This is a genomic window from Mesorhizobium sp. IMUNJ 23232, assembly GCF_044326205.1.
In the GTDB taxonomy this organism is placed as follows: domain Bacteria; phylum Pseudomonadota; class Alphaproteobacteria; order Rhizobiales; family Rhizobiaceae; genus Kumtagia.
In genome coordinates, this window is record NZ_JBIRCY010000026.1 from 57,407 (window position 1) to 108,809 (window position 51,403).

Annotated in this window: 56 protein-coding genes (1 of these 56 only partly in view); 39 read left to right on the forward strand and 17 right to left on the reverse strand. The window is 64.5% G+C overall.

Going from position 1 to position 51,403, the window contains the following annotated elements:
- A protein-coding gene (locus ACH196_RS19215) for a permease (RefSeq protein ID WP_396648529.1) crosses the window boundary here: on the forward strand, positions 1–641 show its 3' portion. It extends 379 nt beyond the left edge of the window; the window shows 641 of its 1,020 coding nt (coding positions 380–1,020); its start codon lies beyond the left edge, outside the window; it ends in the stop codon at positions 639–641.
- 227 nt (positions 642–868) lie between these two features.
- Here the strand turns inward: ACH196_RS19215 and ACH196_RS19220 are convergent, their stop codons facing one another.
- The 6 genes from ACH196_RS19220 to ACH196_RS19245 all read right to left on the reverse strand — a co-directional run bounded on the left by ACH196_RS19220 (position 869) and on the right by ACH196_RS19245 (position 7,789).
- Positions 869–1,834, reverse strand: a complete 966-nt coding sequence (locus tag ACH196_RS19220) for an alpha/beta hydrolase family protein (RefSeq protein ID WP_396648530.1) — start codon at positions 1,832–1,834, stop codon at positions 869–871.
- A 119-nt stretch (positions 1,835–1,953) separates the two neighbouring features.
- On the reverse strand, positions 1,954–3,489 hold the full coding sequence (locus tag ACH196_RS19225; RefSeq protein WP_396648531.1) for a CHAD domain-containing protein: 1,536 nt from the start codon (positions 3,487–3,489) through the stop codon (positions 1,954–1,956).
- Positions 3,490–3,645: 156 nt separating this feature from the next.
- Positions 3,646–4,731: a Gfo/Idh/MocA family protein gene (locus tag ACH196_RS19230; protein WP_396648532.1), complete on the reverse strand. Its 1,086-nt coding sequence runs from the start codon at positions 4,729–4,731 to the stop codon at positions 3,646–3,648.
- A gap of 168 nt (positions 4,732–4,899) precedes the next feature.
- A complete protein-coding gene (locus ACH196_RS19235) occupies positions 4,900–6,048 on the reverse strand; it encodes an ABC transporter substrate-binding protein (RefSeq protein ID WP_396648533.1) in 1,149 nt (382 codons plus the stop codon).
- A gap of 68 nt (positions 6,049–6,116) precedes the next feature.
- Complete coding sequence (locus tag ACH196_RS19240; protein WP_396648534.1) at positions 6,117–6,965, reverse strand: ABC transporter permease; 849 nt, start codon at positions 6,963–6,965, stop codon at positions 6,117–6,119.
- Positions 6,962–7,789 (reverse strand): ABC transporter ATP-binding protein, encoded by an 828-nt coding sequence (locus ACH196_RS19245; RefSeq protein WP_396648535.1) that lies wholly within the window; start codon positions 7,787–7,789, stop codon positions 6,962–6,964. Before ACH196_RS19245 ends, ACH196_RS19240 begins: the two co-directional genes overlap by 4 nt.
- Before the next feature lie 245 nt (positions 7,790–8,034).
- Here ACH196_RS19245 and ACH196_RS19250 point away from each other — a divergent pair, with 245 nt between their 5' ends.
- Positions 8,035–8,982 carry a MurR/RpiR family transcriptional regulator gene (locus ACH196_RS19250; RefSeq protein WP_396648536.1) on the forward strand — a complete coding sequence of 316 codons (948 nt, stop codon included), beginning with the start codon at positions 8,035–8,037 and terminating at the stop codon, positions 8,980–8,982.
- Positions 8,983–8,996: 14 nt separating this feature from the next.
- Here the strand turns inward: ACH196_RS19250 and ACH196_RS19255 are convergent, their stop codons facing one another.
- The 3 genes from ACH196_RS19255 to ACH196_RS19265 form a co-directional block, all read right to left on the reverse strand.
- Entirely contained in the window at positions 8,997–9,764 is a 768-nt protein-coding gene (locus tag ACH196_RS19255) for an SDR family oxidoreductase (protein ID WP_396648537.1), read from the reverse strand.
- A gap of 7 nt (positions 9,765–9,771) precedes the next feature.
- Positions 9,772–10,998: an amidohydrolase/deacetylase family metallohydrolase gene (locus ACH196_RS19260; protein ID WP_396648538.1), complete on the reverse strand. Its 1,227-nt coding sequence runs from the start codon at positions 10,996–10,998 to the stop codon at positions 9,772–9,774.
- Between the two features lie 81 nt (positions 10,999–11,079).
- Positions 11,080–11,445, reverse strand: a complete 366-nt coding sequence (locus ACH196_RS19265) for a RidA family protein (RefSeq protein ID WP_396648539.1) — start codon at positions 11,443–11,445, stop codon at positions 11,080–11,082.
- A 306-nt stretch (positions 11,446–11,751) separates the two neighbouring features.
- Between ACH196_RS19265 and ACH196_RS19270 the strand changes: the two genes are divergently transcribed.
- The 5 genes from ACH196_RS19270 (at position 11,752) to ACH196_RS19290 (ending at position 15,980) form a co-directional block, all read left to right on the forward strand.
- A complete protein-coding gene (locus ACH196_RS19270) occupies positions 11,752–12,507 on the forward strand; it encodes an SDR family NAD(P)-dependent oxidoreductase (protein WP_396648540.1) in 756 nt (251 codons plus the stop codon).
- 37 nt (positions 12,508–12,544) lie between these two features.
- The gene (locus ACH196_RS19275) at positions 12,545–13,603 is read left to right on the forward strand and encodes a D-TA family PLP-dependent enzyme (RefSeq protein WP_396648541.1); all 1,059 of its coding nucleotides are present in this window, start codon (positions 12,545–12,547) and stop codon (positions 13,601–13,603) included.
- Between the two features lie 33 nt (positions 13,604–13,636).
- A complete protein-coding gene (locus ACH196_RS19280; protein ID WP_396648542.1) occupies positions 13,637–14,122 on the forward strand; it encodes a hypothetical protein in 486 nt (161 codons plus the stop codon).
- A 377-nt stretch (positions 14,123–14,499) separates the two neighbouring features.
- Positions 14,500–15,213 (forward strand): LuxR C-terminal-related transcriptional regulator, encoded by a 714-nt coding sequence (locus ACH196_RS19285; RefSeq protein WP_396648543.1) that lies wholly within the window; start codon positions 14,500–14,502, stop codon positions 15,211–15,213.
- Positions 15,214–15,230: 17 nt separating this feature from the next.
- Positions 15,231–15,980 (forward strand): helix-turn-helix transcriptional regulator, encoded by a 750-nt coding sequence (locus ACH196_RS19290; protein ID WP_396648544.1) that lies wholly within the window; start codon positions 15,231–15,233, stop codon positions 15,978–15,980.
- A gap of 25 nt (positions 15,981–16,005) precedes the next feature.
- On the opposite strand, the gene ACH196_RS19295 is transcribed toward ACH196_RS19290, so the two are convergent.
- The 6 genes from ACH196_RS19295 to motA are packed head-to-tail and all read right to left on the reverse strand — an operon-like array spanning position 16,006 to position 20,862.
- Positions 16,006–16,443 carry a hypothetical protein gene (locus ACH196_RS19295; protein WP_396648545.1) on the reverse strand — a complete coding sequence of 146 codons (438 nt, stop codon included), beginning with the start codon at positions 16,441–16,443 and terminating at the stop codon, positions 16,006–16,008.
- A complete protein-coding gene (flhB, locus tag ACH196_RS19300) occupies positions 16,440–17,522 on the reverse strand; it encodes a flagellar biosynthesis protein FlhB (RefSeq protein WP_396648546.1) in 1,083 nt (360 codons plus the stop codon). The genes ACH196_RS19295 and flhB overlap by 4 nt, the downstream gene beginning before the upstream one ends.
- A gap of 16 nt (positions 17,523–17,538) precedes the next feature.
- On the reverse strand, positions 17,539–18,546 hold the full coding sequence (locus ACH196_RS19305) for a flagellar motor switch protein FliG (RefSeq protein WP_396648547.1): 1,008 nt from the start codon (positions 18,544–18,546) through the stop codon (positions 17,539–17,541).
- Positions 18,547–18,587: 41 nt separating this feature from the next.
- On the reverse strand, positions 18,588–18,971 hold the full coding sequence (fliN, locus tag ACH196_RS19310) for a flagellar motor switch protein FliN (protein WP_396648548.1): 384 nt from the start codon (positions 18,969–18,971) through the stop codon (positions 18,588–18,590).
- 39 nt (positions 18,972–19,010) lie between these two features.
- Entirely contained in the window at positions 19,011–19,946 is a 936-nt protein-coding gene (locus ACH196_RS19315; protein WP_396648549.1) for a FliM/FliN family flagellar motor switch protein, read from the reverse strand.
- 34 nt (positions 19,947–19,980) lie between these two features.
- Positions 19,981–20,862 (reverse strand): flagellar motor stator protein MotA, encoded by an 882-nt coding sequence (gene motA, locus ACH196_RS19320; protein WP_396648550.1) that lies wholly within the window; start codon positions 20,860–20,862, stop codon positions 19,981–19,983.
- A 140-nt stretch (positions 20,863–21,002) separates the two neighbouring features.
- Here motA and ACH196_RS19325 point away from each other — a divergent pair, with 140 nt between their 5' ends.
- From ACH196_RS19325 to ACH196_RS19410, 18 genes are all read left to right on the forward strand, one after another.
- Positions 21,003–21,782, forward strand: a complete 780-nt coding sequence (locus ACH196_RS19325) for a DUF1217 domain-containing protein (RefSeq protein ID WP_396648551.1) — start codon at positions 21,003–21,005, stop codon at positions 21,780–21,782.
- 4 nt (positions 21,783–21,786) lie between these two features.
- On the forward strand, positions 21,787–22,512 hold the full coding sequence (gene flgF / locus ACH196_RS19330) for a flagellar basal-body rod protein FlgF (RefSeq protein WP_396648552.1): 726 nt from the start codon (positions 21,787–21,789) through the stop codon (positions 22,510–22,512).
- 226 nt (positions 22,513–22,738) lie between these two features.
- Positions 22,739–24,109 carry a flagellar protein export ATPase FliI gene (gene fliI, locus ACH196_RS19335; RefSeq protein WP_396648553.1) on the forward strand — a complete coding sequence of 457 codons (1,371 nt, stop codon included), beginning with the start codon at positions 22,739–22,741 and terminating at the stop codon, positions 24,107–24,109.
- A complete protein-coding gene (locus ACH196_RS19340; RefSeq protein WP_396648554.1) occupies positions 24,090–24,740 on the forward strand; it encodes a hypothetical protein in 651 nt (216 codons plus the stop codon). Before fliI ends, ACH196_RS19340 begins: the two co-directional genes overlap by 20 nt.
- Positions 24,741–24,838: 98 nt before the next feature.
- Complete coding sequence (gene flgB / locus ACH196_RS19345) at positions 24,839–25,216, forward strand: flagellar basal body rod protein FlgB (protein WP_396648555.1); 378 nt, start codon at positions 24,839–24,841, stop codon at positions 25,214–25,216.
- 4 nt (positions 25,217–25,220) lie between these two features.
- Complete coding sequence (flgC, locus tag ACH196_RS19350) at positions 25,221–25,640, forward strand: flagellar basal body rod protein FlgC (protein WP_396648556.1); 420 nt, start codon at positions 25,221–25,223, stop codon at positions 25,638–25,640.
- Positions 25,637–25,960: a flagellar hook-basal body complex protein FliE gene (locus ACH196_RS19355; protein ID WP_396648557.1), complete on the forward strand. Its 324-nt coding sequence runs from the start codon at positions 25,637–25,639 to the stop codon at positions 25,958–25,960. Before flgC ends, ACH196_RS19355 begins: the two co-directional genes overlap by 4 nt.
- A gap of 9 nt (positions 25,961–25,969) precedes the next feature.
- Positions 25,970–26,758 (forward strand): flagellar basal-body rod protein FlgG, encoded by a 789-nt coding sequence (gene flgG, locus ACH196_RS19360; RefSeq protein ID WP_396648558.1) that lies wholly within the window; start codon positions 25,970–25,972, stop codon positions 26,756–26,758.
- Positions 26,758–27,219, forward strand: coding sequence for a flagellar basal body P-ring formation chaperone FlgA (gene flgA, locus ACH196_RS19365; RefSeq protein WP_396648559.1), 462 nt, complete (start codon positions 26,758–26,760; stop codon positions 27,217–27,219). The genes flgG and flgA overlap by 1 nt, the downstream gene beginning before the upstream one ends.
- Complete coding sequence (locus ACH196_RS19370) at positions 27,219–28,439, forward strand: flagellar basal body P-ring protein FlgI (protein ID WP_396648560.1); 1,221 nt, start codon at positions 27,219–27,221, stop codon at positions 28,437–28,439. The genes flgA and ACH196_RS19370 overlap by 1 nt, the downstream gene beginning before the upstream one ends.
- Positions 28,440–28,528: 89 nt before the next feature.
- Positions 28,529–28,969, forward strand: coding sequence for a MotE family protein (locus tag ACH196_RS19375; RefSeq protein ID WP_396648589.1), 441 nt, complete (start codon positions 28,529–28,531; stop codon positions 28,967–28,969).
- Entirely contained in the window at positions 28,966–29,670 is a 705-nt protein-coding gene (gene flgH / locus ACH196_RS19380) for a flagellar basal body L-ring protein FlgH (protein WP_396648561.1), read from the forward strand. Before ACH196_RS19375 ends, flgH begins: the two co-directional genes overlap by 4 nt.
- An 11-nt stretch (positions 29,671–29,681) precedes the next feature.
- The gene (gene fliL, locus ACH196_RS19385; RefSeq protein ID WP_396648562.1) at positions 29,682–30,197 is read left to right on the forward strand and encodes a flagellar basal body-associated protein FliL; all 516 of its coding nucleotides are present in this window, start codon (positions 29,682–29,684) and stop codon (positions 30,195–30,197) included.
- Positions 30,194–30,925 (forward strand): flagellar type III secretion system pore protein FliP, encoded by a 732-nt coding sequence (fliP, locus tag ACH196_RS19390; protein WP_396648563.1) that lies wholly within the window; start codon positions 30,194–30,196, stop codon positions 30,923–30,925. The genes fliL and fliP overlap by 4 nt, the downstream gene beginning before the upstream one ends.
- 214 nt (positions 30,926–31,139) lie before the next feature.
- On the forward strand, positions 31,140–32,126 hold the full coding sequence (locus ACH196_RS19395) for a flagellin (protein ID WP_396648564.1): 987 nt from the start codon (positions 31,140–31,142) through the stop codon (positions 32,124–32,126).
- Positions 32,127–32,267: 141 nt separating this feature from the next.
- Positions 32,268–32,654 carry a hypothetical protein gene (locus ACH196_RS19400; protein WP_396648565.1) on the forward strand — a complete coding sequence of 129 codons (387 nt, stop codon included), beginning with the start codon at positions 32,268–32,270 and terminating at the stop codon, positions 32,652–32,654.
- Between the two features lie 286 nt (positions 32,655–32,940).
- Positions 32,941–33,936, forward strand: a complete 996-nt coding sequence (locus tag ACH196_RS19405; RefSeq protein ID WP_396648566.1) for a flagellin — start codon at positions 32,941–32,943, stop codon at positions 33,934–33,936.
- A gap of 229 nt (positions 33,937–34,165) precedes the next feature.
- Positions 34,166–35,176: a flagellin gene (locus ACH196_RS19410; RefSeq protein WP_396648567.1), complete on the forward strand. Its 1,011-nt coding sequence runs from the start codon at positions 34,166–34,168 to the stop codon at positions 35,174–35,176.
- Positions 35,177–35,206: 30 nt separating this feature from the next.
- On the opposite strand, the gene ACH196_RS19415 is transcribed toward ACH196_RS19410, so the two are convergent.
- Positions 35,207–35,935: a class I SAM-dependent methyltransferase gene (locus ACH196_RS19415; RefSeq protein WP_396648568.1), complete on the reverse strand. Its 729-nt coding sequence runs from the start codon at positions 35,933–35,935 to the stop codon at positions 35,207–35,209.
- 113 nt (positions 35,936–36,048) lie between these two features.
- Here ACH196_RS19415 and fliF point away from each other — a divergent pair, with 113 nt between their 5' ends.
- The 14 genes from fliF (at position 36,049) to fliQ (ending at position 50,519) form a co-directional block, all read left to right on the forward strand.
- Positions 36,049–37,686, forward strand: coding sequence for a flagellar basal-body MS-ring/collar protein FliF (fliF, locus tag ACH196_RS19420; protein ID WP_396648569.1), 1,638 nt, complete (start codon positions 36,049–36,051; stop codon positions 37,684–37,686).
- Positions 37,686–38,306: a hypothetical protein gene (locus tag ACH196_RS19425; protein ID WP_396648570.1), complete on the forward strand. Its 621-nt coding sequence runs from the start codon at positions 37,686–37,688 to the stop codon at positions 38,304–38,306. Before fliF ends, ACH196_RS19425 begins: the two co-directional genes overlap by 1 nt.
- On the forward strand, positions 38,303–39,577 hold the full coding sequence (locus ACH196_RS19430) for a MotB family protein (protein WP_396648571.1): 1,275 nt from the start codon (positions 38,303–38,305) through the stop codon (positions 39,575–39,577). The genes ACH196_RS19425 and ACH196_RS19430 overlap by 4 nt, the downstream gene beginning before the upstream one ends.
- On the forward strand, positions 39,574–41,034 hold the full coding sequence (locus ACH196_RS19435) for a chemotaxis protein MotC (protein ID WP_396648572.1): 1,461 nt from the start codon (positions 39,574–39,576) through the stop codon (positions 41,032–41,034). The genes ACH196_RS19430 and ACH196_RS19435 overlap by 4 nt, the downstream gene beginning before the upstream one ends.
- On the forward strand, positions 41,031–43,625 hold the full coding sequence (locus tag ACH196_RS19440) for a flagellar hook-length control protein FliK (protein WP_396648573.1): 2,595 nt from the start codon (positions 41,031–41,033) through the stop codon (positions 43,623–43,625). The genes ACH196_RS19435 and ACH196_RS19440 overlap by 4 nt, the downstream gene beginning before the upstream one ends.
- Positions 43,594–44,142 carry a transglycosylase SLT domain-containing protein gene (locus ACH196_RS19445; protein ID WP_396648574.1) on the forward strand — a complete coding sequence of 183 codons (549 nt, stop codon included), beginning with the start codon at positions 43,594–43,596 and terminating at the stop codon, positions 44,140–44,142. Before ACH196_RS19440 ends, ACH196_RS19445 begins: the two co-directional genes overlap by 32 nt.
- Before the next feature lie 222 nt (positions 44,143–44,364).
- A complete protein-coding gene (locus tag ACH196_RS19450; protein WP_396648575.1) occupies positions 44,365–45,033 on the forward strand; it encodes a winged helix-turn-helix domain-containing protein in 669 nt (222 codons plus the stop codon).
- A 109-nt stretch (positions 45,034–45,142) separates the two neighbouring features.
- Positions 45,143–46,402: a flagellar hook protein FlgE gene (locus tag ACH196_RS19455; protein WP_396648576.1), complete on the forward strand. Its 1,260-nt coding sequence runs from the start codon at positions 45,143–45,145 to the stop codon at positions 46,400–46,402.
- A gap of 63 nt (positions 46,403–46,465) precedes the next feature.
- Positions 46,466–47,920 carry a flagellar hook-associated protein FlgK gene (gene flgK, locus ACH196_RS19460; RefSeq protein WP_396648577.1) on the forward strand — a complete coding sequence of 485 codons (1,455 nt, stop codon included), beginning with the start codon at positions 46,466–46,468 and terminating at the stop codon, positions 47,918–47,920.
- Positions 47,921–47,923: 3 nt separating this feature from the next.
- Complete coding sequence (locus ACH196_RS19465; protein ID WP_396648578.1) at positions 47,924–48,973, forward strand: flagellar hook-associated family protein; 1,050 nt, start codon at positions 47,924–47,926, stop codon at positions 48,971–48,973.
- A gap of 18 nt (positions 48,974–48,991) precedes the next feature.
- Positions 48,992–49,339 carry a flagellar biosynthesis regulator FlaF gene (gene flaF / locus ACH196_RS19470; protein ID WP_396648579.1) on the forward strand — a complete coding sequence of 116 codons (348 nt, stop codon included), beginning with the start codon at positions 48,992–48,994 and terminating at the stop codon, positions 49,337–49,339.
- Positions 49,336–49,779 (forward strand): flagellar biosynthesis repressor FlbT, encoded by a 444-nt coding sequence (gene flbT, locus ACH196_RS19475; protein ID WP_396648580.1) that lies wholly within the window; start codon positions 49,336–49,338, stop codon positions 49,777–49,779. The genes flaF and flbT overlap by 4 nt, the downstream gene beginning before the upstream one ends.
- A complete protein-coding gene (gene flgD / locus ACH196_RS19480) occupies positions 49,779–50,195 on the forward strand; it encodes a flagellar hook assembly protein FlgD (protein WP_396648581.1) in 417 nt (138 codons plus the stop codon). Before flbT ends, flgD begins: the two co-directional genes overlap by 1 nt.
- Positions 50,196–50,252: 57 nt before the next feature.
- Positions 50,253–50,519 carry a flagellar biosynthesis protein FliQ gene (gene fliQ / locus ACH196_RS19485; RefSeq protein ID WP_396648582.1) on the forward strand — a complete coding sequence of 89 codons (267 nt, stop codon included), beginning with the start codon at positions 50,253–50,255 and terminating at the stop codon, positions 50,517–50,519.
- Positions 50,520–50,662: 143 nt separating this feature from the next.
- Here the strand turns inward: fliQ and ACH196_RS19490 are convergent.
- Positions 50,663–51,403 (reverse strand): hypothetical protein (locus tag ACH196_RS19490; protein ID WP_396648583.1); only part of this gene is annotated, 741 nt, incomplete at its 5' end.

Sequence of the window (51,403 nt, forward strand, 5' to 3'; positions counted from 1 at the left end):
CGACAATGCTCATCGCGACGTGGGCGCTGCTCGGCCCAGGATTCGCCATCGGAAAGATGCTTGCAGCCTTTGCCCTCGGAGTCTTTTCCGGCGCGGTAACGACTCTCCTCGCGCACACTCAGATGGTACAGAGCCCGTTGCGGCCACACCGGTTTATGGATAGCGGGCAGTGCGGCACATGCACGCCAACGGACTTCTCTTTCCAAATCTGGCGAGAGCCGGCTCGCATGCGTGCGTTTGGAGAAAATCTGATTTCCACAACAAAGATCGTCGCAATTTGTTTGCTGTTTGCTTTTTCGGCTGAGTTCCTGCTGCGCGACTTTCTCCCGTCTCATCTCCTTACGGCCTATGTCGGCGAGGATTCACCCTACGCTATCCCGCTCGCGGTGCTGATCGGTGCACCGATGTATCTCGACGGTCTTGCGGCACTGCCCTTGGTTCGAGGGCTACTCGATCTTGGCATGTCACCCGGTGCGGCAATGGCGCTCCTCGTTTCAGGCGGCGCGGTCAGCATTTGGGGCGTCTTGGCTGTGGCTTTGGTCCTCAGGCCGTCGACCATTGCTCTGTTTGTGGCACTGGCCGTGATCGGTTCACTGGCAATTGGTTACGCTTTCGATACGATTTGGATATTGCTGCCGTGAAGGAAATCTCATCGGAATTCGCCATGACGCCCGCTGTGGCGAACATTGCGCCTGCGATGCAGTCCACAACAAACAGGGGCTATCCAGCTTCGACCATCATCTTATAGACAGGGCCCACAAAGGATCAGAAGCTGTTATTGGCGGTCTATTCCCCGGCTTCCACCACAAAGCAAACCGGTTGGCGCCTGCCGGTCGGGGTGCAGTGCAGCGGTGAGATTTCCCGGACATCAACACCGTTGCAGGTGAGTGGCAGCAAAGCTCAGCACCCGCTCCCGCATTTCCGCACTTTCCTGATGCCCTGTCTCGGCCTCCCGGTGCAGCATCAGTTTTTCGAGCGCGCCCGCCTTGTCATAAGCAGCGGATAGCTGCGCGAAGGCCGGCTCGAAGGCGTGCGGCGGGGTGAGCGGGTCGCGGTCGCCGATGCAGACCAGTTGCGGGCGCGGCGCGATCAGCCCGGCGATCTCGCCATTGCCGGCGACTTCGAGCAGGCCGGGGATGGTCAGGTAGATGCCGTGCCGGTCATGCGCGCCGGTCTCGATCAGTTTTCCGAAATCGGCGAAGCAGCAGAGATGCATGACGCAGGCAAGCTGCGGCTCCACCGCCGCCAGCCAGTAGCCGAAGGTGGCGCCCATCGAGATGCCGAAAACGCCGATGCGGGCTGGATCGACATCCGGCCGCGCCGCTAGATAGTCCAGCGCCGAGGAAAGCTCGCGCAGCATTTTGCCGGCAAGCGACCGGCCCCGCCACAGCAGCGCCTTCGCCGTCGCCTGCTCCTTGCTCGCGGAACGCTCGCCGAAGCACGGCAGGTCAATCGCCAGCGTCACATAGCCGGCGCGCGCAAAAACCGGGCCGAGCGGCGATTGCAGCGCCGGGCGGCCATCCAGCAGTTCCGAGGCGCCGATGTCGTAGCGGTCGCCATGGGCGTGGATGTACAGGATGGCCGGCAGCGGGCGGTCTCGTGTCTGCGCATTGGCCACCACATCCCCCTCCCCCTTGTGGGGAGGGGTTGGGGGTGGGGGTACCGGAACAGCCGAAGGCCGCGTGAGGATGCCGCGCACCTTCTCGCCGTCGGCCGTGGCGAAGGTGAGGGTTTCGATGGCGAAGCCTTCATCCTGACGCGTCGCGCTGCCGGTGAAGCTGAGCGGATGCTGGCCGATTTCGAACAGGCGGTGGAGGGTTTCGGTCAGGGCCATGGCGCACTCCGGCAACGAGCAAGCGGCGGAATGGAACGGCGAAGGGTTTCGATCGCCGCCGGCCATCCATCTCAATGATGCGTTTGGACGTGCCTGGCGCGCAACTGGAGGACCAGCTTTCACCTCCAGAAAGGGCGTGTCTCTTCAAGGCTCCGCCACAGCGACTTGGCGCCGGCCCAGCCAAATTCGGCGCGGGCCTGGGTGGCGCCGACCATCCAGCCGACCGAGCGGGCATCGGCCGCCAGATCGGAGCGGGAAAGCAGCGCCTTGACCGTTGCCGCATCGTTCAGATTGCCGAACACTTCCTGGAGCTTTTTCAGCCGTTTCAGGAAAGGCTCCACGCGCCTGGAGGCATAGAGGGACGCGAAGAATTCGACTGCGTAGCGCAGCCGCTTCAGCATCTTGCGGAATTCGTGCCGCTCCTCCACGGTGAGCGTCTCCAGGTGGCGTGCCCGCTTGCACACCTTTTTCCAGCATTTCGCCAGCGCCGCCTCCGCCAAGTGCGACACCGGCATGGCGAGGCGCTCGGTCTGGGTGAAATCCTCCGGCACGAGCCAGCCGCGCGTCTCGACGAAACGGGCGAGATCGAGCAGGAAACACTGGACACGCGGCTCGATCAACAGCTTGCGCAGGCGAAGCCGCCGCTCCCCCGCCTGGACGGCGAGCCGGTCGGCAAGATCGGTGAGGCCCGTTTCGTCGAGGTGGCTGCCGGCTTCGCGGCGCACGATGTCCTGCCCCACCACGTCGAGGTCGCGCAGGCCGCCGACCTCCTGGCCAAGCCAGCGCGCCTCTTCGCCCAACCGCCGCATTTCCGGGCTGTCCAGCACCTGACGATAGACGGCAAAGACGCTGCGCAGCCGACGCAGACCGACGCGCAACTGATGCGGCCCTTCCGGGTCGTCCAGTTCGCAGGTCGCCGTGATGTTGATCGCGATCTGGTCGAGGCACTCGCGCAGGATGTCACGCGCCGTCTGCTCGGCGATCTGCATGGGATCGGCCGCGACCGCCTTGGCGTTTCTCGGTTTGAGCGGCGGGTCAATGAAACCCTTCTCCGCCAGCAGATAGCCGCGCGCTGCCTTGTACAGGCGCGAGAACTTCAGGCCGCCTTCCGGAAACAGCGTCTTGGCTATGTCGAACAGGCCGGCGGGGTTGCCTTCGATCAACTCGATCTCGGCCTCGCGCAGCCCAGCCGAGCGGCCCTCGCAAAGAATATCGCCGACGTCGACCGCCAGTTCCGCCCGGGTGCCGTCTTTCAGGCAAACTTCGCCGGCGGCGCGGCGGATCACCGTCTCGCAGACGGGGGCGAGCGGCCCGCCATTGACGCGCTGCGCGACTTGCTGCCGGACCGTCTCGTCGGGGATGGCCTCGATGTTGATCCGCCCGCCCGGCGCGAGATTCTCGATCTCGCCGGCCTGGGAGAGGCCGCCATGCATCTCGCGCCCTGTCTTGACCGTCTGGATCCAGCGCCGCCCGTCGCGGCGCAGCCGCAGGGACATGCCGGCCTTCTTAAGCGCGTGTTCGGGCGTGTCGAGATAGATGCTTCTCAGCGTTTTCGTGCGCGGGATACTGCTTGCCAGCTTCAGCGCCCTGGCACGACCCCAAAGCGCCTTCGCGGTCGCCTCGTCCAGGATGAGTTTCAGCTCGATTTCGCTCATGTGACGGTTTTGTGTCGGTTTTGCGAAATCGGTACCGCATCCGGACATGCAACGGCAAGCGTGCCCGGCAACGATTCACTGTCATAAAGGCATGACGCAAGGACACTGCCGCCGACGGCAGCAGCGCCCCCGGATCGAGAGCGCGCCGCGTGGCCCCTACGCCAGTTCGATCGCCTTCTTCTCGGCGATGCTCTGCTCGGCCGCCAGCACGATGCGCAGCGAGTTGACCGCCGCGTCCATGGATTCGGACAGATCCAGATCCTCCTGGATCGCCTTCAGGAAGAACGCCTGCTCGCGGTCGCAGAGTTCCTGGTGGCCGGGCTCGTCGGTCATGGAAAAAATCTCGTCCGGCTTCGACCAGTTCTTGTCCTTGTCGACGGCGGCGTGGTGGATCTTGATCGCGTCGGTCTTGGTGTGCTTGTCGATGTCGGCGGAGTCGGAGAGCTTCTCCGTTTCGGTCACGCTGCCGCCCTGGTTGGCGACGATCGACACCGCGCCCTTCGGGCCGACCACGTCCTTCACGAAGAACGCGACCTCGCTCATCATCGGGCCCCAGCCGGCCTCGTACCAGCCGACCGAGCCGTCGTCGAAGGTGACATGCAGGTGGCCGTAATTGTCCTTGTCGGCCTCGGCCCAGAGTTTCGCGCCGATGCCGTGGACGCGCACCGGCTTGGCGCCGGTCAACTGGCACATCACGTCGACATAATGCACGCCGCAGTCGACGATCGGGATCAGCGAATCGATCAGGTTCTTGTGCCAGTGCCAGGCCGGACCGGAGGACTGCTGGTTGAGGTTGAGCCGCATCACCAGCGGCTTGCCGAGCGTCCTGCCCATCTCGATGAATTTGATCCAGGACGGGTGGACGCGAAGGATGTAGCCCAGCACAAGCTTCTTGTTCGCAGCGCGGGCGGCGGCGACCACCTTTTCGGCGTCTTCGATGTTGGTGGCGATCGGCTTTTCCATGAAGACATGGCAGCCAGCCTCGAACGCCTTCAGCGCATATTCGGCATGGGTGTTCGGCCAGGAATTGATCGATACCGCGTCGGGCTTCGCCTCCTTCAGCGCCTGGTCGTAGTCCTCGTAGAGCGGATAGCCTTTCAGCTCGTCCGGGATCTTCTTCGATTTGATCGAGCGGCTCATCAGGCCGACGATCTCGAACCCCGGATTGCGGTGATAGGCGCTGGCATGGGACGCGCCCATATTGCCGAGGCCAACGACGAGGATTTTGACTTTGTCCGGCATGATGCCCTCCCGAATGACTGAGTTTCAAAGCCCCCTCACCCGGCTCGCTTCGCTCGCCACCCTCTCCCCGAGGGGAGAGGGTATCTCCGTCCGCGCCGCCGTGCTCTTCTCCCCAACGGGGAGAAGGTGCCCCGAAGGGCCGGATGAGGGGGCCAAAAGGCGGTGTATTTACACCGCGTCGTCGAACATATGCGCCCGAACGTTCTCGACGTCGATCGCCGCGAACGCATCGGTCAGTTTGTAGGCATCCGCGTCGGCCTTGACCTTGGCGTGGTCGAAATCGTTGGCGCCCTTGATCAGGTCGTTGGTGCAGACGTCCTCGGCCTTCACCGCCTCCTTGATCTGGCCGAGCTTCAGCGTCAGGTCGAAGAAGCTCTGCCAGCTCGACATGTCGTGCCAGCCCCAGCCGCCGCGCTTGTCCATGTCGCCGCGGAAGACGTTGTCCTGCTGCAGCAGCGACGTGGTGCCGAGTTCCGGCCCGGTGTTCTTGGCGAAGGCCGGGAACTGCTCGAACACGGCCTCGACCGCGGCACGCGGATTCTGGTGGCCGAATTCCAGCCCCATCGCCCAGCCGCGCAGATATTGTTCGAGGAAGGCCTTCTTGTCCGGGTCTTCCAGATCAGCGGCGCGCACGACAAAAGTGTTGGCCGGCAGTTTTGATTTCTGCACGCCCAGCCAGTAGTCGAATTTCAGGCCGGTCGCGATCCACTCGGCGCGCAGGCCCTCCCAGGAGAGCGCCGCGTCGCCCTGGCCGCCGGCCAGCGCCGTGCCCCAGGTCGGCCAGCCCGCCTCGACGTATTTGACCTTGGTGACGTCGACGCCCTGGGCGGCGAGCATCGGGTCGGTGATGGCCTGCCAGGCCGCCGAACCGAGCAGCATCGTCTTGCCTTCGAGCCCCTTCAGGTCGGCCATCCCCTCGCCCTTGCGGAAGGCGATGGAAAAAGTGTCGCGGGCGCCCATGTGGAACACGCTCTTCAGCTTCATGCCGTTCTGCAGCGCGAAGGAAAAGATACCCGGAGACGGGAAACCCATGTCGGCCTGACCAACGTCGACAAACTTCACGGTCGCGGTGCCGTCCGATGGGCCGGGCTGCATGTCGGTCGGCAAATCGCCGAAGTAGCCCATCTTCTTCGCCGCCCAGTAGGGATAATCGTCCAGCACTTCCAGCGTGCCGCGCGGCGAGATCCAGGTGAATTTTTCATAGGCCGCGGCGTTGGCCCGCAGCGCCGAACCGCCGAGCGCGGTGGCGGTCACCACGCCGACGCCGGTCACCTGCAGGAAAGTGCGGCGGGTCATGCCCGTGTTGAAGATCGTCATTGTCAGTCTCCCATTGTTTGATGTTTTCGTTCTTGTCGTCGGCCGGCCGGCGCGTGGCTTTCGCTCTTTTACGCCTCCCAGCTTGCCCACTTCTTCCCGATGAAGAAGAAGAGCACGTAGATCAGGATGCCGAGGATCGACAGCAGCAGCACCACGGCGAAGAATTGCGGCATCTGGATCATCGACGAGTAACTCGTGAGCCGGTTGCCGAGCCCAAAACCGCCGCCCACCATTTCGGCGCCGACGGCCGTCAGCAGGCCGAAGATGGCGCCAATCATCAACCCGACCAGGATCATCGGCAGAGCCATCGGCGCGCGGATCTTCCAGAATATCTGCAAGGTCGAGGCGCCGTAGGAGCGCGCCAGCGCAATCTTAGCGCTGTCGACACGGCGGAAACCGGTCGCGGCATTGATCATCACCATCGGCCCGGCCGCAAGCGCCACGGCGATGATGCGCGGCGTGTAGCCGAAGCCGAAGCGCAGGATGAGCAGCGGCACCAGCGCCAGCATCGGCGTGGTGACGAGCAGGAGGATGTAGGGCGCGACGATCTTTTCGGCGAAGGGAAACTGGGTGACCACCGCCGCCAGGATCAGCCCGATGATCGAGCCGATGGCGAAGCCCGAGAACAACTCGACCAGCGTGTAGCCGAGATGCGGCGCGATCAGCGGGAACTCGTCGAACAGCGCCCAGGCGATCAGGCTTGGCGGCGGCATGATATATTGCGGCACCTCGAACCAGCGAAGCGCAAACTCGGCGCCGCCGATGATGACGACCGCGACCGCGACGATTGCCAGAATGTCGGTGGCGGACCTTATGCCCGGGCCGCTGGAGAAGGCCGACAGGTTGGTGAGGCTGACATCTCCGCCCTCGCCCGTCTTGGACTTCTGGAATTCGGGAATGGCGTCGCTCTGGCTCATCTCGGCGCCCCTCCATTGACGACGGTCAGCGCCGGTTTCGCTTTGGCGCCGACACGCCCGCCGACAATGTCCATCTTGATGGCGTTGGTGAGGTCGAACACCTCCTTCGTCGCCATGATCTCCAAGGAGCGCGGCCGCGGGAACGGCACCGGATATTCCTTGGCGACGCGCCCGGGACGCGGCGTCAGCACCACGACGCGGTCGGACAGGAAAATCGCTTCCTCGATCGAATGGGTGATGAAGACGATGGTGGTCGGCGCATCGAGCCAGATCTCCTCGACCAGCCGGTTCATTTCCTCGCGCGTAAAACTGTCGAGCGCGCCGAACGGCTCGTCCATCAACAGCACCGACGGTTTCAGCGACAGCGCTCGGACGATCGCCGCGCGCTGCTGCATGCCCCCGGAAAGCTCGCGCGGGAATTTGCTGCCAAAACCTTCCAGCCCGACGCGGCGCAGCAGATGCTGCACCCACTGTTTGTCAGGCTTGCTCCCCTTGATCTCGAAGGGGAAATTGATGTTGGCGTCGAGATTGCGCCACGGCAGGAGGTTAGCCTCCTGAAAAACGATACCGATATCCGGATGCGGCCCGGTGATGATCTGACCGTCCAGCGTGATCTCGCCGGCCGAGAGCTTGTGCAGGCCGGACATCGACCACAGCAGCGTGGTCTTGCCGCAACCGGAAGGGCCGACGATGGAGACGATCTCGTTGGCGCGGACGTCGAGTTCACAACGGTCAAGCGCCAGAAGGTCGCCGGAGGCCGTGTGATAGACCTTGGTTGCGGCGCGCACACCAAGCTTCGGCTTTATGGCATGGCCAGCGTTCATGCGCCCTCGGAGTCCGCGCGATGATCCCCATATCATCCGTACGCGAAAATCAGTCTGTAACTATCCTACTTTTCTGTCAAGCGCTCGCAACCACTTGGTTGAAAGTCGGCACGCCGTTTTTATCATCATGTTGTTTTTATTTATTTTTATGAGCCGTTGCCAATGATGTTGCTTTCCTACATACTTTGCCGGCCCGGTAGCTCACGATACGCGCATCAACCGGGCGAAGGAACGGATGCATCTCCATGACGGAAGCTGTCGGCGAGGCTTGGCTAGGTGGCGAGGACGCCGCCGAGGCGCATGAGCACGCAAAGCGCATTCCCGACATCATCTCGCTGGTGAAGGATTCTTATGGCGAGCTCCGGCCAGCCGAGCGCCGGGTAGCGGACGTGGTGCTCGACGACGTGCGTTTCGCCATCGACGCTTCCAACGCCGCCCTGGCGGAGCGGGCGCAGGTGAGCGAGCCGACGGTGACCCGTTTCTGCCGCGCTATCGGCTGCGAGGGCGTGCGCGATTTCAAGCTGAAGCTGGCGCAGAGCCTGGTCGTCGACGCGCTTTATCTGAGCAAGCCACCGCCGCCCGCCGGGGGCGACAACGGCATGCCGTTCTGGAACGCGGTGTTCGGCGAGGCGCGGCTGGCGCTGCAGGAGGCCGAACGCCAGATCGACCCGGCGCAGTTGCAGAAGGCGGCCGAACTGATCGCCAAGGCGCGGCAGGTGGCTGTATTCGGCCTCGGCGGCAGTTCCTCGGCGCTGGCGCAGGAGACGCAATACCGGCTGTTCCGCTACGGCGTGACGGTGAGCGCCCACAACGACCCCTATGTGATGCGCATGACCGCCTCGACGCTGAAGCCAGGCGACTTGGTGATCGCCATATCGGCCACCGGCCGAACCCGCGAAGTGGTGGAGGCGGTGGAACTTGCCCGCCATTATCGTGCCAACGCCGTCTGCATCACCGCACCCGACACCGATCTTGCACGCGCCTGCGACGTCAGGCTGACGGTGGCGGTTCCCGAATATCCAGACACGCTGAAGCCGACGGCTTCGCGCTTCGCCTTCCTGGCGGCGATAGACCTGTTGGCGGTAGCGACCGGTTACAAGATCGACGGCCCGGCGCGCGAGACGCTGCGGCGCATCAAATACAACATCCAGACTTATCGGGCCGGCAAGGAGATGGAGCCGCTCGGGGATTGAGGGGGGAACTACCCTCAAACCACCGCGGTCATGCCGCCGTCGACCGAAATGAGCTGGCCGTTGACATAGTCCGACGCCGGCGAGGCGAGATAGACGACCGTGCCGACGATTTCCTCCGGCAGGCCCCAGCGCTTCGATGGCGTGCGGGCCTTGACCCACGCGTCGAAATCCGGGTTGTTGACCAGCGCGTCGTTCATCTCGGTGATTATGTAGCCGGGCGCTATTCCATTGGCCTGCACGCCGCTTCCCGCCCATTCGGCCGCCATCTGCTGTGTCAGCATCTTAAGGCCGCCCTTGCTGGTGGCATAGGGCGATATGGTGGCGCGGGCCAGCAGGCTGGTCGTCGAACAGATGTTGATGATCTTGCCACGCCCACGCGCCACCATGCGTTTTCCCGCCTCGCGGCCGATGACGAAGGCGCTGGTCAGGTTGATGTCGATGACCCGCTGCCATTCGGCGGTCGGCAGGTCGACCATCGGCTTGCGCCACTGGATGCCGGCATTGTTGACCAGGATGTCGATGGCGACGCCGTCCGCGTCGAAGCGCTCGAAGGTGGCGAGGATCGCAGCTTCGTCGCGCACGTCGAAGGCGATGCCATCCGCCTGATGGCCAAGCGCACGCATCTCGTCGACGGCGGCGGCCACGCGCGCCGCATCGGTGCCGTTGAGGATTACTTTTGCCCCGGCCACCCCAAGCCCTTCGGCGAAAGCACGGCCGAGGCCGCGCGTCGAGCCAGTGATCAGGGCCGTGCGGCCGGTAAGATCGAACATGGAATTCGGCATTTTTCCCTCAGCAACTGCATCTGCCAAAATGCCGGCGGGCGAGGTCGGCATGCGTCTGGCGCCCCGACGGCGTATATGCACGCGGTATATCCTTGTGCTCGTTCGGCCACCATGCCCCGCCGATGACGATACCGTGCGAGATCAATTCGCGCTCCGCAACCAACTCCGCGCCATTGGAATCGAAAAAGTTGACCGGCCCCTCCCGCTCGCCGAGTATCGCGATGTCGGCCGGCCCGCCGACTGCCAGCCGGCCAAGGTCGGGACGGGCAATCGCTTCGGCCGGGCGTACCGTCGACGCCTTCAGCACATCCAGAAACGGCATGCCGAGCGCCATCATCTTCGACATGCAGACGAGCATGTCGAAGGCGGGGCCGTCAATGCTGAGCAGGTGCACGTCGCTGCTGATCACGTCCGGCCCAAGACCCTCCTTGAGCATGGTCCGCGCCACCTCGAAATCGAAGGAGCCCATGCCGTGGCCGATGTCGAAGATGACGCCGCGCTCGCGGGCCAGATGCATATCGGGCCTGATCGCGCCGGAGGCGAAGACCGGGGCGTTGGGAAACGGTCGGAAACAGTGGGTGAGCACATCGCCCTTGCGCAGGCGCGGCAGCACTTCCGAGCGGCCCGGCGGCGGCTCATCTATATGCGCCATCAGCGGCAGACCTGCCTGGTCGGCGGCCTCCACGGCGAGATCGACTGGCGCGATGCCGCTGGTGCCGCTGGCGTGTTTTCCCGCCCGCACCTTAACCCCGACCACCACATCGCGGTGCTCCGCCACGCAGCCGACAAGTTCGCGCGGATCGCACAGCCGGAGATCGCTGCATTCGCCGACCATGACGTTCTTCGAGAAGCCGAAGATGCCTGCAAAGGAGATGTTCACATAGGCGAGGATGCGGGCCTTCGACCGTTCCATGACGTGGCGGCGGAAGCCGAGGAAATTGCCGGCACCGGCGCTGCCGGCGTCAATGAAAGTCGTGGTGGCGCTGCGGGCGGCGAGCAGGTCGGCGTCGACGCCCAGCGAAGTGCCACCCCAGTAGACGTGGCTGTGCAGGTCGATGAGGCCCGGCGTCACCATGGCACCCGTGGCGTCGACCACTTTCGCGGCCCGGTCGGCGGGAATGCCGGCCTCGATCGAGGCGATGCGGCCCTCGGAGACCGCCACGTCGCGCGGCGCGTCGAGGCCCGACGCCGGGTCGATGACCCGCCCGCCCTTCAGGAGGAGATCAAACTGCATGGACGACGTCCTCCACGTTCATTCTGTTGCCTGCCTCGCAGTGGCACGCTTGCGCAAGGCGGGACGGGACTGCCGGAAAACTCAAACCGGCTTGTAGGCGATCGCTTCCACCTCGATCTTGATGTCGATCATCAGCCGGGATTCGGCGGTAGTGCGTGCCGGCGGTTCCTTCGGAAAATGTTTTGCATAAACCGCGTTGAACGCGCCGAAATCGCGGGCATCCTCCAGCCACACCGTGGTCTTGACCACGTCCTCCATGCTGCAGCCGGCCAGCGCCAGCGCCGCCTTGACGTTCTGCAGCACCTGTTCGGTCTGCTCGGTGATGCCGCCCTTGACGACGATGCCATCGGCGCCGACCGGGACCTGGCCGGACACAAACACGAAATCGCCGGCCCGCACTGCCGGCGACAGCGGCACATGAGAGGTTCCGAAACACTGTTTTGGCAAGGCTGCCTCCTCTGGGCAAGTTTAGTGGATCCAGTCCGTAGCGCCTTCCAGGCGTTCATGGAAGTGGCGGCGATGCGCCATGTACGAAGCTGATTGTCCTTTGGTTCGAATGGCTTGCATGGAAAACCCGACTCGGGCGGCCGGCCATCTACAGCCACCTTGAATAATCGTCATGCAGGATTTGTTGGAAAGCAACATTTTTTTGGGTATCCATGTTGCTTTATTACAAAACGCTGAGCATCCTGCCTGGCCAAGGTGGTTCCGACCCTCCGGTGAGGTGAGGGTCCGGTGTCCGAGGGGAGGAAAATGATCGATTTCGGCGGACGCAGCGTGATCGTCACCGGCGCCGGCGGCGGCCTCGGCAAGGCGCTGGTCCAGGTGCTGGCCGCCTGCAACGCCCGCGTCATCGCTTGCGACGTCGAGGGCATGGACCTTTCGGCCGAGGGCATCGCCGAGGCGCACCATTTCGACCTGCTCGACGACGCGGCAGTGGCCGCATTTGCTGCGCGCGCCACCAGCGGCACGCCGCCGGCGGCTGTGATCTCCAACGCCGGATGGACGCGCGCCGAGACGCTGGCCGCTGTGACCACCGAGGCGCTCGACCGCGAGATGAACCTGAATTTCCGCAGCGCGGCACTTCTGTCGCAGGCGCTGTTGCCGTCGATGCGCAACCAGCCGGGTGGCAGCGCATTCGTGTTCGTCTCTTCCGTCAACGCGCTCGCCCATTTCGGCAATCCCGCCTATGCGGCGGCCAAGGCCGGGCTGCTCGCCTGGATGCGCGCCATCGCCACCGAGGAAGGCGGCAACGGTGTGCGCGCCAACGCCATCGTGCCCGGCTCGATCCGCACCGGCGCCTGGGAACACCGCATCGCCGAGAAGCCGGAAATTCTTGGTGCGGTCAGCCGGCTCTATCCGCTGGGCAGGCTGGTCGAGCCCGTCGAAGTGGCTCGCGCCGCCGTGTTCCTGGCATCACCGGCGGCGAGCGGCATCACCGGGGTGTCGCTCAACGTCGATGCTGGCCTGCTCGCCAGCAACCTGCCCTTCCTCAACGAAATCGCCTAAGAGCCTTCGAGTACAAGCGACAGCCAGGAGACCATTGATGCGCGTCGAGGATCTGGATACGCCGGCGGTGGTGATCGACCGTCGCATCGTCGAGGCCAATCTGCGCCGAGCCCAGGACCATGCCGACCGGCAGGGCAAGAAACTCCGCCCGCACATCAAGACGCACAAGCTGCCGCTGTTCGCCAAGCGCCAGCTTGAGCTCGGCGCCATCGGCATCACCTGCCAGAAGATTGGCGAGGCAGAAGTCATGGCCGATGCCGGCATCGGCGACATTTTTATTCCTTACAACATCATCGGCACAGCGAAGCTGGAGCGGCTGAAGGCGCTGCACGAACGCATCACCCTGTCGGTTACCGCCGACAGTGCCGAGACGGTCGACGGCTATGGCGCTAGCTTCACTGATGACGCGCATCCGCTCTCCGTGCTGATCGAATGCGACACCGGTGGCGGCCGCTGCGGCGTCCAATCGGCGGTCGACGCGGTGGCGCTGGCAAAACGCATCGCCTCGTATCCCGGCTTGCACTTCGGTGGGCTGATGACCTATCCGCCGCGCCAGAAGGTTTCCGAGGTCGACACTTGGCTCCGTGACGCGCTGGCGCTGTTCGAAGCGGAGGGCATCGTGGTCGAACGCGTGTCGGTCGGCAACTCGCCGGATTTTTATGCGCCGCAGGGCGTCGACGCGGCCACCGAACTGCGCCCCGGCACCTACATCTATTCTGACCGCATGCAGGTGGCGTTCGGTCACGGCACGCTGGAGAATTGCGCGCTGACCGTGCTGGCGACGGTGGTGAGCCGCCCGACGACCGATCGCGCCATCCTCGACACCGGTTCGAAATCGCTTGCGGCCGACCTGTCGCCGGCGCCGGGACACGGCCACATCGTCGAATATCCGGACGCGGTCATCACCATGCTCAACGAGGAGCACGGCATCGTCGACCTGTCACGCTCGGCCAAGAAGCCAACGATCGGCGACAAGGTGCGCGTCATCCCGAACCATGTCTGCGTGGTATCCAACCTGTTCGACGTGGTCCATCTCGTCGAGGACGGCGAAGTCGTGGAGCTACTGCCGGTGGCGGCACGCGGCAAACTGAGCTGAAACGACTACCGCTTCGAGACGGAGGGGCAAGCCATGACATTCGACAAGAACCCATTTCCCGAGGGCGATCCGGACCGCCACGAACTCTGGGAAATGCTGATGCGCCGCGACTTCGAGGCCTTCATCGCCCAGGACTGGTCAATGGTCGAAGACGACTTCATCGCCGAGAGCTTTTTCGGCATGCACGCGCATTTCCTGAACGACGCCGACGCCTGGCGGCTGCAGTTTCCCCGGCTGGAAATCTATCGCGACGAATGGCTGCGCCAGGCCGCCGAGACGGCGAAGACAAAATTCGCCGAGCCGCTGCTCGATGCGATGTTCCGCATCACCAACATGCGGGACATCGACGTCGACGGCGACCGTGCGGTGCTGCACAAGAAGTTCAACGGCTCGATCGCGAAAGCCGACGGCACGGCCGATCGGCTCAACTGGCAGACACTGTATTTCTGCCGCAAAGTGAATGGCTGCTGGAAGATCGCCGGTTTTGTCGGCTATATGCCGCAACCGCTGGGGCGGTAGTCAAATCCATCGCTTGTCAGACAGTCACCTATTCGCGTCGGCCGCCAGCCTCGCGTGAGCGCGCCCGAGTCCGCATGGCCACGCCCCCAAGGCAACAGTTTCACATTTATTAACTTTTTAATTTTCGGCTTTGATGTCGGATTCACGAAGCGTTAGATTGGACGCGAATCAGTCGATTTGCGGCGCATAATCCATCGCAAATCGGCGTCGCCGGACAAGTTTTGGGGATCCGGCGGGACATTCGAGTGCAGTGCGGTTCGCGGCCTGTCCAAAGGGCAGGCGGGTGGTTTTCGTAACAAGTGATGCGTTTTCATGTCCGGTCGCTGGCGCAGCCAGGGTCCGGGCACGCGCAACGATTCAGGCTTCCAGCAGGCGGCATGACAAGCCTAGGCGAACAGTTTGGAGTTTCGACGGGACTGGCGAAAAGGCTGGCCTCGCGGGGCGACCTCACCGGATTCCTGATGGCGCTTTGCCAGAACATCGGGGCCGACAGCTATATGCTGGTCGCCGTGCTGCATGACCAGAACCGCAGCGACATTCGTATCGTCGCCTCGAACTGGATCTACGATGCGATCCAGCTTGTCGGCCACCAAGCAATCGCCGCAATCGCCCAGAGCAGCTTTGCGGTACCGCCCGGCACCCGGCCGCAGCCGATCACCACGCGTCAAGCTCCAGCACTTCCTGGCATGCTCAGCGGTGAAGAAGTGAGGCTGCTCGACGTGCTCGGCCATGGCGAGATTTTCGCGCTCAGGCTGAATGTCGGCCGCCAGCGGCTGTTCATGCTTTTGTCCACCGCCGAACCTGGGGAGCTTGATCCGGCCGAACTCAGCCGCGCCCAGATGCGCTGCTGCCACGCGCTGTCGCAGGTGCCCGGCCTTCTGGCAGCCGCCGCGCAGCAGGACCCGCTGTCGGACCGCGAGCGCGAATGCCTGTACTGGGTTTCCGAAGGCAAGACCACCGACGAGGTGGCGCTCATCCTCGGCGTCTCCTCTAACACGGTGAACAGCTACGTCGCCCACGCCATCCAGAAATTCGCGGCGTCGAATCGCGTCATGGCGGTCGCGACCGCGATCAGGAGCGGCATCATTTGACGAGACCGGCGGCAGGCATGAGCGCGCGCGTTCCGGCCGGGGAGCGCAGGAGTCCGTTCGGCGCTGCCGCACCCGACGGCGAAGCGGGACATACACTGACCGTGCCGGACGCCGTGCGGCGCTGCCGCTGGATCGCCATCGACATCAACGCGGCGGCGTTCGCCGTGTTCTTCGTCAGCCCCTCGCTGGAGCGGGCAAAACTCGTCCCATGTTTCGATTCCGACCATCCGAGCCTGTCGGCTTTGACCCGCGTCGCGTCGGACCGCAATGGCGAGGCGATCGTCCGGCATGCGCGCACCTCCACCCTGCCCTGCTGGTGGAGCGACGGCGCGGCGACGGCGTCACTCCAGGCGTTCTCGCAGCTCGAAATGGCGGAGAGAACCGAGGATCTGCTGCCCGGTCACCCCGGCATCGCCTTTCCGGTCTTTTCCGATCGCGGCCAATGTGGGCTGATCGCCTTCTGGGGACGCGACATCGTGCTCGGCGGCGACCACGTCTTCGACATCCACGCCCGCTGCTTCTCGCTGTTCGACGCGGTGGCGACGATCCGCTCCAACGAACTGCGCAAGATGCCAACCATCTCGAAGCGAGAGATGGAATGCCTGAAGCTTACGGCCAACGGCCTGACCAGCGAGGAGATCGCCGCCTCGCTAAAACTGTCGATCCATACCGCCAATCAGTATCTGGCGAGTTCGACGCAGAAACTGAACGCCACCAACCGCATCCATGCGGTGGCAAAGGCCATGAAGCTCGGCCTGTTCGAGTAAGTTTTGCCTTACGGAAATCCCTGACCTACCGGCCGACTGCCGGCTCGCTGCGCCGTATCCGCGACTCCTCGATGGCCGCTGCGAGGAAAGCCGTGTTCTTCTCCGGATCGGGATCTGGATCGTCGAAGGCCACGTAATTGACCTCGACCGACGCCTCCTCGGCGCCCAGCGTCAGCGTGAAATAAACGGTCGCGCCGCGCGGCCTGAGTTCGAGGTCGAGTTCGATGCGCGGCGGCTCCGACCAGCCGACATGCGCCTCGCCGCCATGGCCCATCCTCACGGTGCGCGGCATGAAGAACAGCTCGGCCGCCGAATCCACCAGGTCGGAAATGCAGGCGAAATGCTCCAGCCTGATGAAGGCGATGTAGTCGGCGGCATCAACCAGGCGCAATTCGGCGACGATGTCGCGGATGGCGTCGGCGACGATGACCTCGCGGGACGATGCGTGCGATTGGCGGATCATGATGCCTGTTTTTTCGGAGCCTGCTTGGCGTAGACGATGCGGATGAGTTCAGCGACCGCCTGGTAGAATTGCTGCGGGATCACGCTATCCACCGAAACTTGCTTGTACATGGAGCGAGCGAGCGCCACGTCCTCGAAGACCGGAATGTTGTTTTCCTTGGCGATCTCGCGGATTCTGAGCGCGACCAGATCTTGCCCCTTGGCAAGCACCACCGGCGCCGTGTTCTCCTCGCGCACATAGCGCAGCGCGATGGAAAAGTGGGTCGGGTTGGCGATGATCAGCGTGGCGCGCGGCACCGCCGTCATCATCCGCCGCCGCGCCCGGTCACGGGCCAGCGAGCGCAGCCGCGACTTGACGATCGGGTCGCCTTCCGACTGCTTCATCTCGTCCTTGACCTCCTGCTTGGTCATGCGCAGATCCTGCAGCCAGTGGAAGCGTGACCAGACGACGTCGATGCCGGCGATCGCCGCCATGACCACGACGATCGCGACTAGGATGTTGATGGCGATGTCGCGGATCACCAGTCCGAACGAGACCGGCGGCGTGATCATGCCCGACAGCAGCGTCACGAGATCGTTGCGCAGGATGAAGATCAGCACCAGCGATGCGAACACCAGCTTGCCGACCGCCTTGGCGAACTCGACAAAACCCTGCACGCCGAACAGCCGCTTCCAGCCTTCGGAGAGCGAGATGCGCGAGGCCTGCGGCTGGATGCGCTCGCCGACGAACTGCGGAAGGTTCTGGACTGCCGAGGCGAGGAATCCCGCCGCCATCAGCATCGCCACCAGCGCGGCGACCGCTTGGCCGATCTGCATCAGCACCGCCTTGTAGAGCGTGCCGACATCGCTCGCCGTGTCGAGCGGCCAGTCTTCGGGTTTCTCAAGGAACACGGACAGGAACGTGCCCATCTCAGCAATGTTCTGCTGGGCGAAGAATACCGAGAAGACAAGTATGGCGAGGAAGGAGGCGAGGATCGGCGCTTCGCGCGACGAGGGCAACTTGCCCTTCTCGACCGTGTCGCGGATCTTCTTCTCGGTCGCGTCCTCGGTTTTGCTGTCCTTGTCGGCGCTCTCGGACATGGCTGCTCAGCCGGCGTCAGGCTGCGGCGGCTTGCGTCGACGGCAATTCGAAGGCGCCTTCGCGCGCCATGCGGATCGCTGTCGATGCCACCGTCTTGCGAGCCTTCACTATATCAGCCATGGCAATGCCGTCGGAACCCTGGCCGAGCTCGGACTCGATCATGCGGCGCGAGCGCGCGCCGATCGAGGACAGCACGGATTCCGCGAGTTGCGCCGACGTGTTGCGAAGGCAAAGCGTGACGAGTTCGGTCGACAGCCCGTCGAACAGCGCAACCCGCGCCTTCTGGGTGAGGAGCGGGATATCCTCGAACGAGAACAGCCTGGCGCGGATCGCCTCCAGGTCGGGCGTGCCGGCGTCCTGCAGGTCCTGCAACACCTCGTCTAGCTGGCCCTTGTCGAGCTCGTTGAGCAAACTGGCGACCCGGCTCTGGCCGGCGGATGTGTCCTTGGTATTGGTCTCGCCGAGCACGCGGCTGCGCAACTGGTTCTCGATGATCTTCGTAGCGGTTTCCGGAATGGTGGCGATCGACATCATGCGCCGGATGATCTCGCCGCGCAGCGGTTTTTCCAGCGTCAGCAGCGTATTGGCGGCGCTTTGTGGTGCGAGCTTGGAGAGCACCAGTGCCGAGGTCTGGGCGTGTTCGTTGGCGAGAAACGCGCCGAGCCGCGCCGGCTCCAGTTTCTCCAGTTCGGTCCAGACCGGCGGCGGCTGGTTGCCGGCCGCCGCCTGGCCCTTGCCCATGATTGCATTCATCTCTTCCGGCGACAGCGTCTCGTTGAAAAGGTCGTCCATCTGATCGGCGGAATCGAGCTGGCCGGCGCCCTCGGTGAATTCGGCTTCGAACTCGGCAACAATCCGCTCCAGTTCACTTTGCGGAATGGTCTTGAGCAGCCGCGCGCCCTCGATCAGCGCCTTCAACTCCTCCTGCTTGAAGAATTTCAGCAGGCGACTGGCCGCCGGCTTGCCCATGGCGACCAGGATGGCCGCCGCCTTCTGCGCGCGGGTGAGGTTGAGCGTCGTCATTTGCGCATCAGTATCATCGGCACCGTGTCACCGCCGGACCATCACGCAGGTCCAGCCGAGGTTATGATCTCAGTCAACCGCAGGCCGAAGCGTGAGGGATCGTTGTCGAGCACCGTGATCTCGCCGCGAGCGATGCGGCGGCCGTTGACCATCACGTCGACCGCCTCGCCGACGCGCCGGTTGAGCGCCACCGTCGAGCCCTTCTGAAGCCCCATCAGTTCGGACACCGACATCTCGGCGCTGCCGAGCACGATCTGCACCTCGACCGGGATGTTCATGATGATGTTGGCATTGGCCGCCACCGCGCCGCTCGGCGCACGCACGCCACCGCCGCCTTCGCTGAGCACGCCGCGCAGTTCCTCGATGGCCCGGTTGAGCTGGTCCTCTCCGCCCTCTTCCGCTGTCGCTCCGATGCCGTGGCTCATCAATCGTCCCCTTTGCAATCTCTCACGGCGCCGGATCGCTCAGCGCCGTACCAGCCCTTCGATCAGGTCCTGCCGCTCGTCGAAGGGCTGCTTGATCCGCACTGTGTAGTTCTGTCCGAGCTTGCCGAACTCGCATACGAAAAGAGTCTTGTGCCGGGCTGACAGTTTTGCCTCGCTCTGGGCGTTTTCGCGCAGCTCGATGACTTGCCCGAGCTGCAGGCAGGCGATGTCGGCCAGCGTCATACGGGCAAGCGGCATCGTCGCCTCGAGCTTGACGGCGGAGCGCATCACCTCCTCGCCAAATCGCTCTCCCCAGTCGTCGTCCTTGCCAAGCTTTCCCGGCAGCGCCGCCTTGTCGCCGCGGTGCTTGAGCAGAACGCGCTGCGGCATAAACAGCGACAGCCGCCCCGTCGTGCGGCCGGAGGTGATGGCGAAGTCGATGCGCGCCGCCGGCCCGTCCCGGATGACGCGCTCGCTGAGCGCGGCGCCGGAAACCGCCTGGGAGAGCGGCAGGTTGAAAGCGAAGGCGCGCGGCCCCGACCCGTTCACCGCCTTGGCAATTTCCTCGAACGCCATGGTGGCAACGTCGAGTTCGGTGGGCGACAGAGGCCGTTCGATCGCCGCCACCGGCAGGTCCGGATCTCCACCGAACATCGCCGATACGAGGATTGCGACGGCGCGCGATTCGATCGTCAGAAGCAGTGCGTCCGGGGAACTCGGCGACGACGCCATGGTCATCGCGCCATTCGCCTGCGGGTCCGGTCGCGCAGCAGCGAAACGCGACAGTTCGACGGAGACGATGTCGATGCCGACCGGCGTGGCCAGGCAGTTGCCGAAAGCTTTGCGGATCGCCGGCAGCGCCCGCACAGCCAGCGCTCGGGCGGTCGTGGTTATATGATCGGGTTCGCCCGTGTCGCCGACCAGCCGCTCGACGATATAGGCGCGCATCTCCGAGGGGTTGGCCGGGCTAGCCATCGAACGCTCGCGTCCCGTTCGGTGATGTCATCGCTCAGGCGGCCTTCTTGGCGGCTTCACCGCCACCGGTGTTCATGGTGCTCTGCTCGACGGCATCGATCGACGGACGATCGTAAGAGGAGATCGTCTTGCGGCCGAACTCGATCGCCACCTGCGGCAGCGAGCCGTTCATGTAGGCCAGCAGCGTCTGCTTGACGATGATGTAGAGCCGGTTGTTCTTCTCGCGCACGATCTTGATCTTGGTGGCGATGGGACCGACGATGCAATAGGACATGAAGATGCCGAGGAAGGTGCCGACAAGCGCTGCACCGATCAGGCCGCCGAGGATCTCCGGCGACTGGTCGAGCGCGCCCATCGCCTTCACCACGCCCAGCACCGCCGCGATGATGCCGATCGCCGGGAACCCGTCGCCCACCATCATCATCGCGTGATAGGGCTTGAGGCTGTCGGACCGGATCGTCTGGATCTCCTCGTCCATCAGCGCCTCGATCTCATGCGGACGCGCATTGCCGATGATGATCAGCCGGCAGTAGTCGCAGATGAAATGCGTCAGCTCGTGGCGCTTCAGCACCAGGGGAAATGCCTGGAAGATGGCCGATTCCTCGGGATTGTCGATATGGGCCTCGACCTCGCTGCGCGACTTGGTGCGCAATTCGCGCATCAGGCTGTGCAGCACGCCGAGCGTTTCGAGATAGTCCTTCTCTTTCGGCACGGCCTGCTTGAATGCCTCAAGCGTCGCCTTGCCGGTGTCCTTCACCACCTTCATCGGATTGGCGACGAGGAAGGCGCCCAATGCGGCGCCGCAGATGATCACCACTTCCCACGGCTGGATCAGCACCTCGATATGGCCGCCCATGGCCATGAAGCCGCCGAGCACACAGCCCAGCGTCACCACAAGTCCGATCAGAATGCCCACGCGCGAACCCTTCAAGATTTGCCAGCCTCGAAGGTAGCGGCCGTGCCTTGTGTGAGGCTTGAATCGGCCGCCCCGGCGGATTCAGCTTCGCGCAAGGAAGTTGCCTTAGTGTTCCGCGCATCGCAGGGCGGAGTCGGCGCGTGCTCAACACCTATACGAACTACCAGCTCATCGCCAAGGACATGGCCAAGTCCATCGACCGGGTCGAGGCCGAGCCGACGGTGAAGCGCGACACCGAATATTACCTGGAAAACATCACCAAGGTGAAGTCGATCGAGGACCTGATGAAGGACGATCGGCTGTTCCGCTACGCCATGAAAGCGCACGGCCTTGCCGACATGACCTACGCCAAGGCCTTCATGGTGAAAGCCATGAAGGAGGGCATCGACGACGAGGACAGTTTCGCCAACAAGCTGACCGACAAGAAATACTACGAGTTCGTAAAAACCTTCGACTTCGTTGGTTTCGGCGAGACGACGACCGTGCGCACCCGCGCCCAGCAGGGCACGGTCGACATGTATCTGCGCCAGACGCTGGAAGAGAATGCCGGCAAGCAGAACGAGGGCGTCCGCCTCGCGCTGTATTTCGAGCGGAAGGCCGGCGACCTGACCAATTTCTACGAGGTGCTGGCCGATCCTGCGCTGAGCCGCGTCGTGCGCACCGCGCTCGGACTGCCCGACTCCTTCGCCTCGGCCGACATCGACAAGCAGGTCAAGCTGTTCGAGGAGAAGATCGACATCGAGGATTTCTCCGATCCGGAAAAGCTTTCAAAATTCCTGCAGCGCTTCACCAGCCTGTGGGAGCTGAGCAACCCATCGCAGGGCAACGTCACGTCGCAGATGAGCGTGCTGTTTGCCCAGCCGGCCGAATACGGCATCTCCACCAACCTTCTCTTCTCCATCCAGAGCATGCGGAGGTAGAGCCTTGCAGGACGGACTCTACGTCGCCCTTTCCGCGCAGATAGCGCTGGAACGCCGGCTGAACACCATCGCCGACAATGTCGCCAATGCGTCAACGGTGGGTTTTCGCGCCACCGGCGTGAAATTCGAGGATGTGGTGAGCGGGCTCGGCGAGAAATCGGTCGATTTCACCTCCTCCGGGGACACCTTCATGTCGACCGAGGCGGGCGCGCTGCGCGAGACCGGAAATCCCTTCGACTTCGCCATCCAGGGCGACGCCTGGTTCGGGATCGAGACACCGGGCGGCACCGTGATGACCCGCGACGGACGCTTCACCATGCTGGATACCGGCGATCTCGTCACACTGCAGGGCTACCCGGTGCTCGACGCCGGCGGCGCGCCGATCCAGCTCGATCCGCAGAACGGCCCGCCGACCTCCGGCGCCGACGGTTCACTGCGCCAACAGGGCCAGCTTGTCGGCGCGCTCGGCCTCTACAATTTCGATCCGGGTGAGAACTTCATCCGCTACGGCAATTCCGGCATCATGCCGATGGGCGCGCCGGAACCGGTGATCGACCGCAACGACATCGGCGTGGCACAGGGCTTCCTGGAAGAATCCAACGTCAATCCGATGCTGGAGATGACGCGCCTGATCGGCTTGCAGCGCGCCTTCGAAAACATAGCCGCCTCTATCCGCAGCACCGACCAGACCCTTGGCGACGCGATCAGCACGCTCGGTTCGAAGACCTAGCGCAGACGCGGATATTCCCTTGCAAGCAACCCCTCATCCGCCTCGCTTCGCTCGGCACCTTCTCCCACAAGGGGAGAAGGTGGAGCTTCGCGTCAGTACCTCGGCAAATCTCCGGCGTTGGGGATTTGCCGCAGCGCATGCGCGAAACTCCCCCTTCTCCCCTTGTGGGAGAAGGTGCCGAGCGAAGCGAGGCGGATGAGGGGTGTTCCAGCCGGGCGGATCGGTCATGCCAGCAGCCACTCCCGACCCGCTCGATCTCCTGGAACGAAGCTGGGCGCGCTTTTCCGGTGACCGCACGCTTGTGCGCCGGGGCGGCAAGGTGGTCGAGGTCTCGCCCACCCATTATCGCGTCAGCGGGCTTTCCGGATCGGCCCGGCTCGGCGATATCGTCGAGTTGCGCGGCCACCGCGGCAGACGGCGCGGCGAGATCGTCCGGATCGGCCCGGACGACGTGATGGTCGCCCCATTCGACCGCGCCTCGGACGCCGGCATCGGCGACCTCGTCTTCATCCACGGCCCACTCTCGGTAGTGCCGCATGTGAATTGGCGCGGCCGGGTGATCGACGCACTCGGTCGCGCCATCGACAACGGCCCGACGATGATCGAAGGCGATCCGCGCCGCGCCGTCGACGCCGCGCCGCCCTCGGCGCTGGCCCGCCAGCGCGTCGGTACCGGTTTTCGCACCGGCGTGCGCGTCATCGACATCTTTACGCCCATCTGCTTCGGCCAGCGGCTCGGCATCTTCGCCGGCTCCGGCGTCGGAAAGTCGACGCTGCTCGCAATGCTAGCTTCGGCGGATGCCTTCGACACGGTCGTCGTCTCGCTGGTCGGCGAGCGCGGCCGCGAGGTGCGCGAGTTCCTGGAAGACACGCTGGGCGAACGCGGCATGAGGAAGACCGTCGCCGTCGTCGCCACCAGCGACGAGAGCGCCATGATGCGCAAGCGGGCGCCCGACACCGCCATGCGCGTCGCCGAACATTTTCGCGCTGAGGGCCATCGTGTGCTGCTGGTGCTGGATTCCATCACGCGCTTCGCCCACGCGCTGCGCGAAGTGGCGATCGGCACCGGCGAGCCGCCGATCTCGCGCGGCTATCCGCCCTCGGTCTTCACCGACCTGCCCAAACTGCTGGAACGTGCAGGTCCCGGCGCGGACGGAAGCGGCTCGATCACAGCCATCATCTCCGTGCTGGTCGACGGCGACGACCACAACGACCCGGTCTCCGACGCGGTGCGCGGCATTTTGGACGGCCACGTCGTGCTCGATCGCGCCATCGGCGAGCAGGGCCGTTATCCCGCCGTCAATCCGCTGGCCTCGATCTCGCGGCTGGCGCCAAAAGCCTGGAGCGACGACCAGCGGACACTTGTCGGCAAGCTGAAGGCGATGATCGCCCGCTTCGAGGACACGCGCGACATCCGCCTGCTCGGCGCCTATCAGGCCGGCGCCGACCCTGAACTCGACATCGCTGTCCGCCAGGTGCCGCTGCTCTACGAGGCGCTGAACCAGTCGCCGGGCGACCGGCCGTCCGCCGATCCGTTCGCCGATCTCGTCCGCCATCTCAAGCCCAGGGAAAAGCCGCATGGCGCCCAGCAGAACTGACCGCAACAAGGCGGCGACCAACAAACAGTCCGGCGACCGGCGCTTGTTCCGCGGGATTGTCGCGGGGCTTCTGCCGTTGAAGGCGCGCCGGCCACAATCCACACCGCCTGGAAAAACTGGAAAAAGAGGACGGCGTAGCGACCTGATCATCGCCGGCCTCGGCATCGCGCTCGGCTTCGGCTGTGCGGTGTTCCCCTGGTACATCTTCTTCAACCAGGACAAGTTCGGCATCCGGGCGATGAAATTCGAGGGCAATGCCGACCAGAAGCCGCCGATCATGCTCGGTTCCGACGGCGAACGCGTCGGCGCGCCGATGTCGGCCGAGGACATTCCTCCGATGCAGCTCGACCTGTTCGCTACAGGCACGATCGGCGCCGGGGCCAACGCGGAAGAAGAGGAAAGGTCCGCCGCCGAGACGCTCGACCAGCCGTTTCCCGGCGACGACGTGCGCTTCCGCCTCGTCTACGCCGCCGCCGGCCGGGCGATGATCGCCGACGAAACCGGCATGTGGGTGGTGCAGCGCGGCTCGCTACTGCCCGACAACAGCAAGGTCGCCGGCATCGAGCAGCGCAACGGCAAGTGGGTGCTGGTCACATCGGCGGACAAGGTGGTGGAACTGGAAGGCATGTAGCCTCCTCCGAACCGGCTCCCCTCCTCCCCACAAGCCCCGCGCAAGACTGGCTGCCTAGAGTCTGGGTGAACCGCCCGGAATCCGGATCAGCCTCGGCCATGCAGCCCGTCAACCTTTTTCACCTCGCCTCGCGACAGGCCGAATGGCTTTCGGCGCGCCAGGCCGCGGTTGCCGGCAACATCGCCAACGCCAACACCGGCGGCTATCGCGCCGTCGATGTCGAGCCTTTCGAAAAGGTGCTGGAGCGTACCGGCGTCAGCCTGACGGCCACCCAGGAGGGGCATTTCGGCACGCGCGTCACCGAGGCGAGTTTTGGCCACCAGGACGACGATCGCACCACGGCGATCCTGCCGTCGGAGAACACCGTGGTGATGGAGCAGGAACTGATGAAGGCGGGCGAGGTCGGACGCGCCTTCGAGATGAACACGGCGATCGTGAAAGCCTTCCACCGCATGATGCTGATGAGCGTGAAGTAGCGCCATGGACGCCCTTTCCGCCGCCCTGAAAGTCGCCGCATCGGGATTGAACGCCCAGTCCGAGCGGCTGCGCGTGGTATCGGAAAACCTCGCCAACGCACAATCCACCGGCAACGCACCCGGCGCCGACCCATACCAGCGCAAGACCATCACCTTCGCCGCCGAACTCGACCGCCAGAGCGGCGGCTCGAGCGTCGAAGTGCTGAAGATCGGCCGCGACGAGACGGATTTCCCGGTCGAGTTCATGCCCGGCCACGAGGCTGCTGACGAGAATGGCTACGTCAAGATGCCCAACGTCAACGTGCTGATCGAGATGGCCGACATGACCGAGGCCAACCGTTCCTACGAGGCCAATCTGCAAGTCATCAAGCAGGCGCGCTCACTTATCTCGATGACGATCGATCTGATGAGGCCGCAATCGTGATCACCGGCCTCGGCTCCATCAGCCCCAACTTCCTGACCGGCACCGCCGGCGGTGTGCTCAGCCCCACGACGCCCGTGGCAGGCAGCGCCACCGTCGACACCGGCGTCTCCTTCGCCTCCCTGGTGTCCGAGACAGCGGGCCGCAGCGTCGAACGGCTGAAGCAGGCCGAGCAGATGTCGGTAGAGGTGCTGCAGGGCAAGGGCGACATGCGCCAGACGGTCGATGCCGTGATGAGCGCCGAGCAATCGTTCCAGGCGGCGGTCGCCATCCGCGACAAGATCGTCACCGCCTATCTCGAAGTCAGCCGTATGGCGATCTAGGAGTTTCCGATGCGTGCCCTCTCCATCGCCGCTACCGGCATGAACGCCCAGCAGACAAATCTGGAAGTCATCGCCAACAACATCGCCAACATCAACACAACCGGCTTCAAGCGCGCCCGCGCCGAGTTCACCGACCTGCTTTACCAGGTTGACCGCATGCAGGGCGTGCCTAGCCGCGCCAATGCTAGCGTCGTGCCGGAAGGCGTCAGCATCGGCCTCGGCGTCAAGACGGCGGCGGTACGCAACCTGCACATCCAGGGCAATCTGATCAGCACCGGCAACAAGTTCGATCTGGCGCTGACCGGCAATGGCTGGTTCCAGATCGACGGCGCCGACGGCGAGACCCTCTACACCCGCTCCGGCGCCTTCAACACCAACGCCACCGGGCAACTGGTGACGCTCGACGGCTACACCGTGCAGCCCAACATCACCGTGCCGGCCGACGCGATCGAGGTTGTCGTCAACAAGTCCGGCGAAGTTTTTGCCCGTATCGACGGCCAGGTCGACCTGCAGAGCCTCGGTCAACTCACCCTCGCCAACTTTTCAAACGAGTCGGGCCTCGCGGCGATGGGCGATAATCTGTTCCGTGAAACCCCTGCCTCCGGTTCGGCCATAACCGGCGTTCCCGGTGATCCAGGTTTCGCCGAGGTAGAGCAGGGTTACCTCGAAGCGTCCAACGTCGATCCGGTGAAGGAGATCACCGAGCTGATCTCGGCGCAGCGCGCCTACGAGATGAATTCGAAAGTCATCCAGGCGGCCGACGAAATGGCGGCCGTGGTCTCCAAGAACATAAGGTGATGGCGATGCGCCGGCGCATTCTCCTCATGCTGGCGGCCCTTACGGCAATGTCCGGCGCTCTGCCGGCATCCGCCGGCGAGGTTGTGCTGGTGCCCAATCGCGTCATCTATCCCGGCGAGACGGTCGCCGCCGAGGCGCTCAAGGAAGTCATCCTCGCCGAGGGCAAGGTGCCGCCGGCGAATGTGGTGATCGCCCTGGCCGGGCTGGAAGGCAAGGTCGCGAAACGCACCTTGCTGCCCGGGCGCTATGTGCAGGCAAACGCGCTGCGTGAAGCCTTTCTGGTCGAAAAGGGCGTGCCTGTCGAAATGGTCTTCGTCTCCGGCACGCTGTCGATCTCCGCCACCGCCGTGACGCTGGAGCCGGGTGCGGCCGGCGATCTGGTCAAGGTCCGCAATATCGACAGCGGCAAGGTCGTGTCGGGCGTCGTCATGGCCGACGGCACGGTCAGGATCGGCGGCTGATGAAGCGTCTCTTCGCCCTGCTGCTGGCTGTCGCGATGGGTTGCCAGGCAACCCATGCCGACGACAGCCGCGCCGGGCGCAGGCTGGGCCCCGGCGACAGCGGCGCGGGCGACGGCATGGCGGGAGCCGGAGGCAACTATGGCGACCAGACCGTGCTTTACGATGGCCGCAACCTCACCACCGCTCGCATCAAGGACATCGCGCAACTTCAGAGTTCACGCGACAACCAGCTTGTCGGCTACGGTCTGGTGATCGGGTTGAAAGGAACCGGCGACGGGTTGCGCAACGCGCCTTTCACCGAGCAGTCGATCCGCGCCATGCTGGAAAACCTCGGCATCGCCAGCGAGGGCGGCCGCTCCCGCGCCAAGAACGTTGCCGCGGTGATCGTGACAGCCAACCTCCCGCCCTTCGTGCAGTCCGGCGCGCGTATCGACGTGTCGGTCTCGTCGCTCGGCGACGCGACATCCTTGCAGGGCGGCACGCTGGTGATGACGCCGCTCAAGGCTCCCAATGGCGAGATCTACGCGGTGGCGCAAGGCTCCGTCTTCGTCTCCGGATTCACCGCGCAGGGTGACGCCGAAACGCTGACGCAGGGCGTGCCGACCGCCGGCCGTGTCCCCAATGGCGCCATCGTCGAGCGCCAGGTCGAGGCCGAATTCTCCAATCTCGGCACGCTGATCCTGCAACTGCGCAACGCCGATTTCTCCACAGCCGTGCGCATCGCCGACACCATCAACGACTATTCCATGGAGCGTTTCGGCCGCCGTGTCGCCGCCGAGCAGGATGCGCGCACTGTCATCATCAGGAAGCCGGACCGCATCTCCGCCGCCCGCTTCTTCGCCGAGCTGGAAAACCTCGTCGTCGAAGCCGACGCGCCCGCTCGCGTCGTGCTGGACGAGCGCACCGGTACAATCGTCATAGGCAACGAGGTCAGGATTTCCCGAGTCGCGGTCAGCCACGGCGCATTGACGGTGCGCATCACCGAGACCCCAACGGTCGTGCAACCCGAGCCGTTCTCGGATGGCGTGACCGCCGTCGAACCCTTCACCACGATCGATGCCGGGCAGCCCGACGCCAAGGTCGCCGTGCTCGACGGTCCCGACCTGCAGACGCTGGTCTCCGGGCTCAACCGCCTTGGCGTTAAGCCGGACGGCATTATTGCCATCCTCCAGGGCATCAAGTCGGCCGGCGCGATGCAGGCCGAGCTTGTGGTGCAGTGAGGCAAGCGATGATGGCTATGGAGCGCACAGGAAGGTTCCGCTGGTCTCGGCCAAGCATCGCGGCAGCAATTCTGCTCGTCGCCGCGAGCATGCCCGCCGCCACCGAGACCATCCCGCTCTCGGGCACACAGTCGCCGTCCGAGATCGAGAAATTCTGCACCGGTATCGCCGATGCCGCACGCGACCGCCGCTATTCGCTCCAGGTAATGGAGTTGAAGAAGCTCAAGGACGACATAGACCAGCGCATCAAGCGGCTCGAGGAGAAGCGCGCCGAATACGAAAGCTGGATGAAGCGACGTGAGACCTTCCTCGCCAAGGCCGAGGACAATGTCGTCAAGATCTATGCGTCGATGAAGCCGGACGCCGCCGCCGAGCGCCTCGCCGAGCTCAACGTCAAGCTCGCGGCCGGTATCCTCATGAAGCTCGATTCCCGCAAGGCGGGCGTCATCCTCAACGAGATGAACAGCAAGGCCGCCGCGACGCTCACCGGCATCATGGTCAGCGCGGCGCGCAGGGAAGACCCGTCATGAAGAGAATTCTTGCCATTGCGGCGCTCGGCCTGCTCGCCGGCTGCGGCTCCAACTTGAAAGAGATCGGCAAGGCGCCGGCCATGTCGCCGGTCGGCTCGGGCGTGGCGCTGGTGCCTTCGTCGGAGAGCGGCTATGCCGAGCCGCAATCGCAGCCGGTCAAGCGCTTCTCGCTGTGGAACGACAAGCAGAGCCGGCTGTTCACCGATCCGCGCGCCATTGCCACCGGCGACCTCCTCACCGTCCGCATCTCGATCAGCGACCGGGCGAAATTCAAGAACGAATCCGATCGCAGCCGCGTGGCCGAGCGGACGATGGGTCTCACCTTCTCCGGCGACTGGAACGGTACGACGACCGGCGAGGCGAGCGGACGGGGCGCCGTCGGCTCGACCACCAGCACCGACGGCAAGGCCGCCACCGAGCGGTCCGAGGACATCGATCTCAGGGTGGCCGCAGTGGTCACCGACGTCATGCCCAACGGCAACCTGATGATCCATGGCTCCCAGGAGGTTCGCGTCAACTACGAGCTTCGGGTACTGACCATCGCCGGCATCGTCCGGCCCACGGACATCGGCCCGGAGAACACCATCTCCTACGACCGCATCGCCGAGGCGCGCATCTCCTATGGCGGCCGGGGCCGCCTGTCGGAAGTCCAGCAACCCGGCTGGGGTCAGCAGGCTGCCGACCAGCTCCTGCCCTTCTGACTGGGGCGGCAATGGCCATCACCGACCAGACCGCCGCGCCGATCAAGGGACCGTCGCTGATCCTGCAACTCGCCGTGCTGCTGGTGATGACGGCGGCGGCGGTCGGCGGCGGCTGGTTCGCCGGCGGCTATCTCGGCAGGGAAGGCGCCATGGAGGGAACGGCAGAAGCGGCACATGCGCCCGCCCAGAACCATGGCGCGCCTCCCGCTGCGGAAGGCGGGCATGCCGAGGAGGCGGAAGCCAATCCGCTGCTGGTGTCGCTGGCGCCAATGACCACAAACCTTGCGGCCCCGAGCCGCGTCTGGGTGCGCATGGAGCTGACGCTGCTGCTCGACGCCGCGCAGCCGTCCGACCTCATCGAGGCCATCCACCAGGACCTGTTCGCCTATATGCGGACGCTGAAGCTCTACCAGATCGAAGGCGCGAGCGGCTACCAGCATCTCAAATCCGATCTCGAGGAGCGCGCCCGCATCCGCAGCGACGGCCACGTCAAGCAGGTTCTGATCAGGACGCTGTTGTTCGAATGAAACGCCTCCTCGTCACTCTTGCGGCGCTCCTCGCCGCCACCGGCTTCGCCGCTGCCCAGCAGATCGACCTCGGCGCCATAGGCCAGGCCGACGGGACCACGATCGGCTACATCATCCAGATGTTCGGCCTGATCACGGTGCTGTCGATCGCGCCGGGCCTGCTGATCATGGCGACCAGTTTTACCCGCTTCGTCATCGCCTTCTCCATCCTGCGCGCCGGCATCGGCTTGCAGACGACACCCGCCAATCTGATCCTCATCAGCCTGTCTCTGTTCATGACCTTCTACGTCATGGCGCCGACTTTCGATCAGGCCTGGAGCAACGGCGTTAGGCCGCTGATGGCCAACCAGATCGACGAGACGGTGGCCCTGGAGCGCATCTCCGATCCGTTCCGCGACTTCATGGTCCGCAATGTCCGCGACAAGGACTTCGACCTGTTCGCCGACCTTGCCCGCGAGCGCGGCCAGACGGTGTCGAGGGAAAACGTCGACCTTCGCATCCTGGTCCCCGCCTTCATGATCTCGGAGATCCGCCGCGGCTTCGAGATCGGTTTCTTGATCGTCCTGCCGTTCCTGGTCATCGACCTGATCGTCGCCACCATCACCATGGCGATGGGCATGATGATGCTTCCGCCGACGGTGATCTCGCTGCCGTTCAAGCTGTTGTTCTTCGTGCTGATCGACGGATGGAACCTCCTGGTCGGCAGCCTTGTCAGGTCGTTTACTTAATTCGTAATCACGACACGGATTTGGACGTCCTGGTGGCGTTTTCACCCCAGTCAATCTTTTATTAACCTTCTGATTTATCCGTTTGGTAGCGAGTCGCTGCGATGGTCTCCCCTGCATGGCGGGGGTGATCGTTTGGTCATGGGCATGATGCCGCACCGTCATACCGGTCGATCCGGTATGCCTATTAGTACTGCTTTCAGTATGGTGAGTATCCATGGCCAGTATTATGACCAACGCGTCCGCAATGGTCGCGTTGCAGAACCTCAACGCCACCAACAAGAACCTCGAAATAACCCAGAGCCGCATCTCGACCGGCTTCCGCGTCGCCGAAGCTGCTGACAATGCCGCCTATTGGTCGATCGCTACCACGATGCGCTCCGACAACAGGGCGCTGTCGACCGTGCAGGACGCGCTTGGTCTCGGCGCCTCCAAGATCGACACTGCCTATACCGGCATGAACAAGGCGATCGAGCTGGTCAACGACATCAAGGTGAAGCTCGTTGCCGCCAACGGCGCTTCGGCCGCCGACAAGGAAAAATACGATATCGAGATCAAGGCCCTGCAGGGCCAGATCAAGAGCTACGCCGACGCCGCCACCTTCTCCGGCGCCAACTGGCTGTCGGTCGACACCACCAGCGGCCACACCACGGCCGGCACCTTCGACGACGTCAAGATCGTCGCCTCCTTCAACCGCAACGCGGCCGGCGCCGCCTCGCTGTCGACCATCGACGTGAAGGTCCAGGACATCAAGCTCTATGACGGCGGCTCGACCGACGGCACCACTGACGGCATCCTCGACGCCGTGCGCCTCGGCACCACCGGCGCCCGCCAGGCCGCTCCCGCGGTTGTCGTCCCCGGCACCGACGCCGCGACCGACACCTATACGGTCTCGACGCTCTCGGTGAAGGGCTTCAGCGACGCCCAGATCACCAAGATGCTGACGGTTACGGAAGCAGCCCTCAAGGAAATGACCACCGCCGCGACCAATCTCGGCGCATCGAAGACCCGCGTCGACCTGCAGAAGACGTTTACTGCAAGCATGATGGACTCGATCGACCGCGGCATTGGCCAGCTCGTCGACGCCGACATGAACAAGGAATCGACCAGGCTTCAGGCCCTCCAGGTCCAGCAGCAACTCGGCATCCAGGCGCTGTCGATCGCCAACGGCAACTCGCAGTCGATCCTGTCGCTCTTCCGCTAAGAGAAGACGAAGAACCGTCCAGGCAACAGCTTCGACGGGCCGCGCTTCGGGGGAAGCGCGGCCCGTCTGATTTATCGGAACAGCCCACGACTTTCGGCCCAAGCCCCTTGACCATCAGGCCAGGGATGCTCCTATCCAGCAATGATTGAAACCTCGCCTCTCTTCGCAACTATTCCAGGCGCCGCCGAAGTGGTGGACTGGTTCGGCTTCGTGCCGACCTTCCATGATGCCGAGGTGGTAGGTCTCGACCTGCGCCGACGAGCGCCCAGCCGCCTTAATGTTTATTTTTGGCGCGGGCTGAACCAGACAGATGAGCGCGGCCATTTTATCTGCGACAGACATGCCGTGGTCACGTTTGTGATGACAGACATCATCCACATCCAACTCAAGGGGTTCGGCCCCCCAGAACGTCTTGTCGGAGCTGGTCGTCAGGCGCGCTTTGGATCGGCCAGAAAGCCAGACCCACTACGTGACGGATCCATCTTCGGAAGACTACGAACTGGAACTCGGGCCTTGTTACGGCCTTAGCGGATACATTCGTTGCCGAGCTGTATCGGTCGAAATACTTGCAGGCAAGCCGCTAGACCTCCGGACATAGCCCGCTTCCGCGCTGTATTGCCTGCGCCAACAAAGCAGGCAATTCACCGTCTGCTAACCATAACGCTTATGCGTTTGGTAGCGTGTCCCTGCCATAGTCCGCTCAAGAAATGGCGGGCTGATCGTCAGCGCACGATCATGGGCATGATGCCACACCGTCATACCGGTCGATCCGGTATGCCTGTTCAGTACTGCTTTCCAGTAAGGTGAGTATCCCATGGCCAGCATCATGACCAACGCGTCAGCAATGACCGCGTTGCAGACCCTCAACGCAACCAACAAGAACCTCGAAGTCACCCAGAGCCGCATCTCGACCGGCTTCCGCGTCGCCGAGGCTGCCGACAATGCCGCCTATTGGTCGATCGCCACCACGATGCGGTCCGACAACCGGGCGCTGTCGACCGTGCAGGACGCACTCGGTCTCGGCGCTTCCAAGATCGACACGGCCTATACGGGCATGAACAAGGCGATCGAACTGGTCAACGACATCAAGGTCAAGCTCGTCGCCGCCAACGGCGCTTCGGCCGCCGACAAGGAGAAATACGACATCGAGATCAAGGCCCTGCAGGGCCAGATCAAGAGCTATGCCGACGCCGCCACCTTCTCCGGCGCCAACTGGCTTTCGACGGATACGACGACCGGCCACACCACCGCCGGCACCTTCAACGACGTCAAGATCGTCGCCTCGTTCAACCGCGATGCGGCGGGCTCCGTCACGCTGTCGACCATCGACGTGAAGGTCCAGGACATCAAGCTTTACGACGCCTTCGCCACCGCCACCGGCCTCAACGACGGCATCCTCGATGCCACTCGCCTCGGCACCACCGGCGCGCGCAACGCGGCCGCACAGGTTCCGACCGGCGGCGCCGTTCCGGCCGCCGGCGACACCTATACGGTCTCGACGCTCTCGGTGAAGGGCCACAGCGATGCCCAGATCGGCCAGATGCTGACGGTGACGGAAGCCGCGCTGAAGGAAATGACCACCGCCGCGACCAATCTCGGCGCCGCCAAGACCCGCGTCGACCTGCAGAAGACCTTCACCTCGAGCATGATGGACTCGATCGACCGCGGCATCGGCCAGTTGGTCGACGCCGACATGAACAAGGAATCGACCCGCCTGCAGGCCCTCCAGGTTCAGCAGCAGCTCGGCATCCAGGCGCTGTCGATCGCCAACGGCAACTCGCAGTCGATCCTATCGCTCTTCCGCGGCTAACAGCGCCGCCACCCATCTCGCCAACCGTTCAGCGGGCCGCGCTTCGATCGAAGCGCGGCCCGTTCAGCGTTTGGAGCCTCAAATCCGTAGCACCGCCAGCACCTTAAGACAGAATTAACCATGCTGCCTGTAATCATGGTTAAGCAAGGGTTACGGCGATCCACCTGATGCGCGATTGTATCGGCGTGATTCGCCGGACGATGGTCCGGTCAAGGATGAGGTGGGTTTCGTGTCGAGCATTATGACGAACGCTTCGGCGCTGACGGCGCTGCAAAGCCTGGCAGCCACCAACAAGTCGCTGGATACCATCCAGTCGCGGATTTCGACGGGATACCGTGTGGCGGAAGCCGCCGACAACGCTGCCTACTGGTCGATCGCTACGACGATGCGTTCCGACCGCGGCGCCATGTCGACGGTCCAGGACGCGCTCGGTCTCGGCGCCTCCAAGGTCGATACCGCCTACACCGCGATGAACAAGGCGATTGATCTCGTCAACGACATCAAGGTCAAGGTGGTTGCGGCAACCGGCGCGACCCCGGCTGACAAGGACAAGATCCAGACTGAAATCGCCACCTTGCAGTCGCAGTTGAAGAGCTATGCCGACGCCGCGACCTTCTCCGGCGCCAACTGGCTGTCGGTGGCCTCGACCATCGCCAACGGCCATACCGCCGCGGGCGTCCACAATGACGCGCAGATCGTCTCTGCCTTCAATCGCGACGCCGCAGGCACCGTCACGCTGGGCACCATCAAGATCAAGGTGCAGAACATCAAGCTCTACGACTCCGGCGCGGGCGCCGCCGACCAGGTCAACAAGGGCATCCTCGAAGGCCTTCGCCTCGGCACCACCGGCGTTCGCTCCAACACGGCGGTGAATCCAACCACGCCCGGCGCCGCTCCCGCCGCCACGGACGGTTACGCCGTGGCGACACTCACCGTCGTCGGCTATAGCGACGCGCAGATCGCGCAGATGATCAAAGTCGTCGACGAGACGCTCGGCGAGATGCAGGACGGCGCAGTCATCCTCGGCGCCGCCAAGAAGCAGATCGACCAGCAGAAGACCTTCACCACCAGCCTGATGGACTCCATCGAGCGCGGCGTCGGCCAGCTCGTCGACGCCGACATGAACAAGGAATCGACCAGGCTCCAGGCCCTCCAGGTCCAGCAGCAGCTCGGCATCCAGGCGCTGTCGATCGCCAACTCCAACGCCCAGCGCGTGCTCTCGCTGTTCCAGAACGGCTAAGCGAACGCCGAGGCAACGTCGGGATAGGGTTCAGGCGGGCCTGAGAATATCCACCTTGACTGGCTGGTCGAAGACCAGCCGTCCGTCGGTGTTGGATCTCGCGGCGGAAACCACAGCGTCGGTGATGGCTGAGCGGTTGCGCTCAACCACGTTTCGACGTGACGTGTCGACAGCGATGACGCGCTCCAGAAAAGCCGTTGCCGTATCGAAAACCTCTTGTCGGACGTAGCCGAAAGACCGGACGATTTGGAACTCGCCGGCCAAGACCGCAGCAGCAATCGCCGCCTGCGCGGCCTGCCGAACGATTGTTTCGTCCTCCACCAGCCGCAGCGCTTCGAAGAAATTTCCGGTCACCGTAGGCTCGATTACGACTAACACGCCATCCGGCTTCAGCACCCTTGCCGCCTCACTCAAGGCTGCGCGCATGGCCGCCTCGGGAACATGATGCAACGCATTAATCGTCACGGCGATGTCGAAAGCCGCGTCATCGAATGGCAGCGACTCCGCCACACCCGTGACGAACTTCGCCAGCGGAACCGTGGCGGCCGCTTGCCGAATTGCCTCCACCGCCGGATCGATTCCAGTCACCATGGCGCCTTCGCCCGAAAGCTGTTTTGCAAAGCCGCCCGAACCGCAGCCGATGTCGAGGATTTTGAGCCCAGCGATCGGCCATCGCACCGACCTGACAACAGCCAATGGACCGTCGATAAGTGCCATGGATGGACCCCCGCACTGGATCAAGCGAACCCACAATATCATTGCCTGCGTCGCAGGGAAGTTCCGCCTGATTGTCCGCTTCCTTAGGCTGTTTCATCCTCGCACAAGCTTCAACGTCTAGGCTGTCCTCGGAAAGCCGTGTGGAGCCGTGATCTGTGCCCGAGCAACTCCAGAAGATCGTCGCCAATCTGCAGGGCTTCGGGCCGCGCCGCCTCGCCATCATGGCCGGCGTCACGCTGCTGGTCCTGACGGTCCTCTGTGTCGCCTCGATCTATCTCAACCGCCCAGCCTACGAGACACTCTATGTCGGGCTGGAACGCTCCGACGTGAACCAGATCGGCCTGGTGCTCGCGGACGCTGGCATCGGCTTCGACGTCGCCTCCGACGGCACGACAGTGCTGGTCCCGGCAGGCAAGACGGCGGCGGCGCGCATGCTGCTCGCCGAGAAGGGCCTGCCGACCAGCGCCAATGCCGGCTATGAACTCTTCGACAATGTCGGCTCGCTCGGCCTCACCTCCTTCATGCAGCAGGTGACGCGTGTCCGCGCGCTGGAGGGCGAGATCGCCCGCACCATCCAGTCGATCAACGGCATCAAGGCCGCGCGCGTCCACCTGGTGATGTCGGAGCGCGCCTCCTTCCGCCGCGACGAGCAGCAGCCTTCGGCCTCCGTCGTCATCCGCGCCACCGACCTCGATGCCGCAAAAAGCGCCAGCGCCATCCGCTATCTCGTCGCCGCCGCCGTGCCCGGGCTCGGCGTCGAGAAGGTCACGGTGCTGGATTCCAGCGGCACCTTGCTTGCCGCCGGTGACGATCCGTCGAATTCCAGCGCCAGCCGCTCCCTCGGCGTCGAGCGCAATGTCGAGATGCAGATCGAGGACAACATCCGCCGTGCGCTGGCGCCCTATCTCGGCCCGGACAATTTCCGCGCCAGCGTCAAGGCCGACGTCAACACCGACATGCGCCAATCGGAAGAAACGATCTTCGATCCGGAATCGCGGGTAGAACGCTCCGTTCAGGTCGTCCGCTCCAACGAGAACACCAGCCAGCAGACGGCGGCGACGCCGACCTCGGTCGACCAGAACCTCCCCGAGACCCAGGCGCCGGCCACCGCCGGCCCGCAATCCTCCGAGCAGAGCGAGCGCAAGGAGGAAACCACCAATTACGAGATGAACTCCAAGCGCATCTCGACCACCAGCAACGGCTATACGGTGACGAAGCTCTCCATCGCCGTCGTCGTCAACCAGCAGCGGCTGGCAACAATCCTCGGCGAGGGCGCGACGCCGGAAAAGCTCGCCGAACGCATCGCCGACATCCAGAAGGTCGTCACCTCTGCAGCCGGGCTGGACGAGGCGCGCGGCGACAGACTGAACGTCTCGGCGGTCGAGTTCATCGACGGGCTGGACGGCAGCGAGGTCGCCATGCCCGGCATCATGGACAAGATCGGCCAGCATGTCGGCACCATGATCAACGCCTCCGCCTTCATCGTGGTCGTGTTCCTGCTCGCCTTTTTCGGCCTGCGCCCGATGGTCGCCGCCATGCGCACGCCGGCCACAGCCCCGGCGCTGCCCGGCCCGTCGTTCGACGAGGTGCAGCGTTCGCTGCCAAATCCGGAGAACGGCGAGGCCTCGGTTACCGCGCTTCCGGGCAGGACCGCCGCGCCGACGGCTCTCGACGACCTGCGCCAGAAGCTGAAACCGGCTCCGCAGGAGCGGCTGGCGCGCATGGTCGACCTCAATGAGGAACGCACCGCGCTGATCCTGCGCAAATGGGCGGCCCCGGAAGCGGCGGGCTGATGATGGCCGCGCTGAGGCTCATCGACGCCCTGCCGGATTTCGGCGTACCCGCCCGACCGGAGGTGCGCCCCGCCGCGCCCATGGCCGTCACCTCACCTCCACCGCCGCAAGTCGACATTGCCGAGATCGTCCGCGCCGAGGTCGAGCGGGCCGAGCAGGCGGTGATAATGCGCCTAACCGTCGAACACGAGGCCGCCCTGCTCGCCGAACAGCAGCGGCATCAGGAGGCAGTCGAAGCGCTCGCCGAAAAACTCGGCGGCGAGGCAGGCGCGGCGATATCGGCTCGCTTTGCCGAACTGGAACACGGCGTCGGCGAGCATGTTTCCGATGTCGTGGCGCGCCTGCTCGGCGGCGTGCTCAGCGACAATGTGCGGCAGCGTTCGTTGCAAAGCCTGGCCCACTCGATCGAGAGCGCCATCCGCGACACGGAATCTATGCGCATCGAGGTACGCGGCCCGCAGTCTCTCTTTGCCGGCCTGAGCGCCGTGCTTGCCGAGCGCGCCGCCAATCTCCATCACGTCGAGGCCGAAGGCTTCGATCTTTCCGTCACCATCGACGGCACCGTCTTCGAGACGCGGCTGTCCGAATGGTCGGCGGTCCTGTCGGAGATCCTCGCGTGAGCGCCGTCGATCCGCAGCATGGCCACCACGAGATCGTCATCGTTCGCCGCGGCCATGGCGATCATGACGAGGGCCACCACGGCGGCGTCTGGAAGATCGCCTTCGCCGACTTCATGACGGCAATGATGTGTTTCTTCCTGGTGATGTGGCTGATCAACGCCTCCAACGAAGAGACCCGGGCTGCGGTCGCCAGCTATTTCAACCCGGTCAAGCTGGTCGACCGCAACGCTGCCCGCAAGAGCCTCGAGGACGAGGGCGATGGCCCGGAACAGGCAGGCAGCGCGGCGGAAAAGAATTCGGAAGGCGGTGACTCCAAGGCCGGACCGTCGGTCAACGAAGGCACAGTCGAGAGTTCTGAGATCAAGAAGGAGGCCGACGCGAAGCTGTTCTCCGATCCCTACGCGGTGCTGGCCGAGATCGCGTCGGACACCGGCATCAAGCAGAACATCAGCGAGAAGGGCGACGGCGGCGCGCAGGTCGCCGGCCCCGCCACCGGCGCGTCCGGCGGCGAAGCCTACCGCGATCCGTTTGCGCCCGACTTCTGGTCGCAGCAGGTCGCGCTGCCCAGCGAGGCGGAAGCCAGCGCCGAGCCGAAGCGCACCGAAGAAACATCAGCCGGGGCGCCGCCGGCGAAAATCGAGGCCGCGGTGGAGGAGCCACCTCCGGCCAAGGCTGCCGCCGCTGACGCCAAGCCGCTGCCGGCATCCCCCTCGGCGCCGCCGTCCGGGGCAGCTGTATCCAAAGACCTGACAGCCCCACCCTCCGAAAAGCCCGCATCACCGCCGGAAAAAGCCGAGCCCACGCCCGAGACCGTGAAAGCAGCCGACCAGATCCGCAGGGAACTGGCCGAGGAACTTCTGCCGGGCGACAAGATGAAGGACGGCATCTCGGTCGTCGCCACCGGCAAGGGCGTCCAGGTCTCGGTCACCGACCAGCTCGAATTCGGCATGTTCGAGATCGGCTCGGCGCTGCCGCGCCGCGAACTGGTGCTCGCCATGGAAAAGATCAGCCAGGCGATCGGCAAACAGAAAGGCACCGTTACCATCAGCGGCCACACCGACGCCCGGCCCTACAAGGGCAATGGCTACGACAACTGGCGGCTTTCCACCGCTCGCGCGCATTCGGCCTATTACATGCTGGTGCGCGCCGGTCTCGACGAGCGCCGCGTCACCGAGGTTTCCGGCTTTGCCGACCGCAAGCCGAAGGACGGCGCCGATCCGCTTGCCGCGATCAATCGCCGCATCGAAATTCTGCTTGAGATCGGCGGATGAGGTTTTTGGCGCCGGCCGCCGCACTGTTGGGTGCATGTGTGCTCTGCGCCGCCGGCGCTCGCGCGCAACCGACCGACGACATGCCGGAGCTACAGCCCTATCAGATGGTACGTTCGCTGCAGCATGTGCAGGACCGCGTTGCCGTCGGCGACCATGCCGCCCTGCCGATCCAGCGCCGCCTTCTCGAAATGATCGACGAGCGCCTGCGCAAAGCAAGCGCGGCCGAACTCATGCAGCCCACCAATCTGCAAGCCATGCTGGTCTACGCGATGAGCGGCGGCAATCCGGCGACGCTGAAATCCATCCTGCTCCGGCTGCACCTGGAGGAACGCGACAGCCGCATCGCGGCCGGCATCCTCGGCTACCTCAATGGCGGCACGCGCAACGCCGCGGCGGTATTGAAGCCCGTCGACCCGATGCAGGAACCGGCCGAGATCGGCTCGTTCATCGCGCTGCTCAAGGGCTCGCTGACCGCGCTCGAGGACCCGGTGGGCGCGCTGAGGATGCTCGACCAGGCGCGCCTGCTCTCCCCAGGCTCGCTGGTCGAGGAAGCAGCCCTTCGCCGCTCGATCACGCTTGCCGCGACCGTCGAGGATCCCCAGCGTTTCGTGCGCGCCCTCGACCAGTATGCGCGCGGCTACATCCGCTCCCCCTATGCCAGCCAGTTCGCCGACGCTCTGGTGGCCGGCGTGATCAAGCTGCAGGACAAGCTCGACCTCGCCTCCGTCGACGCGGTGGTCGCGCTGATGAATCCTGAGCAGCGCAAGGTGGTCTACCTGCGCATAGCGCGCCGCGCGGCGATCGAGGGTTTCGTGGCGCTGTCCAAATATGCCGCGGCCAAGGCCGACGCCGTGGACATTCCGTCCGAGCAGGAGAAGGACCCGCGCTTGCTGCTCTATACCAGCCTGACCAGCGTCGCGACCGAGCCGGCGGACGTCATCCGCGAGCGCATCGGCAAAATCGACCGCAAGAAGCTTTCGGAAGGCGACCGCGAATTGCTCGATGCCGTGCTGGCCGTCAGCAACGGCATCGTCGACAAGCCCGCGCCGTTGGCGCCCATTGCCATACCGCCGAAGCCTGATCCCGCCGTGGCCGAGAAGCCGGCCGTCTCCTTGCCGATCGCGGGGGCGCCAAACGATGCCGCCCCAGGCGCGCCCAACCACGACGATGCCGGTCAGGCGGATATCGCTCCCGAGAAAGCCAGCCCCGAAGACGCCGACATTCCGCCAGTTGTGGAAGCATCCGCCGAACCGCAGGAAGCCGAGCCAGCCGTGGACGAAGAGCCTGCGCTGGCCGAACCAGCCGCTCGGCCGGAGATGGCGGCCGACGGACCGGCCTCCACTACCGCCGCAGCCGGCAAGGCCGCGGCTCCTGCCGATCCCGTCGATGCGGCCGTCGCCGATGGGCGTAAGCGACTTGCCGAAATCGATGCATTGCTGGCGGGAGCCGAGGATTGAAAACGACGGATATCACCAATCCCGGACTGCTCCCGCCAAAACACGCAAAACACGCGCTTCGCGGCGCCGGGCATCCCAGCGACGGAGCGTTCTCGAAACTGGTCCGCCCGATCGAGCCTGCCGCTACAGCACGTGCGGCGCGCGGCGAACGCATCGACGCCTCCGCTCGCCATATCGCTGCGCGCGACCACCAAGCCGATGCAACGCAACCAGAGACTTGGTTCGTCGGCCATCTGGAGCGAGGCACTGGGCAGGAAGTCCATCATGACCGCCCCGCCCCCACCTATGAGCGTGCGGGCAAGGACTCCGAAGTCATTGCGCCGGACGATCATCCGCGACGCAAGGGCGAGTCGGATGCATCCGATGCAGACACAATGCAGTCCACCGGGACGCCGGCCGCCGCCGTCACGACGCCGGACCTCCCAGAATTGCCACGGCGACACAACGGCGCAAAACGGTCCGCGGACATGCCGGCCGAGGCAAAGCCTGATCTCCCAAGGGTTACAACAGGCTCAAGCAACATCCTCGACGGAAAACACGAAGATCCAGGAGCCGGCGCAGCAGCCCCGCCTATTGATGTGGCGCGAAGCCCCACCGCAAACGCCCCGGTCGAAAACCGGCTGAAGCCGACATTCGCCGCCGACGCCGAACGGCCTTCACATCACGATGCCGATCGGCATCCGGCGCCTGCCGGCCCTGCAGCGAAGTCCTCAAGCATCGTGGTCACGCCGATACCGGCCGAACCTGTCAAGACCAGGCAGGCCCATGCCGAACTGGCTCCCGCCGAAACGCATCTTACTCAGGCGCCCACAGGCTCCAGCCAGCCGATCCCGGATCATCACGCCAACCAGCGAGCGCCATCTCCCGACAAGGCGACCAATTCCGCCGCACGCAGCCCAGCAACTGCGGCAAATGCCCCGGTCGCGACGGCCTTCACGTCGGACCCGCTTGCTATTGCCCAACCCGATCGGACCGCCGTTCAAACCGAAGCGTCTTCCGCTTCCCCCTCGCTTGTGTCCCTAAGATTGCCAGGTCCGGCAGAGTCCCCGACAGAAGGCGAGCCGGCGCAAACAGAGACCGTCATCAGTAGCACGCCGCGCGCGGACGATTTGACGACGAGAGGAACGGAGGCGCCGGCTCGACCGCCCCCCGCACCATCGGCCAGGCCCGTCTCTGCCTTGAACGAACCCATATCGGCCGGGCTCGAACCGCAGACCGCGTCGACCGACATTGACAGCGAGGGTGCGGCCGACATGCCGAACCCCGACCCGCCGGCCGGACCAGCACTCCCCACAGCAATGGCGGCAGCAGCGTCGATTACGACAGCGGGCAAAGAGGCACCGCCGATCCTGTTTGCCGCTAAAACATCGTCCGATGCCACCGATCTCCCGGCATATCGGCCGGCTGCCGCGCAGATACCGGCCAATACCGTGGCGCAAATCGTCTCGGCAAGGTCCGAACCCGTCGCCGCACCCACGGCTATGGCACAGGACGAGCCGGTCCGCCTTGCACCCCCGACATCCGTCCAGCCAACTCTTTCCATCGCATCAGCTTCCGTGGAGGAGTCCGCGATACCGGCCCAGACGGCGCGACCGATGCAGCCGGGCGCCACAGCGACGGCATCCGACCTTCCCGATCCAGGAGTCGGGACCCCGCCCCCATCATTTGCCGTCGAGCTCACTGCTGCTGCGGCACGTTATGTGAACCGCCAGTCGGCACGGGCCGAGGACACCAGCCCGGCCGCCCGGGCGTTTGACGGCCCGGCCGCCACGCCGACGGAGCCACCAGACGAGGCCCGGATATTTGCTCCGCGGGAACCGCCCCGCGCACCCCTTCCGGCGATGATGTGGCGGACGCTTTCGCCGGCGCCGGCCACTGCGACCCCGGACATGGAGCGTCAGGCGTCGCCGGACCAGGCCCTGGAGCCCCCTGTTTCGGATACCGTGCCGACAACGAAGGACGACGATGCGGAGATCGACGCCAAAGGCCCTCCCGAGCCCGGCCGCTCGACTCAACCAAGCGTGGTCACGGGTCCGCTCAAGTCAGTCGAAACCGCGACCCAACCTGCCTCCCCGCCTCTCGCTGTCGCCGCGGCGATTCTTTCCGAACCGACCTGGCGGGCAACCCCTGTTGCACAGACGACACAGTCACAATCCGTTCGTACGCAGCCGGTCCTCAAGAGCCTTCAGGTGCAGCTCAATCCCGAACATTTGGGGGTGGTCATAGCCACGTTGAGCATGTCGGGAACACAACTGACAGTCGAGCTCAGCGTCGCCACGCGCGAGGCGCATGACCGGCTGAAGGGAGAGGAACAGGTGATCGAGAAAGCCGTTCGCTCGCTCGGCTACGACGTCGGACAGATTTCCATAATTCAATCTTTGATCGTTCAAAATATGCTCCCGCGCACCGATGCCACGATGCCGCAACCCATGGCGCAGGGCCGCGACCAGCCGAACGGCGGCATGGGTTCGGGCGACGGCGGCAACAGGTCCGGCAGTCAGCAGGGAGGACGTCATGACGGCAATGCTTCGGGTGCTTTCGGCGGTACGGCCTCGCGCGATGCTGATCGGCGCGGCGGCGTTTATATCTAGCGCCGGTTTCGCCGCAGCAGCCGGCAACCCGTGCGAACCAGAGATTCTGCGCGCCGCCGAGCTCTACGGCGTACCCGTCGGCATCCTCTATGCCGTCGGCCTGACAGAGACGGGAAACAAGGGCAGCCTTCAGCCCAATGCCCTGAATATAGAAGGAAAAGCAGTTTTTCCGGCAAGCCGCCAGCAGGCGCTTTCGGCTTTCGCAAAGGCCCGCAGCGAAGGCAAGACGCTCATCGACCTCGGCTGCATGCAGATCAACCACCACTACCATTCCAGGCACTTCACCAACGTCGGCGACATGCTCGATCCGCGCAAGAACGTCGATTACGCGGCGCGTTTTCTGGCAAGGCTCCACGCCCGCCACGACACCTGGTCGATGGCCGTCGCGCGCTATCACGCCGGCCCCGACAACGACCCAGCGCAGAAGCGCTATGTATGCCGCGTCATCGCCAACATGGTCGCCACAGGCTTCGGCAAGTGGACCACCAACGCCCGTTCATTTTGCAACTTAAAGTAGCAATACCGCCTAGACCTTTTCATGTCGGCCAGGTCGCCGCTGCGTGCCGTCTTCTCCCCTCGCCGTCCTGAACGAAGATGCAACCCGCCATCGCAACGCACAACCTTTAGGCGCGGCGCCTCCCCAAAAACTATCCACAAGAAATAGCGATATTTCGGGGTCGCCGTCGCGACTACGCCTTGCTGCACAGATCGCTGCGAATGATTCGAAAGGCGGGGGCCGATGATCGTGATCGTAGACGAGCGAGAGCTCGTCACTGAAGGATATTCTTCACTGTTCGACCGGGAAGGTGTGGCAACCACCGGTTTTAAGTCGGGCGAATTCGGCGAATGGGTTTCCAGCGCCGCCGACGAGGATTTGAAATCGGTCAGGGCGTTCCTGATCGGCGATTGCGGCAGCGAAAATGTCCTGCCCCGCGCCATCCGGGACCGCACCGGCGCGCCGGTGATCGCGCTCAGCGAACAGCATTCCCTGGAAAACACGCTGCGGCTGTTCGAAGCCGGCGTCGACGACGTCATCCGCAAGCCGGTGCACATCCGCGAGATCCTGGCGCGCATCGCCGCCATCCGCCGCCGCGCCAGCGACGAGCAGAAGCCGACCGAGATCGGCCGCATGCGCATCTTCATGGACGGCCGCGACCCCGAGATCGACGGCCAGCCGCTGCCGCTGCCGCGCCGCGAGCGCAGAATCCTCGAATATCTCGCCGCCAACAGCGGCCGGCGGGTGACGAAGACACAGGTGTTCAATGCCATCTACGGCCTCTTCGACGAGGAGGTCGAGGAGAACGTCGTCGAGAGCCACATCAGCAAGCTGCGCAAGAAGCTGCGCGAGCGGCTTGGTTTCGACCCGATCGATTCCAAGCGTTTCCTCGGCTACCGGCTGATCGTCTGATGCCGGCGCCCGCCCAGGCCTCGGCAGGCGGCGGCCGCGCCGACAGCCTCGCGCAAGACAGCAAGACTATCCTCGGGTCCAACGGCCTGGATCATGAGGAGACCTCCCGATGAGCCTTTATGGAATGATGCGCACCGGCGTCTCGGGCATGAATGCCCAGGCCAACCGGCTTTCGTCCGTGTCGGACAACATCGCCAACTCGAACACCACCGGCTACAAGCGCTCCAGCACCGAGTTCTCGTCGCTGATCATACCGTCCACCAACAGCAACTATACCTCGGGCGGCGTCACCACCACGGTGCGCAACGCCATTTCTCAGCAGGGCGACCTGCGCTTCACGACCTCGTCCAACGATCTCGCCATCAACGGCAACGGCTTCTTCATCGTCCAGGATGCGGACGGGCAGACCTTCATGACCCGCGCCGGCGCCTTCACGCCCGACGACGAAGGCCGGCTGGTCAACGCCGCAGGTTTCCAGTTGATGGGCTACAGCTACGCCAATGGCGTCCCCAGCGCCAACGCCAATGGTTTCGGCGGCCTCGAAGCCGTCAGCGTCAAGATCAACGAGACGACCGCCGCGCCGAGCAAGATCGGCATCTTCAGCGCCAACCTCCCCGCCAGCGCCGACATCGTGCCGGCGGCCGAGCGGCCGTCGCAGAATGCCGCCACAGCAAAATTCTCGGCGAAATCCTCGCTGCTCGCCTACGACAATCTCGGCCGCGAGGTGCTGCTCGACGTCTACAGCACCAAGACCGCCAACAATACGTGGGAAGTCACGATCTACAACCAGGCGGACGCTGCGGCGAACACCTCGTTCCCCTATTCCAGCCCGGCACTGGCGACGCAGACGCTCTCCTTCGACGGCACCACCGGCCAGCTCACGGCGGCCAGCCCCAAGAACATCAGCGTCGCCATTCCCGGCGGTCAGAACCTGACGATTGATCTCGCCAAGATGACCCAGCTCGGCGAGGAATATACGGTCAGCAAGGCCGAGATCGACGGCTCAGGCCCGAGCACGATCGACACCGTGGAAATCGCCAGCGACGGCACCGTCTTCGCGCAATTCAGCGACGGCTCGATCAAGGACCTCTACCGCATCCCGCTCGCCAGCGTGCAGAGCCCGGATCAGCTCAATGTGCTGCCGGGCAACGTCTTCTCCGAGAGCACGCTGTCCGGTTCGGTGCAGGTCGGCTTCGCCGGGGAAGGCTCGTATGGAGCGATCGTCTCGGGCGCGCTCGAAAGCTCGAATGTCGACGTGGCCGAAGAGCTCACCAACATGATCGAGTCGCAGCGCAGCTACACCGCCAATTCGAAAGTGTTCCAGACCGGGGCCGACCTCATGGACGTCCTCGTCAATCTCAAGAGGTAGCATCGCGGGCCGCGGCGCCTTCGGGCGTCCGCGGCGATGCGGGCCGCCTGAAAGTCCTTACGCATGTCGCTTTCCTCCGCTCTCGCAATCGCGCAGTCCTCGCTCCTCAACAACGGGCGCCAGACCAGCGTCGTTTCGCGCAACGTCCAGGAAGCAAAGAATCCAGATTACACCAGACGCGTCGCGCTGGTCTCCAGCACCGGCCCGGGAGCGCGCGTCGTCGACATCCAGCGCGTCACCAACGAGCAATTGTTCCGCCAGAATCTCTCCGCTTTGTCGTCGTGGAGCGGCCAGGGTGCACTTTCCAGCGGCCTTGAGCAGCTCGAAATTTCCGTCAACGGCGTCGACAACAGCACGACCGCCGCCACGGCGCTCGCCAAGTTCCAGGAAGCGCTGCAGACCTATTCGGCATCGCCGTCGAACCGCAGCCTGGCCGAGAACGCCATCGATGCCGCCCGCCAGGTGGTGCGCACGCTGAACGGCGGCACGGCCTCGATCCAGTCGTTCCGCGTCGACATGGACGGCCAGATCGCCACCGCCGTCGACGAGCTGAACGGGCTGCTTGCCGAATTCAAGGACGTCAACACGGCGGTCACCCTCGGCACACGTGCCGGCCGCGACGTCAACGACGCGCTCGACCAGCGCGACGCGCTATTGAAGAAAATTTCCGAATACGTGCCCCTGTCGACGCTGTCGCGCGGCGACAACGACATGGTGCTGATGACCAAGGACGGCGCGACGCTGTTCGAGAAGGTGCCGCGTACGGTCTCCTTCCAAGCCTCCACCTCGTACGGGGCGGGCAGCGCCGGCAACCCCGTCTATATAGACGGCGTGCCGGTCGGCCTAGGCAGCGGCGGCAACACCGACGCCTCGGGCAAGATCGCCGGCATGGTGCAGTTGCGCGACGACGTCGCCACCAAGATGCAGGGCCAGCTTGACGAGATCGCGCGAGGGCTGGTCACCGCCTTCGCCGAAAAGGGCACGGCCGTGGCCGACAGGCCGGGCCTCTTCACCTGGCCCGGCGCGCCGGCTGTGCCTGCCGCCGGTACACTGGTCGACGGCCTTGCCGGCTCGATCAGGATCAACGCGGCCTTCGATAGCAGCGCCGGCGGCAATCCGGAACTGCTGCGCGATGGCGGCGCCAACGGCGCTGCCTATGTCGTCAATACCGGCGGCAACGCCAGCTTCGCGGACCTTCTTATCGCCTATGGCGACCGCATGGACCAGCCGATGGCCTTCGACACGGCGGCCGGCCTGACCACCAACATCAGCCTCAGCAATTTCTCGACCGCCTCGATCGGCTGGTTCCAGGCGGTGCGCAAGGATGCATCGGAAGGCGCCGAGAACAAGGAGGCGCTGGCCACCCGCACGCAGGAAGCGCTCTCCAACGCCACCGGCGTCAATGTCGACGCCGAGATGTCGCTGCTGCTCGACCTCGAACATTCCTACGAGGCGTCAGCCCGCATCATCAAGGCGGTCGACGAGATGCTGGCCGCGCTGCTGGCGGCGGTGAGGTAGTCCATGAAGACGACGTCCGTCTCCACCGCCGCCCTCTCCCAGTCGCTGCGCTATTCGCTGGTGCGCGCCCAGGCGGAACTCACCAAGGCGCAGAAGGAGTTGCAAACCGGCCAGCTTGCCGACACCGGCCTGGCCCTCGGCGCCCGCACCGCGCAGACGGTATCGTTCACGCGCGACTTCGAGCGCATGCAGGGCATCGTCGATTCCAACACGCTGATCTCGTCGCGGCTGAAGACCACGCAGGATTCGCTGACGCAGATCCACGAAGCCGCCCAGACCTTCCTGTCGACGCTGACCACCAGCTCATCCGGCGACGCCGTCGGCGACGTCACACAATCCAGCGCAAAAATCATGCTGGAGGAACTGACCGGCATCCTCAACACCAGCTTCAACGGCGAGCACATTTTTGCCGGCACCAACACCGACGTGACGCCGATCGACGATTTTTCCGCGCCGGGATCGGCGGCAAAGGCAGCCTTCGACGCCGCCTTCCTGTCGCATTTCGGCTTCGCCAAGAACGACCCGGCGGCGGCCTCCATCACCGCCGCTCAGATGGACGCTTTTCTCACCGCGGCCGTCGAGCCGCAGTTCCTCGGCGCCGGCTGGGCGGCAAACTGGTCGGACGCCACCGACCAGCGCATCGTCAGCCGCGTCACGCTCTCCGACACCACGGAAACCTCCGTCAGCGCCAACGATCCCGGCATCCGCAAGCTTGCCATGGCAGCGGCGACGATCAGCGACCTGTTCGACAGCAATATCGGCCCCGGCGCGCTGGAGGCGCTTCTGGCCAAGGCCGTCGACCTTGTCGGCCAGGCCGTCGGCAACATCGGCGACCTGCAGGCCACCACCGGCATCATCCAGAAGCGCGTCAGCGACGCCAGCGACCGGCTCAAGGTGCAGATCGACCTGTTCGAGCGCCAGATCGGCGACATGGTCGGCGTCGATCCCTATGAAGCGCAGACGCGGGTCAGCGACCTGCTCAGCCACATCGAAGCTTCCTACGCGCTGACCGCGCGGCTCCAGCAACTCAGCATCCTGCGTTTCATCAGCTAACCCGAGCAACGGCAAACGATGTACCAATTCTCCTACGCCGACATCCAGACCGACTCGGTCGCCGACGCGCGGGACCGGGAGCGCCAGCTTCTCAACCGCTCCATCGCCCTGCTCGACGAGGCCAGGCAGGCCGGGACCGACTCGCTCAAGGCGATCGAGGCCCTGCACTTCACCAACCGGCTGTGGACCACCTTCGTAGAAGACCTCGGCAATGCGGAGAACGCCCTGCCGAAGGAACTGCGCGCCAACCTGATCTCGATCGGCTTGTGGCTGCTGCGCGAGGCCGAAGAGGTGCGGCAGGGCCGGTCGCAGAATTTCGAGGGACTGATCGAAGTGTCGCAGATCATCCGGGACGGGATACGATGAAACCCACGCTGAAGATTTCGCTGAAGCCGAACGAGAAGATCTATTTGAACGGCGCCGTCGTGCGGGCCGACCGCAAGGTGACGATCGAGCTTTTGAACGACGTGCAGTTCCTGCTGGAGAGCCATGTGCTGCAGGCCGGCCAGGCGTCGACGCCGCTGCGCCAGCTCTATTTCATGGTGCAGATCATGCTGATGGAACCGGAAGGGGCCGCGCAGGCGCGCGACATGTTCCGAAAATCGCTGCCGCTGCTGATCGCCAGCTTCGAGGACCCGCAAATCAGCTCGGCCCTCAAGCAGGTCGACGCGCTGGTCAGCGAAGGGTCGGTGTTCGAGGCGCTGAAGACCATTCGCTCGCTCTACGGGCTGGAGGCGAAAGCCATGGGACATGCAAACGACGCCGCGACGACCCTGCGGCCGATCGCGATGGGAGCGCGCGCCTGATGACGACGCCGGTCAATGCGGTTCAGACGAACACCACGAACAAGACATCAACTTCGAACGACGCGGCCGCCAAGACCGCTGTCGACTACCAGTCCTTCCTGCGGCTGCTTGTCGCCCAGATGAAGAACCAGGACCCGACCAATCCGATGGATTCCACGCAATATGTGGCGCAGCTCGCCTCGTTCAGCCAGGTCGAGCAGTCGGTGCAGATCAACAGCCGCCTCGACCAGTTGCTCCAGGCCTCGACGCTGGCGCAGGCCGACGCGCTGATCGGGCGCACGGTGACATCAGCCGACGGCAAGATCAGCGGCGAGGTGAAGGAGGTCCGGCTGACCACCGGCGGCGCGACCGCCGTGCTTGTCAGCGGCAAGGAGATTCCGGTGGGCGCGGGCCTCGTCATCTCCGCGACCAACTAGCGCGCTTCCAACGATGGCGCACAGCATTTCCAGCCCGCTCACACCGGAGGGAAATTCATGAACGAGGCCGACGCGCTCGACATCGTCCAGTTCGCCATCTGGACCGTTCTCACGGCCTGTGGACCGGCGGTCGGCGTCGCCATGATCGTCGGCATCGGCATCGCGCTCATCCAGGCGCTGACGCAGATCCAGGAAATCACGCTGACCTTCGTGCCGAAGATCGTCGCCATCCTGCTGGTTATCGCTTTCACCGGTCCCTACATCGGCGGCCAGATCACCGCCTTCTCCAACGTCATCTTCGAGCGCATCGAGACGGGGTTTTAGGCAGGTTTCGGCCGGCCTCGCCAACAGATGTGCGGCGGCATTTTTTTGTGCCGGCACGGATCGCCACACACCCGGATTCTTGTTCGGTTGGCCGTTAAATCGTTGAGATATTTTGCTTTTCGAGACCCGCCGGCCGCCGCGCATCACGACGAGTTGCGCCGCGGCGGCTCCAGCGCGTAGTACGCCATTGCATTGGCATGCGCGAGAATCTCATCGACCTCGCGGATGTTCTTGCGTTTCGGAGCATCCGGGTCGAAACGCGGCAATCTTCCGCCGGGCGGCCGCCCGCGCCGGAGCGGCGAAAAACGCCTGAACCGGACCGGACCCTGCTTGCCGCTCGCGGCCGCCGCGTCGCGGGCCGCTTTGTCTCGCGCAAGGCCTGCGTCGTTGCGCGCCTTCCAGCGGGCGAAACGTTTTGCCTGGCCGGGAAGATCGTCGAGCGCTGAGGCCAGCGCATCCAGCCTGAGCGTCAGTTTTGCCGCATTGATCGGATCGTCGCGCGACGGCGGCGGCGGCAGGGGGATGCGTGGCGCGTCGTCGTCGAGCGACCGGATGCGCGGCACGGCATGCGCCGGCACATAGTTGCGGCGGATGCGGAAGGGATATTTCAGCGCATCGAGCAGCGACAGGTTTTGTCCGCGCGGGTGAGAGGCGCGCCGTTCGGCGGCTTTCCGCTCGGCCTCAAAGCGGGCAAAATCCTCCTTCGACAGGGTGACGGCGAGGCCGAGGCGGCGCATGGCGGCCACCGTGTCGGAAATTTTTGGTTTTGGCTTGCGCGGACGAAACGGCGGCAGCGTCACCACGATGCCTTGCGCCGCCGCGATGATCAGCCGCCGGGCGGCGGATTCGGCCGGGCGCAGCAGCAGCAGAATGGCGCGGTAGAG

Excerpts from the sequence above, each read along its gene's own strand:
- flbT (WP_396648580.1), top strand. The coding sequence starts at position 49,336 with ATGAAACCCACGCTGAAGATTTCGCTGAAGCCGAACGAGAAGATCTAT.
- ACH196_RS19415 (WP_396648568.1), bottom strand. The coding sequence starts at position 35,935 with ATGATATTGTGGGTTCGCTTGATCCAGTGCGGGGGTCCATCCATGGCA.
- ACH196_RS19375 (WP_396648589.1), top strand. The coding sequence starts at position 28,529 with ATGCCCGCCGCCACCGAGACCATCCCGCTCTCGGGCACACAGTCGCCG.
- flaF (WP_396648579.1), top strand. The coding sequence starts at position 48,992 with ATGTACCAATTCTCCTACGCCGACATCCAGACCGACTCGGTCGCCGAC.
- flgB (WP_396648555.1), top strand. The coding sequence starts at position 24,839 with ATGCAGCCCGTCAACCTTTTTCACCTCGCCTCGCGACAGGCCGAATGG.
- fliQ (WP_396648582.1), top strand. The coding sequence starts at position 50,253 with ATGAACGAGGCCGACGCGCTCGACATCGTCCAGTTCGCCATCTGGACC.
- ACH196_RS19305 (WP_396648547.1), bottom strand. The coding sequence starts at position 18,546 with ATGACGACGCTCAACCTCACCCGCGCGCAGAAGGCGGCGGCCATCCTG.
- ACH196_RS19445 (WP_396648574.1), top strand. The coding sequence starts at position 43,594 with ATGCTGATCGGCGCGGCGGCGTTTATATCTAGCGCCGGTTTCGCCGCA.
- fliI (WP_396648553.1), top strand. The coding sequence starts at position 22,739 with ATGCCAGCAGCCACTCCCGACCCGCTCGATCTCCTGGAACGAAGCTGG.
- ACH196_RS19280 (WP_396648542.1), top strand. The coding sequence starts at position 13,637 with ATGACATTCGACAAGAACCCATTTCCCGAGGGCGATCCGGACCGCCAC.
- ACH196_RS19220 (WP_396648530.1), bottom strand. The coding sequence starts at position 1,834 with ATGGCCCTGACCGAAACCCTCCACCGCCTGTTCGAAATCGGCCAGCAT.
- ACH196_RS19290 (WP_396648544.1), top strand. The coding sequence starts at position 15,231 with ATGAGCGCGCGCGTTCCGGCCGGGGAGCGCAGGAGTCCGTTCGGCGCT.
- flgC (WP_396648556.1), top strand. The coding sequence starts at position 25,221 with ATGGACGCCCTTTCCGCCGCCCTGAAAGTCGCCGCATCGGGATTGAAC.
- ACH196_RS19435 (WP_396648572.1), top strand. The coding sequence starts at position 39,574 with ATGAGGTTTTTGGCGCCGGCCGCCGCACTGTTGGGTGCATGTGTGCTC.
- flgA (WP_396648559.1), top strand. The coding sequence starts at position 26,758 with ATGGCGATGCGCCGGCGCATTCTCCTCATGCTGGCGGCCCTTACGGCA.
- ACH196_RS19255 (WP_396648537.1), bottom strand. The coding sequence starts at position 9,764 with ATGCCGAATTCCATGTTCGATCTTACCGGCCGCACGGCCCTGATCACT.
- ACH196_RS19405 (WP_396648566.1), top strand. The coding sequence starts at position 32,941 with ATGGCCAGCATCATGACCAACGCGTCAGCAATGACCGCGTTGCAGACC.
- ACH196_RS19295 (WP_396648545.1), bottom strand. The coding sequence starts at position 16,443 with ATGATCCGCCAATCGCACGCATCGTCCCGCGAGGTCATCGTCGCCGAC.
- flgH (WP_396648561.1), top strand. The coding sequence starts at position 28,966 with ATGAAGAGAATTCTTGCCATTGCGGCGCTCGGCCTGCTCGCCGGCTGC.
- ACH196_RS19465 (WP_396648578.1), top strand. The coding sequence starts at position 47,924 with ATGAAGACGACGTCCGTCTCCACCGCCGCCCTCTCCCAGTCGCTGCGC.
- ACH196_RS19240 (WP_396648534.1), bottom strand. The coding sequence starts at position 6,965 with ATGAGCCAGAGCGACGCCATTCCCGAATTCCAGAAGTCCAAGACGGGC.
- ACH196_RS19455 (WP_396648576.1), top strand. The coding sequence starts at position 45,143 with ATGAGCCTTTATGGAATGATGCGCACCGGCGTCTCGGGCATGAATGCC.
- ACH196_RS19235 (WP_396648533.1), bottom strand. The coding sequence starts at position 6,048 with ATGACGATCTTCAACACGGGCATGACCCGCCGCACTTTCCTGCAGGTG.
- fliP (WP_396648563.1), top strand. The coding sequence starts at position 30,194 with ATGAAACGCCTCCTCGTCACTCTTGCGGCGCTCCTCGCCGCCACCGGC.
- flgK (WP_396648577.1), top strand. The coding sequence starts at position 46,466 with ATGTCGCTTTCCTCCGCTCTCGCAATCGCGCAGTCCTCGCTCCTCAAC.
- flgD (WP_396648581.1), top strand. The coding sequence starts at position 49,779 with ATGACGACGCCGGTCAATGCGGTTCAGACGAACACCACGAACAAGACA.
- fliN (WP_396648548.1), bottom strand. The coding sequence starts at position 18,971 with ATGAGCCACGGCATCGGAGCGACAGCGGAAGAGGGCGGAGAGGACCAG.
- ACH196_RS19425 (WP_396648570.1), top strand. The coding sequence starts at position 37,686 with ATGATGGCCGCGCTGAGGCTCATCGACGCCCTGCCGGATTTCGGCGTA.
- ACH196_RS19395 (WP_396648564.1), top strand. The coding sequence starts at position 31,140 with ATGGCCAGTATTATGACCAACGCGTCCGCAATGGTCGCGTTGCAGAAC.
- ACH196_RS19260 (WP_396648538.1), bottom strand. The coding sequence starts at position 10,998 with ATGCAGTTTGATCTCCTCCTGAAGGGCGGGCGGGTCATCGACCCGGCG.
- ACH196_RS19450 (WP_396648575.1), top strand. The coding sequence starts at position 44,365 with ATGATCGTGATCGTAGACGAGCGAGAGCTCGTCACTGAAGGATATTCT.
- ACH196_RS19315 (WP_396648549.1), bottom strand. The coding sequence starts at position 19,946 with ATGGCTAGCCCGGCCAACCCCTCGGAGATGCGCGCCTATATCGTCGAG.
- ACH196_RS19245 (WP_396648535.1), bottom strand. The coding sequence starts at position 7,789 with ATGAACGCTGGCCATGCCATAAAGCCGAAGCTTGGTGTGCGCGCCGCA.
- ACH196_RS19270 (WP_396648540.1), top strand. The coding sequence starts at position 11,752 with ATGATCGATTTCGGCGGACGCAGCGTGATCGTCACCGGCGCCGGCGGC.
- flhB (WP_396648546.1), bottom strand. The coding sequence starts at position 17,522 with ATGTCCGAGAGCGCCGACAAGGACAGCAAAACCGAGGACGCGACCGAG.
- fliL (WP_396648562.1), top strand. The coding sequence starts at position 29,682 with ATGGCCATCACCGACCAGACCGCCGCGCCGATCAAGGGACCGTCGCTG.
- ACH196_RS19225 (WP_396648531.1), bottom strand. The coding sequence starts at position 3,489 with ATGAGCGAAATCGAGCTGAAACTCATCCTGGACGAGGCGACCGCGAAG.
- ACH196_RS19285 (WP_396648543.1), top strand. The coding sequence starts at position 14,500 with ATGACAAGCCTAGGCGAACAGTTTGGAGTTTCGACGGGACTGGCGAAA.
- ACH196_RS19230 (WP_396648532.1), bottom strand. The coding sequence starts at position 4,731 with ATGCCGGACAAAGTCAAAATCCTCGTCGTTGGCCTCGGCAATATGGGC.
- flgG (WP_396648558.1), top strand. The coding sequence starts at position 25,970 with ATGCGTGCCCTCTCCATCGCCGCTACCGGCATGAACGCCCAGCAGACA.
- ACH196_RS19370 (WP_396648560.1), top strand. The coding sequence starts at position 27,219 with ATGAAGCGTCTCTTCGCCCTGCTGCTGGCTGTCGCGATGGGTTGCCAG.
- ACH196_RS19400 (WP_396648565.1), top strand. The coding sequence starts at position 32,268 with ATGATTGAAACCTCGCCTCTCTTCGCAACTATTCCAGGCGCCGCCGAA.
- ACH196_RS19275 (WP_396648541.1), top strand. The coding sequence starts at position 12,545 with ATGCGCGTCGAGGATCTGGATACGCCGGCGGTGGTGATCGACCGTCGC.
- ACH196_RS19340 (WP_396648554.1), top strand. The coding sequence starts at position 24,090 with ATGGCGCCCAGCAGAACTGACCGCAACAAGGCGGCGACCAACAAACAG.
- ACH196_RS19250 (WP_396648536.1), top strand. The coding sequence starts at position 8,035 with ATGACGGAAGCTGTCGGCGAGGCTTGGCTAGGTGGCGAGGACGCCGCC.